35 protein-coding genes (1 of these 35 cut by a window edge) are annotated in these 44,586 nt (G+C 65.3%); 12 read left to right on the top strand and 23 right to left on the bottom strand.

Features of this window, described 5'->3' with window-relative positions:
* Positions 1-350: 350 nt before the first annotated feature.
* The gene (locus FHS94_RS17350) at positions 351-1,103 is read left to right on the top strand and encodes a family 16 glycosylhydrolase (RefSeq protein WP_184060238.1); all 753 of its coding nucleotides are present in this window, start codon (positions 351-353) and stop codon (positions 1,101-1,103) included.
* 175 nt (positions 1,104-1,278) lie between these two features.
* Positions 1,279-2,583, top strand: a complete 1,305-nt coding sequence (gene pncB, locus FHS94_RS17345; RefSeq protein ID WP_184060236.1) for a nicotinate phosphoribosyltransferase — start codon at positions 1,279-1,281, stop codon at positions 2,581-2,583.
* A gap of 34 nt (positions 2,584-2,617) precedes the next feature.
* Here pncB and FHS94_RS17340 read toward each other — a convergent pair whose 3' ends face one another.
* The 11 genes from FHS94_RS17340 to FHS94_RS17290 form a co-directional block, all read right to left on the bottom strand.
* Positions 2,618-4,798: a TonB-dependent receptor gene (locus FHS94_RS17340; protein WP_184060234.1), complete on the bottom strand. Its 2,181-nt coding sequence runs from the start codon at positions 4,796-4,798 to the stop codon at positions 2,618-2,620.
* A 435-nt stretch (positions 4,799-5,233) separates the two neighbouring features.
* Positions 5,234-5,920, bottom strand: a complete 687-nt coding sequence (locus FHS94_RS17335; RefSeq protein ID WP_184060232.1) for a response regulator transcription factor — start codon at positions 5,918-5,920, stop codon at positions 5,234-5,236.
* A gap of 3 nt (positions 5,921-5,923) precedes the next feature.
* Positions 5,924-8,611, bottom strand: coding sequence for a sensor histidine kinase (locus FHS94_RS17330; RefSeq protein ID WP_184060230.1), 2,688 nt, complete (start codon positions 8,609-8,611; stop codon positions 5,924-5,926).
* Positions 8,611-9,186 (bottom strand): potassium-transporting ATPase subunit KdpC, encoded by a 576-nt coding sequence (gene kdpC / locus FHS94_RS17325; RefSeq protein WP_184060228.1) that lies wholly within the window; start codon positions 9,184-9,186, stop codon positions 8,611-8,613. The genes FHS94_RS17330 and kdpC overlap by 1 nt, the downstream gene beginning before the upstream one ends.
* A 12-nt stretch (positions 9,187-9,198) precedes the next feature.
* Complete coding sequence (gene kdpB, locus FHS94_RS17320) at positions 9,199-11,226, bottom strand: potassium-transporting ATPase subunit KdpB (RefSeq protein WP_184060226.1); 2,028 nt, start codon at positions 11,224-11,226, stop codon at positions 9,199-9,201.
* Between the two features lie 12 nt (positions 11,227-11,238).
* A complete protein-coding gene (gene kdpA, locus FHS94_RS17315; RefSeq protein WP_184060224.1) occupies positions 11,239-12,942 on the bottom strand; it encodes a potassium-transporting ATPase subunit KdpA in 1,704 nt (567 codons plus the stop codon).
* A 13-nt stretch (positions 12,943-12,955) separates the two neighbouring features.
* Complete coding sequence (gene kdpF / locus FHS94_RS17310) at positions 12,956-13,045, bottom strand: K(+)-transporting ATPase subunit F (protein ID WP_184060222.1); 90 nt, start codon at positions 13,043-13,045, stop codon at positions 12,956-12,958.
* 100 nt (positions 13,046-13,145) lie between these two features.
* Positions 13,146-14,006 (bottom strand): TorF family putative porin, encoded by an 861-nt coding sequence (locus FHS94_RS17305; protein WP_184060220.1) that lies wholly within the window; start codon positions 14,004-14,006, stop codon positions 13,146-13,148.
* A 137-nt stretch (positions 14,007-14,143) separates the two neighbouring features.
* Positions 14,144-15,520 carry a PepSY-associated TM helix domain-containing protein gene (locus FHS94_RS17300; protein ID WP_246348778.1) on the bottom strand — a complete coding sequence of 459 codons (1,377 nt, stop codon included), beginning with the start codon at positions 15,518-15,520 and terminating at the stop codon, positions 14,144-14,146.
* Positions 15,521-15,624: 104 nt separating this feature from the next.
* Complete coding sequence (locus FHS94_RS17295) at positions 15,625-16,029, bottom strand: hypothetical protein (RefSeq protein WP_184060218.1); 405 nt, start codon at positions 16,027-16,029, stop codon at positions 15,625-15,627.
* 75 nt (positions 16,030-16,104) lie between these two features.
* Complete coding sequence (locus FHS94_RS17290) at positions 16,105-16,740, bottom strand: TetR/AcrR family transcriptional regulator (RefSeq protein WP_184060216.1); 636 nt, start codon at positions 16,738-16,740, stop codon at positions 16,105-16,107.
* A gap of 100 nt (positions 16,741-16,840) precedes the next feature.
* Here FHS94_RS17290 and FHS94_RS17285 point away from each other — a divergent pair, with 100 nt between their 5' ends.
* Genes FHS94_RS17285 through FHS94_RS17270 form a run of 4 tightly spaced genes read left to right on the top strand, consistent with a single transcriptional unit; the run spans position 16,841 to position 23,117 of the window.
* On the top strand, positions 16,841-18,019 hold the full coding sequence (locus tag FHS94_RS17285) for an efflux RND transporter periplasmic adaptor subunit (RefSeq protein ID WP_184060214.1): 1,179 nt from the start codon (positions 16,841-16,843) through the stop codon (positions 18,017-18,019).
* Between the two features lie 9 nt (positions 18,020-18,028).
* Complete coding sequence (locus FHS94_RS17280) at positions 18,029-21,229, top strand: efflux RND transporter permease subunit (RefSeq protein WP_184060212.1); 3,201 nt, start codon at positions 18,029-18,031, stop codon at positions 21,227-21,229.
* Between the two features lie 4 nt (positions 21,230-21,233).
* On the top strand, positions 21,234-22,787 hold the full coding sequence (locus FHS94_RS17275; protein WP_184060210.1) for an efflux transporter outer membrane subunit: 1,554 nt from the start codon (positions 21,234-21,236) through the stop codon (positions 22,785-22,787).
* A 60-nt stretch (positions 22,788-22,847) separates the two neighbouring features.
* Positions 22,848-23,117 (top strand): hypothetical protein, encoded by a 270-nt coding sequence (locus FHS94_RS17270; protein ID WP_184060208.1) that lies wholly within the window; start codon positions 22,848-22,850, stop codon positions 23,115-23,117.
* A gap of 82 nt (positions 23,118-23,199) precedes the next feature.
* Here the strand turns inward: FHS94_RS17270 and FHS94_RS17265 are convergent, their stop codons facing one another.
* Together FHS94_RS17265 and FHS94_RS17260 are read right to left on the bottom strand one after the other, a co-directional pair.
* Positions 23,200-24,216 carry an LLM class flavin-dependent oxidoreductase gene (locus FHS94_RS17265; RefSeq protein WP_184060207.1) on the bottom strand — a complete coding sequence of 339 codons (1,017 nt, stop codon included), beginning with the start codon at positions 24,214-24,216 and terminating at the stop codon, positions 23,200-23,202.
* Complete coding sequence (locus FHS94_RS17260; RefSeq protein WP_184060205.1) at positions 24,216-25,136, bottom strand: ATP-grasp domain-containing protein; 921 nt, start codon at positions 25,134-25,136, stop codon at positions 24,216-24,218. Before FHS94_RS17260 ends, FHS94_RS17265 begins: the two co-directional genes overlap by 1 nt.
* Before the next feature lie 76 nt (positions 25,137-25,212).
* Here FHS94_RS17260 and FHS94_RS17255 point away from each other — a divergent pair, with 76 nt between their 5' ends.
* The gene (locus FHS94_RS17255) at positions 25,213-25,884 is read left to right on the top strand and encodes a TetR/AcrR family transcriptional regulator (RefSeq protein WP_184060203.1); all 672 of its coding nucleotides are present in this window, start codon (positions 25,213-25,215) and stop codon (positions 25,882-25,884) included.
* A gap of 42 nt (positions 25,885-25,926) precedes the next feature.
* Positions 25,927-26,304: a hypothetical protein gene (locus FHS94_RS17250; protein WP_184060201.1), complete on the top strand. Its 378-nt coding sequence runs from the start codon at positions 25,927-25,929 to the stop codon at positions 26,302-26,304.
* 26 nt (positions 26,305-26,330) lie between these two features.
* On the opposite strand, the gene FHS94_RS17245 is transcribed toward FHS94_RS17250, so the two are convergent.
* Together FHS94_RS17245 and FHS94_RS17240 are read right to left on the bottom strand one after the other, a co-directional pair.
* A complete protein-coding gene (locus FHS94_RS17245) occupies positions 26,331-28,196 on the bottom strand; it encodes an ABC-F family ATP-binding cassette domain-containing protein (protein ID WP_184060199.1) in 1,866 nt (621 codons plus the stop codon).
* A 15-nt stretch (positions 28,197-28,211) separates the two neighbouring features.
* Positions 28,212-29,495: a dicarboxylate/amino acid:cation symporter gene (locus FHS94_RS17240; RefSeq protein WP_184060197.1), complete on the bottom strand. Its 1,284-nt coding sequence runs from the start codon at positions 29,493-29,495 to the stop codon at positions 28,212-28,214.
* Positions 29,496-29,727: 232 nt separating this feature from the next.
* Here FHS94_RS17240 and FHS94_RS17235 point away from each other — a divergent pair, with 232 nt between their 5' ends.
* Positions 29,728-31,986, top strand: coding sequence for an EAL domain-containing protein (locus FHS94_RS17235; RefSeq protein ID WP_221234855.1), 2,259 nt, complete (start codon positions 29,728-29,730; stop codon positions 31,984-31,986).
* Between the two features lie 513 nt (positions 31,987-32,499).
* Here the strand turns inward: FHS94_RS17235 and xylA are convergent.
* Genes xylA through FHS94_RS17220 form a run of 3 tightly spaced genes read right to left on the bottom strand, consistent with a single transcriptional unit; the run spans position 32,500 to position 36,361 of the window.
* Positions 32,500-33,822: a xylose isomerase gene (xylA, locus tag FHS94_RS17230; protein WP_184060193.1), complete on the bottom strand. Its 1,323-nt coding sequence runs from the start codon at positions 33,820-33,822 to the stop codon at positions 32,500-32,502.
* Positions 33,822-35,270, bottom strand: coding sequence for a xylulokinase (gene xylB / locus FHS94_RS17225; protein ID WP_184060191.1), 1,449 nt, complete (start codon positions 35,268-35,270; stop codon positions 33,822-33,824). Before xylB (FHS94_RS17225) ends, xylA begins: the two co-directional genes overlap by 1 nt.
* A complete protein-coding gene (locus FHS94_RS17220) occupies positions 35,270-36,361 on the bottom strand; it encodes a glycoside hydrolase family 43 protein (protein WP_184060189.1) in 1,092 nt (363 codons plus the stop codon). Before FHS94_RS17220 ends, xylB (FHS94_RS17225) begins: the two co-directional genes overlap by 1 nt.
* Before the next feature lie 161 nt (positions 36,362-36,522).
* Between FHS94_RS17220 and FHS94_RS17215 the strand changes: the two genes are divergently transcribed.
* The 3 genes from FHS94_RS17215 to FHS94_RS19230 all read left to right on the top strand — a co-directional run bounded on the left by FHS94_RS17215 (position 36,523) and on the right by FHS94_RS19230 (position 39,637).
* Complete coding sequence (locus tag FHS94_RS17215) at positions 36,523-37,575, top strand: LacI family DNA-binding transcriptional regulator (protein ID WP_221234854.1); 1,053 nt, start codon at positions 36,523-36,525, stop codon at positions 37,573-37,575.
* Positions 37,576-37,594: 19 nt separating this feature from the next.
* Positions 37,595-39,373 carry an IlvD/Edd family dehydratase gene (locus FHS94_RS17210; RefSeq protein WP_184060187.1) on the top strand — a complete coding sequence of 593 codons (1,779 nt, stop codon included), beginning with the start codon at positions 37,595-37,597 and terminating at the stop codon, positions 39,371-39,373.
* Between the two features lie 117 nt (positions 39,374-39,490).
* A complete protein-coding gene (locus tag FHS94_RS19230; RefSeq protein ID WP_221234853.1) occupies positions 39,491-39,637 on the top strand; it encodes a hypothetical protein in 147 nt (48 codons plus the stop codon).
* Here the strand turns inward: FHS94_RS19230 and FHS94_RS17205 are convergent.
* From FHS94_RS17205 to FHS94_RS17185, 5 genes are all read right to left on the bottom strand, one after another.
* A complete protein-coding gene (locus FHS94_RS17205) occupies positions 39,634-41,034 on the bottom strand; it encodes a sugar porter family MFS transporter (RefSeq protein WP_246348771.1) in 1,401 nt (466 codons plus the stop codon). The genes FHS94_RS19230 and FHS94_RS17205 overlap by 4 nt on opposite strands.
* Positions 41,035-41,053: 19 nt before the next feature.
* Positions 41,054-41,932: an SMP-30/gluconolactonase/LRE family protein gene (locus FHS94_RS17200; protein ID WP_184060182.1), complete on the bottom strand. Its 879-nt coding sequence runs from the start codon at positions 41,930-41,932 to the stop codon at positions 41,054-41,056.
* Positions 41,923-42,735, bottom strand: coding sequence for a D-xylose 1-dehydrogenase (gene xylB, locus FHS94_RS17195; RefSeq protein ID WP_184060180.1), 813 nt, complete (start codon positions 42,733-42,735; stop codon positions 41,923-41,925). Before xylB (FHS94_RS17195) ends, FHS94_RS17200 begins: the two co-directional genes overlap by 10 nt.
* Complete coding sequence (locus FHS94_RS17190) at positions 42,732-43,883, bottom strand: fumarylacetoacetate hydrolase family protein (RefSeq protein WP_184060178.1); 1,152 nt, start codon at positions 43,881-43,883, stop codon at positions 42,732-42,734. Before FHS94_RS17190 ends, xylB (FHS94_RS17195) begins: the two co-directional genes overlap by 4 nt.
* A 79-nt stretch (positions 43,884-43,962) precedes the next feature.
* Positions 43,963-44,586: the end of a GDSL-type esterase/lipase family protein gene (locus FHS94_RS17185; protein ID WP_184060176.1), read on the bottom strand. It continues 1,443 nt past the right edge of the window; only the last 624 of its 2,067 coding nucleotides appear in the window; its start codon lies beyond the right edge, outside the window; the stop codon is at positions 43,963-43,965.

Here is a 44,586-nt window from a genome sequence, read left to right as displayed (position 1 = left end):
CTCGCCCATCATGGGTCCGTCTCCGCTCGCCTCGCGAAGATTGAATCAGACCACCGTAACTACTGCAAGGCCGAGTTTTTCAACACAATCGGGCGTGAGCGGACGTCCGTGGCTGGAGCTTCGGCCAGGGTATCGCGGCTTGGCTCGTCGTGACGATCGGCCGAAACCTCGGGGCCAAGCGTGACCACGGCCTAGGACATCTCCGCCGCGCCCTGCCGTAACCGGCCGCGGCCCGAATTGGCGCAGTCTCACCGCTTTTCCGACCAACTTGAATTATTAACACGTCGCCGAGCCAAGGGTGGCAGGTTCCTTCCCTGACGCATTCCGTGTTTAGGTTAGGAGCAAGATTGGTGAGCTTTTTTGTTCTCATGGCTCAGGCGATCGCAGTGCAGGCGGTCCCAACCACGATCTACCCACAGGGGCCGAAGACGTTCAACGAACAGTTTTCGACGTGGAACGCTGGCCCCGACGCGACGGACCAGGTGACCCCACTCCATCGCTGGCGGACGATTGACAAGAGCGGCAGTGCGTCGATGTTCAACCACGCCACATTGGTCAGCGATGCCGCGTTCAGCCTTCAGCCTGGCCCCTACCTCGCCATCACGGCGACCAAGGGAGCGGACGGTCAGTGGCGGAGTGGATATGCCTCGACCAAGTTCAGCTTCAAACAGTTGCGCGGCTATTTCGAGTTCGACGCCAATCTGCCGGTCTGCACAAAGGGTGCATGGCCCGGCTTGTGGATGTTGCCGACCGAAGCCTCGTTCCTCTGGCCGCGGTACGGCGAGATCGATCTGGCCGAAACCGTCGGCGACGGAAGGATCTATCAAACGATCCATAGCATCGTGCTCGGCACGCCAGGTTCGTTTGCCTCGTCTGCTCCATGCACACGAGGCTGGCATACCTACGGTGTCCTGTGGCGCAAAAGCACGATCAGCTTTTATGTGGATCGCAAGCTGACGAACACGGTCGCGACCCCGGCTGACTTCACCAGCCCGATGTACCTGATCATGGATCTGGCCATGGGGGGCGCATGGGCAGGCACTCCGACCGTGACTCGTGAAAGCATGCTTGTTCGCCGGGTTAGCGCCTGGGGTGAGCAGTAACGCCTCTCGCGCCCGGTCACGCAAAGCACTGATCAAGCGCGCTGCTTCCTTGTGACAGGGTCAATCTGGGCGAGAACGAGACGGATGAAAGGGAACGGGCAGCACAATCGCCGGGTTCAAGTGCCGGACTTGCTCTGCACTGCCAGCGCGAGGCCATCCTAGCTGAGGACTGCTGATGCCCGTCACCGACATCGCCACCCGCGTTTACAATCATGGGTGGCGGCTCGATCCGGTGGTGCGCAGCCTGCTCGACACCGATTTCTACAAGCTTCTGATGCTGCAGATGATCCGGCATCTACACCCTGAGGTTCGAACCACGTTCTCCCTCATCAATCGCAGCACGTCGGTTCGGCTTGCAGAGGTGATCGACGAGGCGGAGCTGCGCGAGCAGCTGGATCATGCGCGCACGGTGCGCTTTTCACAGCGCGAGCTGATCTGGCTTGCCGGCAACAGCTTCTATGGCAAGCAGCGGATGTTCGCCCCTGATTTCATCGATTGGCTCGCCGACTTCCAGCTGCCGGCCTACAAGTTGGGCAAGAGCGAAGGGCAATATGAGCTGACCTTTGAAGGGCCGTGGACACACAGCTCGATGTGGGAGATCCCTGCGCTCGCTATCGTCAACGAATTGCGTTCGCGCGCGGCACTCAAGGGCAAAGGGCGTTTCGAGCTCGACATCTTATATGCCCGCGCAAAAGCCAAGCTGTGGGAGAAGGTGGAGCGCCTTCGCGAGCTTCCGGACCTCGTCATCTCAGATTTCGGCACTCGCCGGCGCCACGGGTTTCTCTGGCAGCGATGGTGCGTCGAAGCGCTCAAGGAAGGGCTCGGCTCCCGATTTGTGGGCACGTCCAACGTCCTGCTCGCGATGGACAATGACCTGGAGGCTATTGGCACCAACGCACACGAACTGCCGATGGTGCTGGCAGCGCTGGCGGAGGATGACGCAGGTGTCGCGGCTGCGCCCTATCGTGTTCTGGAGGAATGGCGAGCCCACTATGATGGCAACTTGCTGGTCGCGCTCCCGGACGCGTTCGGGACGGCCGCGTTCCTGCGCGGTGCGCCCGACTGGCTCGCGGACTGGACCGGCGTTCGGCCGGATTCGCTGCCCGCGATCGAAGGTGGCGAGCAGATCATAGGCTGGTGGAAGGAGCGGGGGCGTGATCCCCAAACCAAGCTGCTGATCTTTTCCGACGGAATGGACGTCGACAGCATCGAGGCCACCTACCGCCATTTTGATGGGCGCGTCAGGATGAGCTTTGGCTGGGGGACCAACCTCACCAACGACTTCCGCGGCTGCGACCCGGCGGGCGGGCACGAACTCGAACCGATCTCCCTCGTCGCCAAGGTCACCAGCGCAAACGGGCGCCCAGCCGTGAAGCTGTCCGACAATCCGGCAAAGGCGACAGGTCTGCCGTCGGAGATCGAACGTTACCGCCGCATCTTCGGGCAAGAAGGTCAGATGCCTCAAGCCGTGCGGGTCTGATCACCACGGCCCATAACCGGGCGCCGCCGCCCGCTCAGATGCCGAAGCGAAGGGTCGCGCGCAGGTCGCGACCCGCGAGCGGGGCAAAGTCCTTGAGAAAGCTCGAAGCACGCCGGGCAGTCACGTCGAAAATGTTGTTCGCGCTAAGCACCAGCTGAGTTTTGCTGCTGCGGCCAAAGGGCGACAGGCTCACGCTGGCATTGACCATGGTGTAGCCGTCTGTGGGCGTTTCGAATGCAGCAATCCGGTTCTGCTCGAATACATGCTCCACCTCGGCACGCGCGGTGAACTTGTCGCCTTGCGCCTCAAAGCCGCCCAGCACGCGGGGTGCGGGGATGCGCGGCACCGGGCTGACGTCGACGATGTTCGCGTGGACATAATCCCCGAGAATGTCGGCGTTGATGCGCGTGGCGCCTAGCGTGAACAGGGAAGCGGAGAGATCGGCTTCGAAACCATAATAGCGCGCCTTGCCCTGCTGGTATTGGAAGCAGGGTAGATCCACCGCGCGACCGGCTGCGCCGTAACGTGCCGCGCCCGCCTCGCAAACGAAGGCGTCGGCCTGGTTCTCCGAAATATAGTTGGTGAACCAGTTGTAATAGGCTGACGCGTCGAGGTTCAGTCGGCTGGTGTGGGCGTGAAAGGTCGCCTCCAGGCCCCAGCTCTTTTCCAAGCGGAAGTTCGGGTTGCCAAGCTCATACGCCTGCGTTCCGGCGTGGCCGCCATTGGCAAAGAGCTCTTCGGCTGATGGCGCGCGCTCCGTGCGGGACCCGTTCAGGCCGACACGGATGTTGTCGCCGATGCCAAAGGATCCGCCGAGCGAGCCTGACAGGGCGCTAAAGCTACGCCGGCCGATGAAGAAGCGGGAATCGGGGTCGTTCTTGGCGGTCAGGTCAGTCCACTCGTAACGCAAGCCGCCCTCCGCCTTGAAGGAGCCAAAGTCGAACTGCTGGACGGTGAACAGGCCAGTCTGGTTGGTTTCGTTGCGCGGCAGGAACGCTTCCTCGCCTTCCACATCAAACAGCCTGTTGAGATACTGAACCCCCGACGCGCCGCTCCATGCGCCCTGGCGAGCCTGGACGATCTCCAGCCGGCCTTCCGTTCCATTGTTGTAGAAGGCTGTTCCGACCGAGCCGTCCTTTTCCAGTTCGAAATGTCGATAGGTGGCATGGCCGACACGCACCCGGATGCGATCCACGAAACCGCCGCCGGCTTCGACTTCACCGCGGAGATCCACCCGGTTCTGGGCCACGTCCAGGCGCGGCGCCTCCTGCTCCTGTCCGACCGCGGTCGCATAGCGGACGGGGATGCCATACACGCCGTCATAATGGCTGTAGCTGACGCCGAGCGAACCCGTGTCGGTGACGACGCTTGCACCCACGCCCGCCGTCCAGATTTCAGATGAACTATTGGGCAGCTTACCCCTGATCGCCGCCGAAGCGGCAAAATCGATCGGCTCCTCACTGTCCTGCGGCAGGCCGACCTGGCTCAGCGCCGCCCTGCGCGCGGCAGGCGACAAGGCGTAACCGCCGATACGGAGGTCGTCGGTCTTCAGGTACGATCCATCGGCATGCAGTACCAGATGCTGGCCAACCGCAACGTCGCCTGCGCCGGAGATCGAACGCTCATTCGCGGCCGAACCATAGTTCGCAATGCCGTTCAGGCGATAGCCATTCGTGGGTGCGGAGCGCGGGATGCGGGTATCCACGACGTTGACCACGCCGCCCACCGCTGAAGAGCCAAACAGGAGGGCGGAGGGGCCGCGCAGCACCTCGACGCGCTCCGCCAGCAGCGGGTTGATCACCACGGCATGGTCGACGGAGGTATTGGACACGTCGATCGAGCCGATCCCGTCGGTAAGGATGCGGATGCGCTCACCTTGAAAGCCGCGCAGGATGGGCCGCGAAGCGGTTGGGCCAAATGATGTGGCCGACACGCCGGGCAGTCGCGCCAGTGTTTCACCGATCGACGGACGAAGACTGCGCGTCAGCGCTTCCCCGGTCAGAACGGACGTGCCCTGCAGGACGTCGCGTTCGCTCTGTTGCAAGGGTGCCGTGACGATGACCTCCGGCGCAGCCGAGGAGGTCGGCCCCGCCGCGCCAGCTGCGTTCTGGTCCGTGTTGATGGCTTCAATACCGCCGGAGGCCGACTGGGCTACCGCAGGAGTAGCGACGGCAAGGACGAACAGGCTTGCGCCAGCGGCGAAGAACTTGGTCATTCCGTTTCCCTCAACCTCAGGCCGCCCGCCTATTCGTCATGTGTTGTTATATCAACCCAGTTCGTGATGCCGCGATGGCGCTTTCCTGCCGCCGGGACGACGCCATCGCGCGGCAACTTCGATGCGATCGAGGAGGTGATGGCCGAGACAGAGCAGCGCGCTGCCACTGCTCGCGACCGGGAAGGCCGCTACGGCCAGCACGAAAGGCAGCCGAGGAATGGTGGCGCCGGGCAAGCTCGGCAAGCGACCAAATCGCAACGCATGTGGCCACCAGCGCGGCCAGCCCACTTAGCCGCAGCCCAAGGTCCAGCGCCCATTTTCCACGGTCGATCCGCATGCCACATCCTCCGACGTGGCAGTTCAGCTATCGCCCATTCCATAGCATTGCGAGATCGTTTGCGACGTTTCGCATAGCGCGCCCATAGCGCGGCGCGGCTAGCCGTCGGTTCTCAGTCGGTAACCGACCCCTAGTTCATTGGCGATGAGGCTGCCGACGGGGCCGGGCACTTCCAGTTTCTGGCGCAGGTTGCGGACCACGATGCGCATATATTCGATGCGGGCGTCCTCGTAACCGCCCCAGGCTGCCGCCAGGATGCGTTCGTGCGTGACCACGCGCCCGGCGTGGTGCGCCAGTATAGAAAGTACGTCATGTTCTTTGCGGGTGAGATGCACCTCCTCGTCGCCGCGGTGCACGGTCCGGCGGTCTAGGTCGATGACCAGGTTCCCCCTCGTCACCACTTTCGGAGTGCCGCCCGAACTGGCGCGATGGCGAAGCGCAACGCGCAAGCGGGCCAGAAGCTCGTCGGTGTCGAAGGGCTTGGTCAAGTAATCGTCCGCGCCGAGGTCAAGCGCCGCCACCTTTTCGTCCGTCGCTTCGCGGGCTGAGACGACCAGCAAAACACTGCCCTCGGCGGCCCGCAGAAGTGGGATCAGCCCAAGCCCGTCACGATCGGGCAGTCCCAAGTCCAGCAGGACGGCGCCGGGATGGTGGGCCGCTGCCTGGGCCAGCGCCTCACGGCCGTTGACCGCTTCGACCACGGCATAGCCCGCTTGTTCGAGCGTGCGGCGAAGCAGGCGGCGGATGGCCCCGTCATCGTCCACGACCAGGATCGTTGCCGGCATCGCTCAGGTCACGCTTTGCCGTGCGATGTCACGCACGATCAGGGCAGGGGGGAACACCAGCGTGAACTCCGCGCCGCTGCCGTCGGGGCGATTGCGAGCTTCAACGGTCATGTTCATGGCTTCGGCAAAGGCCTTCACGATGGCAAGCCCGAGGCCGGTGCCGCCAGCGACACGGTCAGATCCCTCCAGCCGGCGAAAGGTCTCGAACACCTCGGCTTCGCGACCGGCTGGAAGGCCCGGCCCATGATCGCGGACGGACAGACGCAGCTGGCCATATTGGTGGGTGCCCACGACGACCACCTCCGTTCCCGGATTGCCGTATCGCCCGGCATTGTCGAGCAGGTTCAGCAGGCAATGGTGGAGCAGTTGCGGGTCGGCGCGGACCAGGGGCAGGTCGGGGGGGACGTCAAGCCGGACCGGGTGACCTTCCAGCGCGCGACGGGCGTCATGGGCGGCTCCCGTCACGGCGTCGCTGAGGTCGATCGCGTCGACGTGGAGATTGAGCGCGCCTGCCTCCACTCGCGCCATGTCGAGCAGGTTCGCAACGAACCGGTTCAAGCGGGCAGCCTCGTTCTCCACGATGGCGATCAGCTCTGGCGTGGCGCCATGATGCAGCTGCGCCGCAGCCGCCATGACCGCCGTCAGCGGCGTGCGCAGGTCGTGGCTGACCGAGGACAACAGCGCCTGGCGCAACCTGTCGCGGGTCCTAACCGCGTCCAGGTCGCGCATCTCTACCTCAAGTCGCAGCCGTTCCAGCACCAGCGCGGCCTGGTCGAGGAGGCTGGCGAGGAGGGGGAGTTGGTCCGCGCGGACCGGGTCGCCGGCCCCTTCATGCGCGATGCCGAGCACCGCCAGCGTCCGCCCGCCCGCCTTCATCGGCTGGAACAACCATTCGGAGGCCGCCAGCGTCCCCGATCCCTTGCCCGCGGCGGTGCCGGTGTCCATCGCCCAGTTCGCGGCGGCGAGGTCCATGGTTTCCAGCCGGTAGTCGGCCCTTGTTGCGGCTTGCACGTCCAGCCCGGCGCCCGGCTGCGGCGTCAGCAGCACAGCCTGCACCTCGAGGAGGCGGCCGACGTCGTCGCAGATGATGCGTGCCGCCTCGGCCGGATCGTTGACGGCGGTCAACTGATGCAAGAACCCTGCAAGTGTTGCATTCGCGCGCGCGCTGGTCGCGGCGATGTCTGCCTGCGCCCGCACACGCGCGGTGAGCTGACTGGTTGCGATCGCCACACCAAGAAGAACAAAGACCGACACCAGGTTTTCGGGATTGCTGACGGTCAGTGTTCCCGTCGGCGGCAAAAAGAAGAAGTTATAGGCAAGGCTGGATGCAAGGCCCGCGAACAACCCCGTGCGCAGCCCATAAAGGCTCGCCGCCGCCATGACCGGCAACAGGTACAGAAGCGCGACGTTGCCCAGGTCGAGAACATGGAACAGCGCGCTGGCGAGCGCGGTGATCAGCGCCACGCCGCCAAGGGTCAGGGCATAGCCCATCGGACTGCCCCAGCCGCGCGTTGCCGACGGCATCTTCATGGCCGGCAATGCGCCGCCCTCCACGGGCAAGACGTGGACCGTGACGCCAGGCGTTTCGCGCACCAGTTGGTCGACCACCGATCCGTGGCGCAGCTCGAACCAGCGCGAGCGTTTGGACTTGCCGAGGATCAATTGCGTCGCGCGTGCGTCGGTCAGGAAATCGCGGATGCCGTCCACCACCGATGCCGCCGGCACCGTGGCCACCGCGGCGCCGAGCTGCGTAGCCAGCGTCATCGCGGCGGCAACACGGGCGTGCTGGTCATCACTGAAATGCGCAGTGCGGGGCGTTTCGATGAAAAGAGCGGTCCAGGGCGCCCGCAAGGCATCGGCCACCCGTTTTGCGGCGCGAACAAGCCCCTCCGCGCCGGGCACCTCCGACACGGCGACCACGATGCGGTCGCTGCCCGCCCAGGTGCCCCCGACGCCGATTGCGCGGACATGCTCCAGCATCTGGGCGTCCACCGCCTGCGCGGCACGGCGCAGCGCCAGTTCCCGCAGCGCGGACAGATTAGGCTTGGAGAAGAAGTGGTTGAGCGCGCGTGTCGCTTCCTGCGGAAGGTAGACCTTGCCGGCCTTCAGGCGATCGATCAGTTCATCGGGCGGAATATCGACGACCTCGATCTCCGCCATTTCCAGGATGCTGTCGGGTACCGTTTCGCGCACGCGAACACGCGTGAAGCTCGCGACAACGTCGTTCAGGCTTTCGACGTGCTGGATGTTGACGGTGGAATAGACGTCGATCCCGGCCGCCAGCAGTTCCTCGACGTCCTGATAGCGCTTGGGATGGCGACTGCCCGGCGCATTCGTGTGCGCAAGCTCATCCACCAGCGCCAGGCGAGGGCGGCGGGCGAGCAAAGCATCGAGATCCATCTCGTATAGCGTCCTGCCCTCATACGGCACGGCGCGGCGCTCGATCACCTCATGCCCGCGGACCAGCGCTTCGGTCTCGGTGCGGCCATGGGTCTCGACGACGCCGATCACCACATCGACGCCGTCGCGGCGTCGCGCCGCTCCCTCCGACAGCATCTCGAACGTCTTGCCGACACCGGGAGCCGCACCGAGGAAGATCTTCAAACGGCCGCGGCCCTCCTGCGCGGCGGCGCGCAGAAGGGCGTCGGGGTCGGGCCGCTCGTCGCCGCCAGCTGGGCCGGTCGCCGCCATCAGGGGCGCAGGGCGTCCAGCGCGCGGTTGAGGGCGAGCACGTTGACGTGCGGGTCGCCCATAAACCCCAATGTCGGTTGCTCGACATGCGCGGCGACCAACTGGCGAACGCGTGCTTCGGGCAGGCCACGGGTTTGGGCCACGCGGGGCGCCTGGGCCAGCGCAGCGGCTGGCGACAGGTCGGGGTCGAGCCCCGACCCGCTCGCGGTGACGAGGTCGGCAGGGACGATGCCCACGCCTTCGCCATGGCGACGGGCGACATCGGCCTTCACGCGCTCGACCAGCACGCTTGAGGTTGGTCCAAGGTTCGATCCTGCCGACGCGAACCCGTCATAGCCCTTGCCAGCCGCGGACGGACGGGTCTGGAAATAGCGGTCGGTCGTGAAGGCCTGGCCCTGAACGCCCGAGCCGATCACGACGCCCTTGCTGTCGCGAATCAGGCTGCCGTTCGCCTGTCCGGGGAAGACCATCTGGCTGATCCCGGTAATGGCGAGCGGGTAAGCGATGCCGAGCAGCAGGGCGAACAGCACCGTCATCACCAGCGCGGGACGAAGAGAGGAGGAAAGCGAGTTCATGTTGGTAACTCCTCAGGCCAGCCCGGCCGCGTTGATGACGAGGTCGATCAGCTTGATCCCAATAAACGGTGCGACCAGCCCGCCCAAGCCATAGATCAGCAGATTGCGACGCAGCAGCGGCCCCGCACCCATCGGGCGATAGGCAACGCCCTTCAGCGCTAGCGGCACCAGCGCCGGAATGATCAGCGCATTGAAGATGATCGCCGACAGGATGGCGCTGTTCGGGCTGCCCAGTGCCATAACGTTGAGCACCGACAAGCCGGGATAGAGCACCACGAACATCGCCGGGATGATCGCGAAATACTTGGCGACATCGTTGGCGACCGAGAAGGTGGTCAGTGCGCCGCGGGTCATCAGCAGCTGCTTGCCCAGGCCCACCACCTCAATCAGCTTGGTGGGGTCGCTGTCCAGGTCCACCATGTTGCCCGCCTCCCGCGCGGCCTGGGTGCCGGTATTCATGGCAACGCCGACATCGGCCTGGGCAAGGGCAGGGGCGTCGTTGGTGCCATCGCCACACATCGCTACCAGCTTGCCGCCCGCCTGTTCCTGGCGGATCAGCGCCAGCTTGTCCTCTGGCGTCGTCTGGGCGAGGAAGTCGTCCACGCCCGCTTCGGCAGCGATTGCGGCGGCGGTCAGCGGGTTGTCGCCGGTGATCATCACCGTGCGGATGCCCATCTGGCGTAGCTCCCCGAAGCGCTCGCGGATGCCGGCCTTGACCACGTCTTTCAGGAAGGTGGCGCCGAGCAGCCTGCCGTCCTTGGCAACGGCCAGCGGGGTGCCGCCAGCGCGTGCGATCTCGTCAGTGATGCGCCGCAGCTCGGTCGCGGCGGCGGTTTCGCCCGTGCCGGGGTTCGCCCGCAAGATCGAGTCCACCGCGCCCTTTTGGATCAGCGTCGTGTCGAACCGGATGCCGGACACGCGCGTCTGCGCGGTGAAGGGGATCACCTCCGCCCCGGTCGGCAGCGGACGTTGCAGGTCGAAAAGGTCGCGGGCGAGCGCCACGATCGAGCGGCCCTCCGGCGTCTCGTCGGCGAGGCTGGCGAGCAGCGCCGCCTCGGCAAGCTCCGCCTCGGTGGTGCCGCCAACGGCGCGGAACTCGGACGCCTGGCGGTCACCGATCGTGATGGTGCCCGTCTTGTCGAGAAGCAGCACGTCGACGTCGCCCGCCGCTTCCACCGCGCGGCCGGACTTGGCGAGCACGTTAAATCGCACCAGCCGGTCCATGCCCGCGATCCCGATTGCCGACAGCAGGGCGGCGATGGTGGTCGGAATCAGCGTGATCAGCAGGGCGGACAACACCACCACCGGGATCGCCCCGCCCGCATAATGAGCAAAGGCGGGTACGGTGCCGACGGCGATCAGGAAGATGATCGTCAGGCCGACCAGCAGGATCGTCAGCGCGACCTCATTGGGCGTTTTCTGTCGTTCGGCACCCTCGACCAGCGCGATCATGCGATCGAGAAAGCCCTGGCCCGGATCAGCGGTGACGCGCACCGTGATCTGGTCGGAGATGACGCGGGTGCCCGCGGTCACGGCCGACCGGTCGCCGCCTGCTTCGCGGATCACGGGTGCGGACTCACCCGTTATCGCGGCTTCGTTGACGGACGCGACGCCCTCGACCACCTCGCCGTCCGCGGGGATCAGGTCGCCCGTTCCGACCAGCACCAGTTCGCCGGCGCGCAACTGGCTCGCCGCGACCTGGTCGGTTCGGCCGTTCTTCAACCGCTTGGCGGTAAGTTCGGCCTTGGTGGCGCGCAGCGATGCCGCCTGCGCCTTGCCGCGCCCCTCCGCCAGTGCCTCGGCAAAGGTACCGAACAGCACCGTCAGCCAAAGCCAGATTACCAGCTGGATCTTGAATCCGCCCGACAGCCCGTCGCCCCCGCTGTTGAGGAGGAGCGTCAGCAGCAGTGCGACGCATGCGGTGACGAACATCACCGGATTGCGCACGAGCTGGCGCGGGTCGAGTTTCAGGAAGGATGCCTTGATCGCCGGGACCATCAGGTCGGCCGTGAACAGGCTCTTGGCTTGTGTGTCTGCCATGGGGCGTCCCGATCAGAAAAGCTGGCCGCGGATCATGCTGAGATGATCGGCGATGGGACCGAGCGCGAGGCTCGGCAGGAAGGTGAGGCCGCCCAGGATCAGGATGATCCCGATCAGCAGGCCGATCCACAGGCCGCCCGTGGTGGGAAAGGAACCTGCGCTGGCCGGCGTGTGCTTCTTTGCGGCAAGCGAGCCGGCGATCGCCAGCATCGGCACGATCACGAACAAGCGGCCGAGCCACATCGCGACCCCCAGCAGCCCGTTGTAGAAGGGGGTGCCCGCGGTCAGCCCCGCAAAGGCCGATCCGTTGTTTCCGACCGAACTGGTAAAGGCGTAAAGGATCTCCGAAAAGCCATGCGGTCCGTTGTTGAGCGGCCCCGCAAGACCCGCCGGCACTACCGACGCGACCGCCGTTCCGCCGAGAATGATCAGCGGCAGCACCGCGATGGCCAGCACGGCGAGCTTCACCTCCCGCGCTTCGATCTTCTTGCCGACATATTCGGGCGTGCGGCCGACCATCAGCCCAGCGACGAACACCGCCAGGATTGCGAACAGCAGGAAGCCATAGATGCCGGCGCCGACGCCGCCGACCACCACTTCGCCTAATTGCATGTTGAACAGGGGCACCAAACCGCCGAGCGGGGTGAAGCTGTCGAGCATGGCGTTGACGGCGCCGCACGATGCGGCCGTGGTCACGACGGAGAAGAGGGCGGACGCAGCGATGCCGAAGCGCACCTCCTTGCCCTCCATGTTGCCACCGGGCACGCCCAACTGGTGGAGCACCGGATTACCGGTAGCCTCCGCGCCATAGGCGACGGTAACGCCAACCAGGAACAGGACGATCATGGCCGACAGGATGGCCCAGCCCTGGCGCGTGTTGCCCACAGCCTTGCCGAACAGCCAGGTCAGGCCAAAGCCGATCGTGAAGATCGACAGCATCTGGAGAAGGTTGGTCCAGTCGCTCGGGTTCTCGAAAGGATGGGCCGAATTGCCATTGTAGAAGCCGCCGCCATTGGTGCCGAGCATCTTGATCGCTTCCTGGCTAGCGACGGGGCCCAGCGCGATCGTTTGCTGCGCGCCCTCCAGCGTCGTGGCGGTGACTTGCTGTGTCAGCGTTTGCGGAACGCCGCCGGCGATCAGCACAAGGGCGTAGACCACGCAAATCGGCAACAACAAGTACAAGGTCACGCGCGTCAGGTCGGCCCAGAAATTGCCGATCGTTCCGCTCTCCCGTCGTGCGAAGCCACGAAAGAGCGCGAACGCGAGCGAGATGCCGACGGCTGCAGACAGGAAGTTGTGGATCGCCAGTCCCAACATCTGGGACAGGTTCGACATCGCTGCCTCGCCAGAATACCACTGCCAGTTGGTATTCGTCGCGAAGCTGATCGCAGTATTGAACGCGCCATCTGGCCCGATGCCGGCGAGGCCCGGGGTGTTCAGCGGCAGAAACGCCTGCAGCCGCAGCACGGCATAGGTGAACAACGTCGTCACCGCGCTGAAGATCAGCATGTGGATAGCGTAGCCGCGCCAGCTCTGTTCGCGGTCGGGGTCGATGCCCGACAGGCGATAAAAGCCGCGCTCGACCGGGCCGAGCGCCAGATGAAGCGGCGTGCGGCGGCCCTCGTAGAGCGCGTGGAGCCAAAGCCCCATGGGTTTGGTCAACGCCAGCAGAATGCCGAGAAAGGCCGCGATCAGCAGCCAACCTTGGATGGTCATCGAAACGCTCCCTTCAGAAGCGCTCGGGACGGATCAGCACCGCCACGAGATAGATAAGGAGACCGAGTGCGGTCAGCGCGGCAAGCCAAAGGTCGATAGTCATCGCGTCAGGCCTTTTCACACAGGCGGACATAAGCGAGCGTCAGCGCGACCAGGCCCAGCATGATCGCGAGCCAGAGGAGGTCCTGCATCGGAGTTCCCCCTCAGAAGGCCGCTGTCAGTGAGGCGAGCACGGTGCTGCCGGCGATGGAGCCGGTTCCGTCCTGGCCCTTGCTGAAGCTGGGCTGGAGATAGGCCGCGCCGCGGCGCGAGATGTCCGTGTCGACGTAGGACAGGTTCAGCGTCAGGTTTCTGTAGGTCGCATCAGCGCCGAGCGACCAATCCCAATAGCTGCCCGTCGGCGATACGGCGGTGGCGTTCGGGCCGAGGCCGTCCTGCCCCCAACTATGCCCCACATGCGCTTTCGCCGTCAGCGGTGTGCCCGCCACCCCGACTGCGCCGTCGCCCCACAGATATAGATTGTCGTCCTTCGCGCCCGGGCGATTATAGATGCCGGCCGCCGCGTCCGCGCCGCTGTTGTACCATCTGCCGGTCGCCTGCTGCTTGGGCGCGTATGCGACGCCTGCAGTCAGCGTGGCGGGGCCGGCCGTGCCGGTGAGCTTGGCATAGTGTTCTGCAAAGTCGGTCTTGTCCGCCCCGCCCGGATAAACATACCAGGTCAGGCCGACATCAAGCGTGGCGTTGTCGGCGAGCTTGGCCTTGTACCCACCGATCAGGTCGAGTTCCATGTTGGAGCCGCCAAACGTGCCCCAGCCCGCGAGGTTGGACGCCCAGGTGCCGACGTAGAGTCCACTCTCGTGCGCGACCGTAATGCCGCCTTGGACAGCCATCTGCCGGTCCGACTGCGACACGCCGCGGAAGCGGTAGTCGGACGCGATCGTTGCCGATCCGCTGACCGTGACCACGGGCGGCGGCGCGGTGTTACCCTCCGCCGCCGCTTGCGCGTGGGCCGTGGCCGGCATTGCCAGAGCGGCCAGTGCCGCCATTGGCCAGATATGCTTCATGTACGCCCCCGAACTGCGTGGCGCAGCCCGGGAACGGGTGCGCCTTCAAGCGCAGCCGATTAGGCGCACGCCGAGTAGCAATTCGAGATCGAACGAAGCCTTTCGCATATAGCTGGCATATAGTTGCCGGCCGCGGGTCAGTTCACCGACGCGGGTTTGCTGTGCCCGAGAAGGTGCCGCCCCACCAGGTCGAGCAGCGCCAGCACCAACACGGAAAGCCCGAACAGCGGCAGCAGCAAGCCGGCGATCACGACGGCCACTACCAGTCCGCGGCGGTGAGCGCCACTGCCCGGCGGCGGCGCGCCCAGCGCGCCGGCGGGGCGCCGCCGCAGCCAGGTCAGCACGCCCAGGACGCTGGTGGCGATCAAGGCGATCGCGGTAAAAAGGCCGAGCAACTGGTTGGCCCAGCCGAACAGCTGGCCCTCGTGCCAGGCGACGCCCGTATTCACCACGCGGTCAACCACGGGCTGGTCCGCAAAGTCCTTGCGCCCGACCAGCGCGCCAGTGGCGGGATTGTAGGTCACCTGGCGGTCGAGCGGGCGGTTCTGCGCCTCGGACTTAACCGTCCAGACGTCACCCGTTGGCGGGCCGAAGCGCTGCGGCGCGTGTGGCGGCAGGACCAGCACGGGAAAGGCCATGCGCTCGCCCTGTGCCCGTGCGACGAACGCTGACAAGGGCAGGCCCTGCGTCGTGGACGGGTGCATTGCCGAGGCAGCCTGCATAGCGCCGTGATGCCCGGCATGCGGGTCGGCCACGCCCACTTTCCAGTCCTGCGTGCCCTGGAGCGTGCCAAGTTCGGTGCGAACGATACGAAGGGCGGTGCCCCACACCCCCGCCCACGGCAGGCCGCTGACCAGCATTAACAGGACCAGCCCGGCGATCCAGAAGCCGGTGACGCGATGCAGGTCCTTCAGCAACGGTCGCCCCCTCAGGCGCAACCGCGGCCAGAGCGTGCCCGCCGCCCGGAACGGTCGCGGCCACCACAGGTATAGCCCGCTCAGTAGCAGAACGATGGTCCAACTGGCCGCAAGTTCGACCAGCCAATCCCCCCAGCGGCCAAGCAGCAGCGACCCGTGGATCCGCGACACCGTGTCCGACAGCCGCGTTGCCGGATCGAGCGTGCCTAGCACTGATCCTGCCGGCGCGACAAACACCTGGCGTGTTGCCCCGTCCGGCCGCGTGACCTGTACCATGGCCGCGTCGCCGGCCCGTTCGGGCAGGCGATAGGCGTCGAAACGTGCGCCGGATTCTGTCGCCATTACCGCCGCGAGTTGTTGGTCGGCGGACATCGCGCCGGCCGTCGGCAGATTTTGAAAAGCCCGTTCCTCCCAACGGTCGATCTGCGGCTTGAACAAGTAGATCGATCCCGTCACCGACAGGGCGAGGATGAAGGGCAACACAAACAGCCCGGCGTAGAAGTGCCAGCGCCACAGCGTGCGATACAGGCCCGGATCGGCCGGGGCCGGCGGTCGGAACGCCGGGTCGGACGCGGTAGCGCCCGGTGAACTGGTCAAGGGTCTTCTCCCAGGAAGACGGGGCCACGCGAATCAAGCGCGGGCGGGGAGGGCGCGGGGCGTCCGGAGTTGCAAAAGGCTGAGGCGGTCGAGCGCACAGCCGGTCAGGCGAGCGGAGGTGGCCCTCGCAACGGTGGCCTTAGATGACCGATCGAGGCTGCAGAAGGTGTCGGGGGCTTGCCTGCGGACATGATGCCCGGCCAGGCGATGACCGCACCTGGTTGCAAAAGCTCCGGAGGCGCGACCATGGCCAGCGCCAGATCAGCGAAGGCGCAACCGCCCGGCGGTTGAGGCGCGTCGTCCCGGTGATGGTTCATCGTCGCCATGCCGGGACGGGCTGTGGCGGTCGTATCGCTACTCCATCCCGGGCAGATCGTCAGGGTTGGGCCGCCATCCTCCAGAACGGGCATGAACCCCGCAGGAACTGCCAGCCGCAGCAACAATGCGCCGAACAGGATGGCAACGGCCAGCAGTCGGCACCGGGTCAGGGCGGAACGGGTCAACTGCACGGGAACGGCCTTACCGCTTCGTCGCCCCGCTGTCATTCAATGCGACAAACGGGACGCACCAGAACGACCCGGAGCTCAGGCGCGCTCTTCGGGGTCCCGCCTCAACGTTGCCAATTCGCGATCCACCACCGCCTGCGCGCCGCGAACCACACCCGCCAGATCGGCGTCGGGTCGCATCAGTTGCTGGTGAAAGACGCCTACCGACAAGGTCATGATCAGTTCGGCCGCCATGGCACGGCGGGCTGCGTGTGCCTCGGCAGGCGCAAACAGGCGCAAGGCGGCGAGAATGCGGCGGCGCAGCTCTTCCTGCAGGGAACGAAAGATCGCTGCGATCCGGGTGCTCCGCGTCGATTCGGCCAGGATCTCGGCGAAAAGGCGGGCGTCGTCGGGCTGGTCGCTGGGCTCAACAAACTCGTGCAGCCACGCGCGCGCAGACGCGGCGTCGTCCGCCCGGATCGCAGCATCCAGCGTTTCATACATCATCAGCCGGTTGCAATCTGCCTCCACAAGGGCGGCAACGACGTCCTCCTTGGAGGAAAAATCGCGATAGATCTGGCCAACGGCGATGCCGGACTCCTTGGCAATCTGCGCCATGCCGGTCGCGTGAAAACCTTGTTCCACGAACAACTTGCGTGCTGTGTCTGTTACCTTGCGACGACGCAGCGCAGCCTTGCTGGGTACGTCAATGCAGGTCGGGGGCGCGGCGGCCATTCCATCTCCTTGGCTCACAACGCTTGACGACCGAACGGTACAGAAGTAGTCGCCAATGTGAGTGAGTGCTCACTCACATTTTCAGCTCACGGAATCAAGCATGACCAGAACGCGTCTCACCGCCGCCGCGCTACTTCTCGCGCTCGGCGGTTGCGGCAGCAACGGCGGCCAGGGTGGCCAGGGCGGCCCTGGCGGCCAAGCAGCGCCGCCTCCACCACCCGTGAGCTTTGTTGTCGTTCAGCAAACCCCGGTGTCACTGACCACCACGTTGCCGGGCCGCACCGCGCCCTTTGAAACGTCCGATGTGCGCCCGCAGGTCAATGGCCTGATCCGTGCGCGATCGTTCGTGGAAGGCGACATGGTCCGTGCGGGCCAGCCGCTTTATCGCATCGATGCGGCCCCGTACGAGGCGCAGGTGGCAAGCGCACGGGCGGCTTTAGCGCGGGCGCAGTCAACCATCGCGTCCTCGGGTGCGCTGGCACGGCGCTATGGCGAACTGGTCAAGATCAACGCCATCGCTCGCCAGGAGTTCGAAAATGCGCAGGGCAGCGCCGCGCAGGCGCGCGCTGATGTCGCCGCACAGCAGGCCGCTCTTCGTTCCGCGCAGATCGACCTTGCCCGCACCACGGTGCGCGCGCCGATTACTGGCCGCATCGGGCGATCGCTGGTCACCACGGGTGCGCTGGTCACCAACCAGCAGACCAACCCGCTGACCACCATCCAGCGGCTCGACCCAATCTATGTCGACATTCAGCAGTCGAGCGCCGACCTGCTGCGTCTGCGTGAGCAGATCATGTCGGGCAAGATCTCCCGCGATGGTGCGGCACGGGTGCGTGTGCGGCTGGAAACGGGCAATCTTTACCCGATCGAGGGTACGCTGCGCTTTGCCGACGTGACCGTCGATCCGACCACCGGAAGCCAGACGATCCGGGCGCTGATCCCCAATCCAAAGGGGCTGCTGCTGCCGGGCATGTTCGTTCGGGCCGAGTTGCCCGAAGGCGTCCAGGCGAACGCGATGCTGGTGCCCCAGCGCGCGGTTGGCCGTGACGAGCGTGGCAACCCGACCGTGATGGTCGTTGGCGCGGGTAACAAGGTGGAGGTGCGCCCCATCACGACATCGCGCACCCAGGGTGACAACTGGATCGTGACGACCGGATTGAAGCCGGGCGACCGTGTGATCGTGGAAGGCGCCATGATGCTGCGTCCGGGCATGCCGGTGACGCCGAAGCCATTTTCCGACAAGCCTGCCGCGGGCGCTGCCCCGGCCCAGGCGCGATAGGACTTTTTCATGTCCCGCTATTTCATCGAGCGCCCGATCTTTGCCTGGGTGCTGGCCGTCATGGTGATGATCGCCGGCATTCTCGCCGTGCGGTCGCTTCCAGTCGCGCAGTTCCCGGCCATCGCGCCGCCCGCGGTCGCGATCACCGCGACCTATCCGGGCGCCGATGCCGAGACGCTGGAGCGAACCACCACCCAGATCATCGAGCAGCAGCTGAAGGGCATTGACCACCTTCGCTACTTCTCGTCCTCGTCATCGTCGGCGGGCACCGTCACCATCACCGTGACTTTCGAGCAGGGTACCAACCCTGACATCGCCCAGGTGCAGGTGCAGAACAAGCTGCAGGCCGCGACGCCGCTGCTGCCGCAGGAAGTGCAGCGCCAGGGCATCCTGGTCGCGAAGTCCACGCAGAACATTCTGTTGTTCGTGGGCCTGTACTCGGAGAACGGTTCGCATGACGCGGACGATCTGGCCGACATCGTCGCGTCCAAGATCCAGGATCCGCTGTCCCGCGTCACGGGCGTCGGCGACACACAGCTGTTCGGGTCGCAATATGCGATGCGTATCTGGGTCGATCCGCTGAAGCTCAACAGCTTCAACCTGACGATGGCCGATGTGACATCAGCTGTGACCGCGCAGAACGCGCAGGTTTCGGCCGGCCAGATCGGTGCGCAGCCCGCTCCCAAGGAGCAGATGCTGAACGCCACCGTGTCGGTGTCGTCGCGTCTCACCTCGCCCGAGCAGTTCGCGCAGATTCGCCTAAAGAGCAACGTGGACGGTTCCGTGGTGCGGCTGGGCGACGTTGCCCGCGTCGCGATCGGTGCCGAGAATTACGCCTTCACCGCACAATGGAACGGCAAGCCCGCGTCCGGCATCGCGGTGAAGCTGGCCCCGGGCGCCAACGCGCTGAACACGGTGGTCGCTGTCAAGGAGCGTGTCACCGCGCTTGCTGAAACATTCCCGCCCGACGTGAAGGTGATCTTCCCGTATGACACGTCGCCGTTCGTGCGGTTGTCGATCGAGCAGGTCATCGAAACACTGGTCGAGGCAGTGGTTCTCGTCTTCCTCGTGATGTTCCTGTTCCTTCAGAACTTCCGGGCGACGCTGATCCCGACGATCGCGGTGCCGGTGGTGTTGACGGGCACGTTCGCCGTGCTCGCGGCATTCGGCTACTCGATCAACACACTGACGCTGTTCGGTATGGTGCTGGCCATTGGTCTGCTGGTCGACGACGCCATCGTCGTCGTCGAAAACGTGGAACGACTGATCACCACCGAGGGGATGAGCCCCAAGGAGGCGGCGCGTCGTTCCATGGAAGAGATCACGGGCGCGCTGATCGGCATCGCGCTGGTGCTGTCGGCAGTGTTCCTGCCCATGGCGTTCTTCGGCGGGTCTACTGGCGTCATCTACCGGCAGTTCTCCATCACGATCGTGTCGGCAATGGTGTTGTCCATCGCGGTCGCCCTGGTGCTGACGCCGGCGCTGTGCGCAACCATCCTGAAGCCGCACGATCCCAACAAGACGGAGGGCAACGGGCCGCTCAAGCGCTTCTTCCGCTGGTTCAACCACAATTTCGATCGTGGTCGCGACAAGTATGAAAGGGGCGTGCGCTTCACTGCCCGGCGTTGGGGCCGGTCGCTGATCGCCTATGCCCTGATTGTCGCTGGCATGACCTTCCTGTTCATGCGCCTGCCGACGGGCTTCCTGCCGGACGAGGACCAGGGCGTGATGATCGCGCTGGTGCAGGGGCCGGCAGGCTCAACCACCGCGCGTACGCAAAAGGGCCTGGACCTGGTCCGCGACCATTTCCTTGCTGATGCGAAGGATGCGATCCGGGGCGTTTACACTGTGAACGGGTTCAGCTTCGCGGGCACCGGTCAGAACAGCGGCATCGCGTTCATGCCGATGAAGGAGTGGAAGGATCGACCGGGCGCCGAGAACAAGGCGCAGACGATCATCGGGCGGGCCATGGGCGTGTTCTCGCAGTATAATGACGGCCTGATCTTCGCGGTTATCCCGCCTGCCGTGCAGGAACTGGGCAATGCCACCGGGTTCGACCTCCAATTGGTGGACGAAGCTGGGATCGGCCATGAAAAGCTGCTTGCCGCGCGCAACCAGCTGCTCGGCATGGCGTCGCAGAACAAGTCGTTGGTGGGCGTGCGCCCGAACGCGCTGGACGACGCGCCGCAGTTGAAGGTCAATGTCGACCAGGACAAGGCGCGCGCGCTTGGCCTGGACCTGTCGCAGGTGAACAGCACCATCTCAACGGCGTGGGGTGGTTCATATGTCAACGACTTTATCGACCGTGGCCGCGTGAAGCGCGTCTACATCCAGGCCGACGAGCAGTATCGACAGCGGCCCGAGGACATTGCCAGCCTGTTCGTGCGTGGCGCGAGTGGGACGATGGCGCCGTTCACGGCCTTTTCGGACATGACGTGGCGGCAGGGGCCGATGCAGTTGACCCGCTACAATGGTCAGCCCTCGATGGAGATCCTGGGCCAGCCGGCGCCGGGCGTCGCGTCGGGCGCTGCGATGAAGGCGATGGAGGACATGCAGAAGCAACTGCCCCCTGGCACTCGCCTCGACTGGACGGGCCTCAGCTATGAGGAACAGCTGTCCGGCGGCCAGGCTCCCGCCCTGTACGGACTGTCGTTGTTGATCGTGTTCCTCTGCCTCGCGGCTTTGTACGAAAGCTGGTCGGTGCCGGTGGCCGTGATGCTGGTGGTGCCGCTGGGCATCGTCGGCGCTCTGCTGGCCGCGAGCCTGACGGGGTTGAACAACGACATCTACCTGCAGGTCGGTCTGATCACCACGATCGGCGTGTCGGCGAAGAACGCCATCCTGATCGTGGAGTTCGCCGAGGAGAAGATGCGCGACGGCCTGTCGTCCTTTGACGCGGCCGTCGAGGCGGCGAAACTGCGGCTTCGACCGATCCTGATGACCAGTCTGGCCTTCATCTTCGGCGTGTTCCCGCTGGCGATCGCCAACGGGGCAGGCGCTGGTGGCCAGAACGCGATCGGGCGCGCGGTGGTGGGCGGCATGTTGTCCGCCACGGTGCTCGCGATCTTCTTTGTGCCGATGTTCTTTGTGGTGGTGCTTCGCCTGTTGGGTCAGGGGGGCAAGGCCGATCCGGCTGCGTCCGACGAGCCCCACGGCCATCCGCCCCATGCGGACGAACAGGACGGGCGCGTTGCGCCGCAGGGAGCCTGAAGTGATGACGCGTTCAATGACCCTGGTCGCGCTGGCGGGCGCGACCATGCTGGCGGGCTGCAACATGGCCCCCAAGTACATCCGCTCGGCAGGCGCGGTTCCGGCCGACCTGCCGCAGGGCGGGATCTATCCCGCCGCCGCCACCGACGCGGCGGACGTGACCCGCATCGGCTGGCGCGACTTCTTCACCGATGCGCGGCTGCGTGAGGTGATCGCGGCAGGGCTGGACAACAACCGCGACCTGCGGCTGGCGGCCGCCAACGTGCTCCAGGCGCGCGAGCGTTACCGGATCCAGCGCGCCGCACAGGTGCCCACCACGGGGCTGACCGGCTCCGCGACCTACACCAACAACGCGTTCGGGGCGAGCGGCGCGACGGCGGGTGGCGCAACAGGGGTCGGTTCCGGAGCGGGCGGCACGGGGGGTAGCGGCACCGGCGTTGGCACCGGAACCGGCGGCGGCACGGGAGTCGGTACCGGTGGTGGAACCGGCGTCGGCAGCGGAGCTGGCGTTGGCACCGGGGCAAGCAACCTCGAATTCTACTCCGTCAACGCCGGCTTCTCCAACTTCGAACTCGACCTGTTCGGCCGGGTACGCAACCTGAGCCGTTCGGCGCTGGAGCAGTATTTCGCGACGGAGGAGGCGCAGCGTTCGACCCGGATCAGCCTGATCGCGGAGATCGCCACGGCGTGGCTGCAACTCGCGGCCGACCAGGACCAACTCGCCCTCTCGCGCTCCACGCTGGGCGCGTTCGAACAAACGCTGAAGCTGACCCAGGCACAATTCCGCATCGGCGTCGCGTCGGAGCTGGAAGCGCGCCAGGCTGACACCAACTATCAGGCGGCGCTGAATGACATCGCCGCGCTGGAAGCCCGGACTGCGCAGGACAAAAACGCGCTCGACCTGTTGGTCGGTGCGCCGGTCCAGCCGGCGCAACTGCCGGCGGGCCTCGGCACAGGGGAGGGCGCGACGATCGCGTCTCTGCCTGCGGGGCTGTCGTCCGAGGTGTTGCTGCGGCGCCCGGACGTGCTGAGCGCCGAACATCAGCTGATCGCACAGCACGCCAATATCGGCGCGGCGCGGGCCGCGCGGTTCCCGACCATCTCGCTGACCGCGGCGGTGGGGACGATCAGCACCGCGCTGTCCGGCCTGTTTGGCGGCGGCAGCTTCACCTACACGGGGGCGCCGTCGATCACGGCACCCTTGTTCGACGGTGGCCGGATCAACGCGAACATCCGGCTGGCCGAAGCACAGCGCCAGGGTGCGCTCGCAACCTATGACCGAACCATCCAGGTCGCCTTCCGTGAGGTGGCCGATGCACTGGCGCAGCGGGGCACGATCGATCGGCAGGTGAGCGCGCAGGCGGCGCGGGCCAACTCCGCAACCGTGGCATCACGCCTGTCCGAGGCACGGTACCGGGTGGGGGTAGAGTCGTTCCTCAACACCCTGGATGCGCAGCGGACCGCTTACGCCGCGCAGCAGCAGTTGGTGACCACGCGGCTGACCCGGGCGTCCAACCTGGTGGAGCTCTACCGGTCGCTGGGCGGGGGGCTGCAATAAGGCGGGCTTGCCAAGCGTCGGGAAAGGCGTAGCTTCTCCTCAATAACAAGGAGAGGACTGATGGCCACTGCTGCGCATCCCGCCGCCGACGCTGGCGAGGAGAGCATGATCATCCTGCAAAGCCTGTTGTGCCTGCTGCGTGAAAAGAATGTTCTGAACCGTGCTGACATCGAGGAGCTGTGCGCCAAGGTGGAGCGCCGCGCGATGGGTGTCGTCGAAGGACCGCTGCCCTGCTGTGAAAAGGCCGCGTCGGCGGCGATGGCCGACATGCAGCAGGTCACGAGCTATATCGGCCGCCGTTATGGCGGGAAGCACGCCCGGCCGCGCTGAGCCATAGGCTTTGGCCGATCCAGGAGCCGGGACCCGCGGCGATCGTCCGTCTGGTCCCGAGCCCGTGATGGGGCAGCTTGGATCAGACCGTGCGCATGACCTGGGTGGCAAAGCGCTCCATCTCTTCGGCCTGCGGGCTCATCTGAAGCAGCAGCAGGTGGAGCCCAGCCGCCTCATATTCCTCGATCCTCTCGCGAAGTTGTTCGGGCGTGCCGACCAGGTTGGGGCGAAGGCCGCGGTTCGACACTGAATATTCCTGGATCTTGAGCTCGCGCTCCAGCTGCGTACCCGACAGCCACTGATCGAAATTGGCATATCCCGCGGGCAGCTCGGACACGGTGGTGATCCGCTCCAGCTCCCGTTTCGCTTCCGCTTCCGAGTCGCGCACAATGGCATAGGCGGCCATGCCGTACTGCATGGCCGGCTTGCCCGTGGCTTCGCGCCGCGCGGCCATGTCGGCGATCTTGGGCGCGATCGCGTCGGCCGGGTCGCCGTGCATGACATAAGCGTCGCACTGGCTGGCGATCATCGCCTTGGCCTTCTCGCTCTCACCGCCGGCATAGATGACGGGATGATGGGCAGGCTTGGGAGAGCAGATCGCTTCCTGCGTTTGGTAGAACTGGCCGTTGAACGTGAAGCGATCCTGCGACCACAGGCCATCAACAACGCTTAGCCATTCGGACGTGCGCGCGTAGCGGTCGTCATGCTGGTCGAACTGAAGCCCATATTGACGCGCTTCGTCGGCCCACCAGGACGACACGACGTTGAGCGCGAGTCGCCCATTGCTGATGCGGTCGATGTTGGCCGCAGCTTTGGCGAACAGGGCAGGGTGGTGGAAATTCGGCCGCACCGCGACCATCAGCTCCAGGCGTTCGGTCACCGCGGCGATCGCGGCCGCGGTGGACCAGGCGTCCAGCGCCGGGCTCTCCACGCCCTTGATGTCGTTGAGGTTCAACTCGGCAATCAAGCTGAGCGAATAACCCCAGCGTTCGGAGTCCTGCGCCAGCTTGCGGCTATATTCCCAGCTCGCATCCATGCCCTCGTCGGGAACGTTGCGCAGCCAGCCGCCAAATACGGGCATCCAATATCCAAAGCGCATCAGCCGCGGGCCTCTTCGATCTTGCGGACGAGATATTCGACCAAGCGGTCGTGCGGGTCGTAGCCGAGCACGTCGAGTGGCTTGGCAACGAAATTGGACAGGGCGTTGATGTCGTAGAAGCGGGGCACGCCGTCACGGTCATCCACCATCACCTCGATCCCGCCGACATCAAGGCCGACCGCGGTTGCGATCCGCTCGGCCGCCTCGACCAACTCGGCGGCAGGTTTCACCGCGCGCATGGAGATGCCGCTATCGCCGACACAGGCATCAGCGGGGCACAGGTCGAATGCACCGCCACCGGCAACGTCGATTGCATACAGGAATCGACGGTCGAGCGTTTCGATACGGGTGATCGTGCCGTCACGGGCCGGCACATAGTCTTGCACCAGCAGCACACCGTCGACGCTGGTTTGCAGTTCGCCTGCCCCGATCGCGTAGCGCAGCTCGGCCATGTTATCGAAGCGTGTGATGCCCGCGCCAGAGCCGCCGATGTTGGCCTTCACCACCAAGGGAAAGCCGATCGCCTCAGCCGTCATGGCGACGTCGGACGGGCGATGAACGACTCGGGTCGCAGGAATGGCAAGGCCCAGGCTGGCGATCAGCGACAGTTGGCGCGCCTTGGACGAATCGATCGCGAGCACGGCTGCATCGTTGATAATGCGTGCGCCGCTTCGGGCCCAATGGTCGAACAAGGCGGTCGCAAAGAAAATGGGATGCTCGCCGCCCGATCCATCGCCGGCCCGCAGGAAACTCGACATCGCGATCCGGTTCAGCACCACAGGCGCGGGCGGGACAGGGTCCGCCGGATCCCAGGCGAGATCGGGCGTAAAGGCGCGATAGTTGATGCCGTGCCGGTCCAGCGCCGCGAACAACGGGGCGAACCAGGCGGGGTGCTCATACAGAATGGCTAGGTCGGTCACGATCACAATCGCTTAGCCGCAAGCGTCATGCGCGCAAGGTGGACTTTCGCGGCAGAAGGATTACATACCGGACGATATGGAAACACCCACGATCTGCCAGGCCGTTCACAAGGGCCGTCCGCGGGAGTTCTGCACCGATGCAGCGCTCGCAGCGGCGCTGCGCGTTTTCTGGAGCAAGGGGTATGAGGGCGCTTCGCTTTCCGACCTGACCGAGGCGATGGGCATCACTCGCCCGAGCCTATATGCGGCCTTCGGCAACAAGGAGGCACTGTTTCGCAAGGCACTCGACCTTTATGAGGCCGAGAAGATGGCGTACATCAGCACGGCATTGGCCGAGCCCACCGCGCGAGCAGTGGTTGAGCGCCTGCTCCGGGGTGCCGTGGATGCGCAAACCGGCGTCAGCGAGCCGAAGGGTTGCCTGGGGGTCATCCACTCGGTCGCCTGCGGTTCCGAGGCTGAGGGGATCAAGGCCGAGGTGCTTGCCCGGCGTGCCTCAACGCAGAAGGCGATGACCGAGCGGTTTGCCCGTGCACGCGAAGAGGGTGACCTGCCCGGGCACCTCGAGCCTGAAGCACTGACAGCCTATGTCGTGGCCATCCTTCAGGGAATGGCGATCCAGGCGGGCTCCGGGGCAAGCCGCGAGGGTCTGCACCAGCTTGTCGAAACCAGCCTTGCAATGTGGCCGGGCGGTGAAAAAGAAACGTACCACCCGGTACAGAAAGCTGTTGACGCTTCCATCTCTGCTTAATATACTCCTCGGTATAGATTGGTTCAGGGCTGGAGTCCGATGATGGCATACCTCGCATTTCCCGAATCCGGCGGCATCCCCGGAGCCGCCACGGTGCAGGCTCCTCAGCGCGACACAACGTTGTCGGCGCTGGAATGGTCGATCGTTGCCTTGGCCGAGCGCGACCGCGTGGCGAGCCTGCGCACGCCTGGCCGCGTGTCGCGCGCAATGGCGACGCTGTTCGGCGGCAGCCACAACCCGCAACTCGCCGATCCGCGGCTGGAAGCGCTGCGCCGTATGGCCGTGCTGACCTGGCACTATGGCTACACGGTGCCATCGGCGGCGGTGAAGGATTTTCTCGCCGCCGGCTTCACCGGTGACCAGTACGAACTGCTGGTCGACAGCATCGCCTCCGCCCGCCGCCCGCGGCGGGGGCGCTGATCGCCGCTCGCCTGACCTGACAACTGTCAGGCGGCAAGCAGCTCCAGCGCTTCGCTCGCCTCCAGCCACGCTGCTTCCGCCGCGTCGATCCGGGAACCCAGGTCGGCGCGGCGTTTCATCAACTCGGTCATGGTCAGCTTCGCGAGTGCCGCGTCAGCATTGCCCGGATCGAACATAGCCCGATCGATGGCGCTGCGCTGATCAGTCAGCTTGGTGAGTTCGGCTTCCGCGTCACGCGCGCGCTTGCGCAGCGCCGTTCCCTTTTCCCGCGCCTCCGCTGCCTGACGGCGCTGCTCCTTGCGGTCCGCCTTGTCCGCCCGTGCCGCCGCGTTTTCCGAAGTCAGCAAACGGCGCACATAGTCGTCCAGAGTGCCGTCGAATTCCTCTGCGGTGCCCCCGTCGACCAGCACCAGCCGGTCCGCTGTCATCTCCAGCATGTGACGGTCGTGGCTGACGATCAGCACCGCACCCTGATAGCCGTTGAGCGCCTGGATCAACGCCTCGCGTGCATCGACGTCCAGGTGGTTGGTCGGCTCGTCGAGGATAAGCATGTGCGGCGCATCGCGCGTGATCAGCGCCAGTGCCAGGCGAGCGCGTTCGCCGCCCGACAGCTTGCCGACCTGCGTCGTTGCCTTGTCACCCTGGAACCCGAATCGGCCAAGCTGGGTGCGAACCGCGGTCGGTGTCGCACCCGGCATCAGGCGGCTCATATGCTGGACGGCTGTGTCGCCGTGGCTCAGCTCCTCCACTTGATATTGTGTGAAATAGCCGACCCGCATCTTGGCGCTAGACGCCATGTCGCCCTCCATCGGCGCCAGCTGCGCTGCGAGGAGGCGGGCGAGGGTGGTCTTGCCGTTGCCGTTGCGCCCGAGCAGCGCGACACGATCGTCGGGATCGATGCGCAGATTGAGCCGACGCAGGATAGGCGTGTCACCATAGCCGACGCTGGCATGGTCGAGCGTGATCAGCGGCGGCCGCAGCTCGCCGGGATCGGGAAAGTCGAAGCTGAGCGTCGGATCGTCGAGCAGCTCGGCAACGGGCTGCATCCGGGCGAGCGCCTTGGCCCGGCTCTGCGCCTGCTTCGCGGTGGAAGCGCGGGCGGAGTTGCGGGCGATATAGTCCTGCAGCTTGGCGCGCTCGGCCTGCTGCTTTTCACGAGCGGAGGCGAGCTGCGATTGGCGTTCAGCGCGCTGGCGCTCGAATGCGTCGTAGCCGCCGGGGTACAGCGTCAGCTTACCGCGATCGAGATGCAGGATGTGATCGACGACGTTGTTGAGGAAGTCGCGTTCATGGCTGACCAGCAGGATCGTCGCCGGGTAGCTCTTGAGGAAGTCCTCCAGCCACAGCACCGCTTCCAGGTCGAGGTGGTTCGACGGCTCGTCGAGCAGCAGCAGGTCGGGGCGGGTGAACAGCAGCGCCGCGAGCGCCACGCGCATCCGCCAGCCGCCTGAAAAGCCATCGAGCGGACGGTTCTGCGCTTCCTCGTCAAAGCCGAGGCCGACCAGGATGCGCGCGGCGCGGGCAGGGGCGGCGTGCGCGTCGATCGCGTTCAACCGCTCATGCACTTCACCCAGGCGATCGGGATCGGTGCTGGTGTCGGCCTCGTCCAGCAGGGCGGCGCGCTCCGTATCGGCGGCAAGCACCGTTTCGAACGGGGTGGCGGAGCCTGCCGGCGCTTCCTGCGCGATGTAGCCAAGGCGGGTGCCGCGCGGCATCTCCGCCCCCCCGGTATCCGGGTCAAGCATGCCGGCGACGACCCGCACCAGCGTCGACTTGCCGGCGCCGTTGCGTCCGACCAGTCCGACGCGGCTGCCCGGCGGCAGTGCGGCGCCGGCATGGTCCAGGATCGTTCGGCCGCCGAGCCGGACGGTGATGTCACGAAGATTGAGCATGATGCGCGGCCCTTATCAGCCCCGCAGCGTCTCGGCGAGCCGTTCGCGATCAACCTTTCCTTCCCAGCGGGCGACAACGATTGCGGCGACGGCATTGCCGACGAAGTTGGTAAGGCTGCGGCATTCGCTCATGAACCGGTCGACACCCAGGATCAGCGCCATGCCCGCGACGGGTACGCTGGGCACGATCGACAAGGTCGCGGCAAGGGTGATGAAGCCTGCGCCCGTCACGCCGGCCGCACCCTTGGACGACAGCATGGCGACCCCGACGAGCAGCAACTGTTCGCCGAGCGGCAGGTGAACGCCGACCGCCTGCGCGATGAACAGGCTCGCCAACGTCATGTAGATGTTGGTGCCGTCGAGGTTGAAGGAATAGCCCGTCGGAACAACCAGCCCTACCACGCCGCGATCGCAGCCCGCGGCTTCAAGTTTGCGCAGCAGGTTCGGCAACGCTGCCTCGGACGAGGAGGTGCCGAGTACCAGCAGCAACTCCTCGCGCAGATACGCGATCAGCCGAAAGATCGAGAAGCCATGTGCCCGGGCGACCGTGCCGAGCACCACCAGCACGAACAGCAGCGATGTGCCGTAGAAGGTGAGCACAAGCTTGCCGAGATCCACCAGCGACCCGGCCCCGTAGGCCCCGACGGTAAACGCGATCGCGCCAAAGGCGCCGATCGGAGCCGCACGCATCAGGATCGCGACCAGGCGGAAGACGACAAGGGCAAGCCGCTCCACCGTCACCAGGATCGGTCGTGCAGGCTCGCCCACCAGGCTCACGGCGATGCCGAACAGGACGGCCACGAACAGGGTTTGCAGGATGGAACCGCTGGTCAGCGCCGACACCATCGTGTCCGGGATGACGGACAGCAGGAACCCGGTCACGCTGGTTTCGTGCGCCTGGGCGGCATAGGTTGCAATGGCGCCTGTGTTGAGCGTCGCCGGGTCGACATGCATGCCGGCGCCCGGCTGGACGATGTTTCCCACCAGCAGCCCGACGATCAGGGCGAGGGTGGAGAAGAACAGGAAATAGCCAAACGCCTTGGCTGCGACCCGGCCCACCGTGCGCAATTCACCCAGCCCTGCGATCCCGCTGACCAGCGTCAGGAAGATCACGGGCGCAATCACCATCTTTACCAGCTTGATGAACCCGTCACCCAGCGGCTTCATCGCTTCGCCGGACGCCGGTGCGAGATGGCCGAGCAGCGCGCCCGCCACGATGGCGACAATCACCTGAAGGTACAGGTGCTGCCACCAGCGCGGGGCAACGGCGTGTTCGGCGGCAGGCGTATCGACGATCATGGCGATCCTTTCGGCGGCGTGCCTAGCGGATGGGGCAGCATATCGCGAGCTTGGCGGCGCGGGGTACCGGCCAAGCGGCCAGAATGGCCCTTAACGGCTCTTTAGCCTTCTTCGGGCTATGGCTTGAGAACGATCTCTATCCACCGACGACTTCCTGTCTGTCGGCTCGATCGAAGGAGCAACGGCTTTGACGTCATTGACGTCACGATTGGCAAGATGGCGCAGCGGCTTCGTGGCGGTGCCACGGGTGCGCATCCTGTTCTGGGCGATGCTCATCGCGATGCTGTTCTACGCGATCGACCTTGGCGCTCCGATCGAACGTGGGCTTCACAACATTCGCGACATGATCCGTTCTACACCAGCGGACGGGCGCGTCGTAGTCGTGGAGATCGACAACAGCTCGCTTCGCGCCATCCCGGATTGGGGGTCTAGGCGCTCGCTTGATGCAAGGCTCGTGGACAACCTGTTCGAGCTGGGCGCACGCCAGGTCGTCTTCGACAAGGTCTACACCGACCCAAGTCCCAACGGCGACGACGGTGTGTTCGCCGCTGCCCTGAAGCGCCACGCCGGACACGTGACCCTTGCCACGCGGTTCGAGGTAAGTCGCACCACGAAGAAAAAGGAAGTTCTCCGGCCGACGCCCGCCCTGGCCAACGTCGCGAAGCTCGGCTCTATCAACGTCTGGCGTGATTTCCTTGGGTCGACGTCTGGAGTGCCGTTCTCGACCAGGATGGACGGCAAGCTTTATCCGTCGTTCGCTTCCATTCTGTCGGGGCAATATTCTCCGCGGACCGACCTGTTCGCGCCAGACTTCGCGATCCGCGCCGATAGCGTTCCGACCGTGAACCTGACGGACGTTCTGTCGCGCAGCCCCGCTACCCACATTGTAAAAGATCGCGACGTCATCATCGCGAAGACCGCTGACTCGCTGGGCGACACGCACTACGTGCCGGGACAGGGGCCGATCCCAGGCGTGTACGTCCATGTCATCGCAGCGCAGACGCTGCGGTCCAGCATGCCACGCGATCTGGGTGGGATTCCGGCCCTTCTGTTCACATTGCTGGCGTGCATCGCCTATGTTCACGCGACCAAGTCCGGGGCCCGGTGGCTGATCGGGCTTGGCACATTTGGGGTGCTTCTGGTCGCCCCAGTGTATCTCGACGCGAAGCACATCGCCGTTCAGATCTGCCCGGCGATGCTCCTGGGGATCATTGTAGCCGTGCGCGCTCGCATCCTGGTCCGCGCAGGGCACAACGCGACCACCGGGCTGCCGACCCTTGTTGGCGCCCGCACGGAGAACCGCACGGTTCCCTATACGCTCGTCGCCATCAAGATCGGGAACCATGCAGACCTTCGAGCTACGCTGACCCGAGCGCAGGAGAAGCTGCTGATCACCGAGATCGCGCGGCGTCTTCAGGTCGGCGAGGCGTTGGAGCTGATGCACGGCGACGATCTGTTCGTCTGGCGCACAGCCGAACCGATCTCCCCACAATTGTTCGACCATGTGGAAGGGCTGCACGCGCTCCTGTCGTCTCCGGTCAGCGTCGGCGGCAGGCTGATCGACCTTTCGGTTGGCTTTGGCATCGAGAACGAGCGCGACCGTCCGTTGATGAACCGGGTCGGCAGCGTGGAGGTTGCCGCAAGCGAAGCCGCGTCGCAGGGCAGCAAGTACCGCGTCCACGATCCACGTCGCTTGGAGGACGCGACCTTCCGCCAGTCGCTGCTCAGCCAGCTCGACCTGGCGCTGGCCAATGGAGAGATCTGGGTCGCCTATCAGCCCAAGCTCGACCTGCGCGGTAAACGGATCATCGGGGCCGAAGCGCTGATCCGCTGGTCGCACCCGGACCGCGGCATGGTCCCGCCCGACCAGTTCATTCCCGTCGCCGAGCAGTCGAACCGGATCGCCGGCCTGACCATGTTCGTGCTGGAGCACGCGATTCGCGACATGCGACGCCTGGACACCTTCGATCCTGAGTTCAGTATCGCCGTTAACCTGTCGGTGCGGATGCTGGGTGAGCCGAATCTAGCGGACGAAATCGCTGCGTTGCTGGCCAAGCATGCGCTGCCGCCACATCGACTGGTGCTCGAGATTACCGAAAACGAAGAAATCGATCCGAACGGGATGCATTTGAAGACGCTGTACGCCCTGCGTGCGCTCGGGCTGCACCTATCGATCGATGATTACGGCACGAAGTTCTCAACCCTCGACTACATCCGGCAGTTGCCTGCGTCAGAGATCAAGATCGATCAACGGTTTATCGGCAATGTACACCAGGATCGGAATGCTTGGATCATGGCCCGTTCAACCGTGGAACTTGCGCATTCACTTGGCCTGAAGGTCGTGGCGGAGGGCGTTGAACTGCCTGAAACGCTGGCTGCATTGACCGAAATGGATTGCGATGTTGCGCAGGGCTATCTGATCAGCAGGCCTGTACGCTTCCCCGATCTGGAACGGTTCATATCCGCTACAAAAATGAGACGAGTTGCTTAGGTTAACAGATTGATAACCGCATAAGTCAATGGCATGTTGATTCCCGCAAGCTGTCCGCTTGTTCAACGGGGAATTAACCATGGCTAAGAAGGTTAAGACTGGTCGCACCGGTTTTTGGGAATGGTTCTCGCCGGGCGGCTGGGGTGGCGCAGGCGAGCGCTAAGCTTCAGTTTACGGGCAGGGGGCAGCCGGTCATCCGGCGCCCCCTGTTTTTTATTTAGCTGGCTAGCCTGGTCGGTACCTCCGTCAGAATAGATCCAGCGAACGATGCTGATCGCGCCCGCTCAGATTTTGAGCCGCGCTGATCGCCAAGGCAGAAGGCGCTCGGCCCTGCCTCACCGCCTAAATAACGCCTGCCATGACATTTTGGCGCGCTTAGCTGCCTTGCCGAGCTGTGCTTGGGCTGGCCGTTTAGCTCCAGCCTTCCACAACAAAAAAGGCCGACGTCGCTTGCGCGACGCCGGCCCTTATCGGGTATCACCGGCCCCGCTGCTGCAGGGCCGGAATCACTGATCACACGAAGCGGTTGACGATATTTTCCAGCCGCTCTTGCTTGCCCGACTGATGCTTGGGGTTCAGGTCGCGCTCAATCGCCAGGTCGGCGATCGAGGCGAGCGTGGTGCCCTCAGCGTGGATGGTGCTGCCGAGTTCACCGTCCCAACCCGCGTAGCGATCCTTCTTGAACTGGTCGAGGCGACCGTCCTGGATCAGCTTTTCGGCGTTGAGCAGCGCTGCTGCTACGACATCAACACCGCCGATGTGGCCGTGGAACAAGTCCTCGGCATCCACCGACTGACGGCGGACCTTAGCGTCGAAGTTGAAGCCGCCGGTGGTGAAACCACCTGCACGGATGATCTCAATGACTGCGAGCGTCGTTTCCTCGACCGAGTTGGGAAACTGGTCGGTATCCCAGCCATTCTGGTCGTCGCCGCGATTGGCATCGATCGAGCCAAAGATGCCTAGCGCCGCGGCGGTCGCGATCTCATGCTCAAAGGTGTGGCGGGCGAGGGTCGCGTGGTTCGCCTCGATGTTGACCTTGACCTCGTTCTCCAGGCCGTAACGCTTGAGGAAGCCGTACACGGTGGCGGTATCGAAGTCGTACTGGTGCTTTGTCGGCTCGTGCGGCTTCGGCTCGATCAGGATCGTGCCGGTGAAGCCGATCTTGTGCTTGTGCTCTACCACCAGGTTGAGGAAGCGGCCAAAATTGTCGAGCTCACGCTTCAGGTCGGTGTTGAGGAGCGTCTCATAACCTTCACGACCGCCCCACAGCACATAGTTTGCGCCGCCCAGGCGGTGCGTCGCCTCCATTGCTGCGCGCACCTGCATCGCGCCCCAGGCGTATACTTCCGGGTTAGGGTTGGTCGCGCCACCGGCGGCATAGCGCGGGTCGGAGAAGAGGTTGGCCGTGCCCCAGAGCAGCTTCACGCCGGATTCGGCCTGCAACTGTTCGAGATGATCAACGGCGGTCGCGAAGTTCTTCTGGTACTCGCTGACGGTCTTGCCTTCTTCCATGACGTCGACGTCGTGAAAGCAGTAGAAGGGCAGGTCGAGCTTCTTGATGAACTGGAACGCGACCTCACGCTTCTGGGCCGCTGCCTCGGCGGCATGGGCGTGCGCCTGCCAGGGACGGTGGAAGGTGCCCGGGCCGAACACGTCGGAGCCCTGCCAGCAGAAGGTATGCCACATGCACACGGCGAAGCGGAGCTGCTCCTCCATGGTCTTGCCGAGCACGACACGGTTCTTGTCGTAGAAGCGATAGGCGAGTTCGTTGGTGGAGTCAGGACCTTCGTACTTGATGGTCGGGAACTGGGCGAAATAGTCGGTCGCGGCGGACATCAGATGCCTTTCTTGGGTGTGATGCGGGGATAGGCGTCGCGGAACGCCTGCTTCTTTTCGGCAAGGCGCTCAACCAGCCCTGCGTCGGGTTCGACCGTACGGGCGACCGGTGGAGCGGCGCAGACGGTAACCGGGTCGCCGCGGTCAACCGCGACCTGAGCCAGGCGTGCCGCGCCGAGCGCCGGGCCGACTTCGCCACCCTGCAGATACACGAGGGGTGCTTCCAGCGCGGCGGCGAGGATGCCACCCCAATATGTCGACCGCGCACCGCCGCCGATGACAGAGAGCTGGTTGACCACGGTTCCGGCGCCACGCAGCGCGTCTAGCCCGTCCGCGAGTGCAAAGGCGACGCCTTCCAGCACGGACTGCGCCAGCTTCTCGGGCGTTGTCTCGTTATCCAGCCGTAGGAACGCTCCGCGCACCAGCGCGTCGTTATGCGGGGTTCGCTCGCCCGATAGATAGGGGAGGAACAGCTCCGGCCCGGCCGCGGGACCCGCCGACTCGGCCCGCGCGAACAGGTCCGCGGCCCCGGCTGCCCCTGTCAGCCTTGCAACCCAGTCGATGCAGGATGCCGCCGACAGGTGGACACTCATCTGATGCCACAAACCGGGCAAGCAGTGGCAGAACGCATGGACCGCACGGCCAGGGTTCGACCGGAAGTCCTTGGTCGCGACAAAGATCACGCCGGAGGTGCCGAGCGACAACAGCGCATCGCCGTCGCGCACCACGCCGACACCGGCCGCGCCCGCAGCATTGTCACCGCCGCCGCCAACAACCGGGACGGCCGGCATGCCCCAGAGCTCGGCCACCTCGGCACGCAGCGTGCCCGTGATCTCCGTACCCTCGACCAGCCGCGGCATCTGCGCATCGGTCAGGCCGGTCGCGGCAAGCAACTCGTCGCTCCATCGCCGGTTGGCAACGTCCAGCCACAGCGTGCCCGCCGAGTCGGACAGGTCAGACGCCTTGTTGCCGGTCATGCGCAGGCGGACGTAATCCTTGGGAAGCAGCACCGTCCGGACCTGGTCGAACAGGTCCGGTTCGTGACGGCGCACCCAGGCAAGCTTGGGCGCGGTGAAGCCCGGCATGACGATGTTGCCGCCAATGCCGCGGAAGTCCGCTGCCGCTTCCAACTCCTCACACTCGGCATGGGAGCGGCCATCGTTCCACAGGATGGCCGGGCGCAGCACGCGGTCGTCAGCGCCGAGCAGCGTTGCCCCGTGCATCTGGCCTGCGACACCCACGCCGCGCACCGATCGGCGTACGGCTGGGTCGATGGCCTGAACCGCGGCGGTGGTGGCAAGCCACCACGCCTCTGGCTCCTGTTCCGACCAGAGTGGTTGCGGCCGCTGCACGGTGAGCGCGGCGGTTCCCTGGCCGGCGACAACCCCTGCCTCGTCAAGCACCACGGCCTTCACGCCCGAGGTGCCGATGTCGATTCCAAGGAACATCAGGGCAGGAACGGATCGATGGTCGGGATCGAACCGTCGGGCGCGAACTTCAGTTCGGTCACCTTGACGTTGCGCAGGTGGTTCTTGTTGCTGCGCTGCGTGTCAGCATAGAACAGCCACCACTTGCCGCCATGTTCGATGATCGAATGGTGACTCGTCCAGCCCTGGACCGGCTTCAGGATGTGGCCCTTGTAGGTGAACGGCCCATAAGGGTTGTCGCCGATCGCATAGTTCAGGAAGTGCGTGTCGCCGGTCGAGTAGGTGTAATAGTATTTGCCACCCCGCTTGAAGACCCAGGAGGCTTCAAAGAAGCGGCGTTCATGGTCGCCGCCCAGCACGGGCTTGCCATTCTCATCCAGAATCACGGCATCGCGAACCGGTTCGGCAAAGGTCTTCATGTCAGCGTTCAGCCGCACGACCTTGCCCGAAATGGCAGGCTGATCGTCCTGCTGCAGGTCGGTGTCGGAGCCGTTGGGGTCGAACTTTCCATTATTCCAGCGCTGCAGCTGGCCGCCCCAGATGCCGCCGAAGTACATGTAGCTGGCACCGTTCGCATCGGTGAACACAGCCGGGTCCATGGAAAAGCTGCCAGGGATCGGGTTCGGCTCCGCCTTGAACGGACCCGTCGGGCTCTTGCTGGTCGCAACGCCAATGCGGAACGTGCCGAGCTTGTTCTTGTCCAGCGCCTTGTCGCGTGCTGGGAAATACAGATAGTAGGTCCCGTTCTTGTACGCTGCATCGGGCGCCCACATCTGCTGCGACGCCCAGGGTACCTGCTTCACGTCCAGCGCTACGCCGTGCACCTTTACCGGCCCGCCGACCCGATCCATCGACAGCACGCGATAATCGTGCATCGCATATTGGTTGCCGAGATCGTCGTCAGGGATGTCGGTTTCGACATCATGGCTGGGATAGACATAGATCTTGCCGTTGAACACGTGAGCGGACGGGTCCGCCGTGTAGATCTCGCTGGTCAACGGCTGCGACAGGTAGCGACGACCATCAGGCGAACGGGGCTCATCCGCCGCCAGCGCGGTTGTAGCGGCCAGCACCAGGGCGGCACCGGCAATTTGGGGAAGGGGGCGTAACATGGCTCTCTCCTGCTTGGCTTCTTCGGGCCTTCGACGCTACGATAGCGCTAACAGCGGCACTCGCAACAGCATGATTGGGATTTTTTGCCCAACGCTGTCCCTTTCGCGGCAGCAAATGGATCGCTAGCGGTTCAGGATCACATAGGTGAAGGAAAAACAGGTTGAGCGACAGGGGAGGCAGGCGACGGCGCGCACCGACGATCAGCGACGTCGCCCAGCGGGCGGGCGTGTCACAGATGACCGTGTCGCGGGTGATCAATAACGAGGGCAACGTCCGCGCCAGCACCCGGGAAACGGTGAACGAGGCGATTGCGGCGTTGCGCTATGCCCCCAATCCTGCCGCGCGCAGTCTGGCCGGGGCCGGGCAGTGCAGAATCGGACTGCTGTATTCGAATCCCAGCGCGGGCTTCTTGAGCGAATTCCTTGTCGGCAGCCTGGACCAGGCGAGCCGCGCGGACGTCCAGTTGATTGTCGAGAAGTGCGACATCGGCGATCATGAGATCGAAGTCACGGAGCGACTGGTCGAGAACGGCATCGACGGGGTGATCCTGCCGCCGCCGCTTTGTGAGTCGGCCGGAGTGCTTGCCGTGCTTCGCGAGGCGAATATTCCGACCGTTGCGGTCGCGACCGGCGTTCCCAGCAGCGATGTGATGGCCGTGTCGATCGACGACCGCCAGGCGGCGTTCGACATGACCGAGCACCTGCTGGCGCTCGGGCACCAGCGGATTGGATTTGTCGAAGGCGACCACAATCTGACCGCGACCGAGCGGCGGCTGGAGGGCTATCGCGCCGCGCTTGCCGCACGCGACATCCCCTATGACGATGCGCTGGTCGCACCGGGGCTGTTCACCTATAAATCCGGACTGGATGCCGCCGATCGCCTGCTCGGGCAGGAGCATCGGCCAACCGCGATCTTTGCCAGCAATGACGACATGGCGGCGGCCGTGGTTGCGGTGGCGCACCGGCGCGGGCTGGATGTGCCGCGCGACCTGACCGTGTGCGGCTTCGACGACACGACCCTTTCCACTGCCATCTGGCCTGAACTGACCACCATTCACCAGCCGATCGCCGATATGTCCCGGGAAGCGATCAGCATGGTGGTTGCGGCGATCCGCCGCACCGCGCGTTCAGGCGAGACAGGCGACAGCCACCGCCTGCTCGATTTTACACTGGTCCGCCGACAGTCGGACGCGCCGCCCCAGTCGGGCGGCTGACCTGCCCCGAAAGGTTGCCATGACTCGCCAACCCGTTCGATCCTTCCGTTCCCGTGATTGGTTCGCCGATCCCGCCCGCTCGGACATGACCGCGCTCTATCTTGAGCGGTTCATGAACTATGGCCTGACCGCGGATGAACTGCGGTCGGGCAAGCCGATCATCGGCATCGCGCAGACCGGCAGCGACCTTAGCCCCTGCAATCGCATCCACCTCGACCTCGCCAAGCGAGTGCGGGAGGGGATCATCGCCGCGGGTGGCGTGCCGATGGAATTCCCGACGGTGCCGATCTTTGAGAATTGTCGCCGCCCGACTGCGGCGCTTGATCGCAACCTGTCCTATCTGGCGCTGACGGAAACCCTGTACGGCTATCCGATCGATGCGGTCGTGCTGACCACCGGGTGCGACAAGACGACCCCGGCCGGGATCATGGCGGCGTGCACCGTCGACATCCCCGCCATCGTGCTCTCCGGCGGGCCGATGCTCGACGGCTGGCACGAGGGCGAGCTGGTCGGATCGGGAACGGTGATATGGCGCTCGCGCCGCAAGCTCGCGGCAGGCGAGATCGACGAAGAAGAATTCCTGCGCCGCGCGACCGACTCGGCGCCATCGGCCGGGCACTGCAACACTATGGGCACCGCCTCCACCATGAATTCGGTGGCCGAAGCGCTTGGCCTGTCGCTGCCGGGCTGCGCGATGATTCCGGCGCCTTATCGCGAGCGTGGGCAGATGGCGTTCCTGACCGGCAAGCGCATTGTCGACATGGCGTACGAGGACCTGCGGCCCAGCCGCATCCTGACGCGGGAAAGCTTCGTGAACGCGATCCGCACGGTGACCGCGATCGGCGGGTCCTCCAACGCGCAGCCGCACCTGATCGCGATGGCGCGCCATGCCGGGATCGAGCTTTCCACGGCTGACTTCGCGACCGAAGGTTATGACCTGCCCCTCCTGGCGGACGTGCAGCCGGCAGGCCGTTTCCTGGGTGAGCGCTTCCACCGTGCGGGCGGGGTACCGGCCGTGTTGACCGAGCTTGCCGCTGCGGGGAAGCTGCATGGCGAGTGCCTGACCGTGACCGGGCAGACCATCGCCGAGAACATCGCCGGGCGGACTGCGCGCGATCGCGAGGTGATCCGGCCTTACGACAAGCCGCTGAAGGAGCAGGCAGGCTTCCTGGTGATGACCGGCAACCTGTTCGATGCCGCAATCATGAAAACCAGCGTCATTTCCCCGGCATTCCGGGAGCGGTACTTGTCGCAGCCTGGGCGGGAGGGCGTGTTCGAGGCCCGCGCGATCGTGTTCGATGGGTCCGACGATTACCACCACCGTATCAACGACCCCTCGCTCAACATCGACGAGGATTGCATCCTGGTCATCCGTGGCGCCGGGCCGATCGGCTGGCCGGGATCGGCGGAGGTCGTGAACATGCAGCCGCCGGATCACCTGATCCAGCGCGGCATCATGGCGCTGCCGACATTGGGTGACGGCCGCCAGTCCGGCACCAGCGACAGCCCCTCCATTCTCAATGCATCGCCCGAGAGCGCGGCGGGCGGCGGGCTTGCGTGGCTGCGGACCGGCGACATGATCCGCGTCGACCTGAACAAGGGCACGTGCGACGCGCTGGTGGACGATGCCGAGATCGCCCGCCGCCGCACCGAACCTGGCCCCGAAGTGCCGCCGAGCCACACGCCATGGGAAGAGCTGTATCGCGAGAAGACCGGGCAACTGGGCGAAGGCGGTGTGCTCGAATTCGCTCTCAAATACCGCGGCGTTGCCGCTGTGACCCCGCGGCATAACCACTGACGCGTCGCTCCTGCGAAAGCAGGAGCGCCAGCCGTGCGCTATGGTCCCGTGTTCCTGCGTCTGCGGAGGGCACGGGGTCATCCCCCCGCCACGAATCGAGGCAGGAGGGCGCCCGGGATGGCAGGCGAGAACCTGGTCTATCCCGCACCCTATGCCCTGTTTGCGCAGAAGCACCCGGCCGGTAGTTTCCCCGACAAGAAAAGGCCCGCCGTTCCGGATGGAGCGGCGGGCCTTTTCGTGACCAGCAGACGGGGAGGGGATTAACCCTCCATCGCCTCCAGCTCCTTGCCCTTGGTTTCGTGAATGAAACGCTGGACCAGGAAGAAGCTGATCGCGGCGCAGACACCATAGAAGGTGTAGCTTGCCGCCAGACCCAGGCTGCCCAGCATGATCGGGAAGCTCTGCGCGATCAGGTAGTTCGAGAACCACTGCGCAAAGCCGCAGACGGCCAGCGCCGATCCGCGCAGCTGGTTCGGGAACATCTCGCCCAGCATGACCCACATGACCGGGCCCCAGCTGATGTTGAAGAACGCTGAATAGGCAAGCGCCGCGACAACCGCGACGATCCCCATGTGTCCCGGCAGCGTCAGCTGCGTGCCGACCAGCGTGCCGGTCGAAAAGGCGTATACCATCAGGAACAACGTCACCGTCATGCCCGCCGAGCCGATCAGCAGCAGCGGCTTGCGGCCGATCTTGTCCACCAGTCCGACCGTGACGAAGCAGGCGAGAATGGAGACGGTGCCCGAGATGATGTTGGTCTGCAGCGCCTGAGCTTCGGAGAAGCCGGCAGCCTGCCACAGCGTGGCGCCATAATAGAAGATGACGTTGATGCCGACGAGTTGCTGGAACACCGCCAGCACCAGGCCCGCCCACACCACCGGGCGCAGGCCCGTGCCGGGCGCCGTCACATCCGACAGGCGGGGGCGATGGTCGCTCGAGAAGCTTGCGCGGATCTCTTCCAGCTTGGCCGTGGCGACGGTCTGACCGAACAGGCGGGCGAGGACGACGCCTGCCTGCTCATGCCGGCCCTTGGACACCAGGAAGCGCGGGCTTTCCGGGATGAAGAACAGCGCGATCAGGAACACCGCCGCCGGCAGCGCCTGCATCAGGTACATCCAGCGCCACGCTTCCAGGCCACCCCAGAAGATGTTGGTGGAAGCGCCCGCCGCGTTGGCGAGGAAGTAGTTCACCAGGAACGCAGCGGTCAGGCCGGTGATGACCATGATCTGCTGCACGGTGGTCATGCGGCCGCGGATGTTCGCAGGTGCGACTTCCGAGATATAGGCCGGCGAAAGGACGCTGGCGGCGCCCACGGCCATGCCGCCGACGATGCGGGCGATCACGAACAATGGCTGCACATGGGCAAAGCCCTGCACCAGCGCGCCGATCAGGAACAACAGGGCGGCAAGCCGCATCACGTTGCGGCGACCGAGGCGATCAGCGAGCGTGCCCGCAAAGAACGCACCGATAAAACAGCCGATCAGCAGCGAGCCGACCGTGAATCCAAGCCCACCCTCGCTCAGCTGGAACGCCGTACGCAGGCCTTCCTGGGTGCCGTTTACCGCGCCACTGTCATACCCGAACAACAAACCGCCGATCGTCGCCACTGCGACGATCGCGGCAATGAAGCCAATATTGGCCTCGCTTTCCCCTCGCTCCAACTTGTGTCTCCTTGTTTTCTTATCTGAGCCTTGCGACCGAGCCGGGGATCCCCGCGACCCCGGCATCGAAGGCGAAAAGGTTGCCCGCGAGAGGTTGGCCGGCGAGAACTGCCTCGTCGAGCCCTTTTCGCGCGGTGGTGGCATAGGCGGTGGTCAGGTCTGGTCCGCCGAACGCGATCTTGGTGATGTTCGCGACTGGAAAACGGACCTCCTGAGCGATGCTTCCGTCCGGCGCATAACGCCGCGCGCGCCAGCCGCCCCACAGGCCCGACCACAGGAAACCCTCGGCATCGCAGACGCAACCGTCGGGCCAGCCATCCTCTTCCGCGATCTCGGCGAACACGCGTGCGGACCCGAGCGTGCCGTCGTCATTCATGGGAACGGCGTGGATCAAACGACCAAGTGTATCGGTATGGTACAGCGTCCGGCCATCGGGGCTGATCGCCGGACCATTGGTGATGGTGACCGGCGGCAAGCCCGAGGCGCGAACCTCGCCACCATCCAGGCACCACAGGCATCCGGTCGCAGCCTCCTCGCCATCGTCCATGGTCCCGAACCAGACGCGACCCGCCGCATCCACCGTTGCATCGTTCAGACGATTGCCGGGGAGGTCGGGCTCCGGGTCGCGAAGGGACGTGAACTCACCCGTCTCCGCATCGAACCGAGCCACGCCCGTTTTCAGCCCGGCCAGGAACTGACCATCGTCGGATGGCAATACCCAGCCGACCTGCTCCGGCGCCGCGAAGCTGCGATGATCGCCAGTCGCGGGGTCGAAGCGGTGTACCTGATGGCTCTTGATGTCCACGAACCACAAGGCTTGCTCACGCGCGACCCAGACGGGTCCTTCGCCCAGCGTCGCCTGGACCGGCAAGACGCTTTGTGGCTCGCTCAGCGCCATCCGGCGTCAACCCAGTAGTTGTGGCCGGTGCAGAAGCGGGCATCGTCGGACGCCAGGAACAACGCCATGGAGGCGATGTCCGCGGGCTGGATACGCCCGTCGAGGCACTGGGCCGAGACGATCTCCGCCTCGCCCTCGGGCGTGTACCACTTCTCCTGGCGCGGGGTCTGGACGTTGCCGGGGACAATGGCGTTCACCCGGATCCCCGCGCGACCAAGGTCACGTGCCAGGCTGCGGGTCAGGCCTTCGATCGCGGCCTTCGCGGTCTGGTACAGTACCAGTTCGCCCAGCGCGAGATGCCAGGAGATCGAGCCGAGGTTGATGATCGACCCGCGACCCGCACGCGTCATGGCCGGGATCGCGGCCTGCGCGGCGAAGAACAGGTGGCGCAAGTTCACGTCCATCCGGTCCTGCCAATAGGCGGGCGTAACCTCCTCCACCGTGTGACGGTCGTCGTTGGCGGCGTTGTTGACCAGCACGTCGATACCGCCCAGCGCGCCCTCGAACTCGCCGATCGCGGTTTTCAGCGCGTCGAGGTCGCGCAGGTCGACGCGTGAGAACAGCGGCGCGTGCGCGGCTTCGGGTGCCAGGCGCTCGATCAGCGCGTGGCTGTCCTGTTCCGCGACGTCGATGAACGCAACGCGCGCGCCCTGTCGGACGAACGCCTCAACCATTCCGGCGCCGATGCCGGACCCGCCGCCGGTGATGATGACGCGGCGATCACGCAGGCTGGGGTAGGTAGCGCGGCTATTGGCCACAGATTGGTCGGCAACAGGCACGGAAGACTCCGGGGGAAAGGTCATGCCGCGAGCAGCCCGCGCCGTGCGAGATTGCGCATCAATGCGCCGATCCCAAGCGTCCAGGGCTCCGCATCGCGCGAAGTGGTGACGGTGTTGACGAGCGAGCCGAGCCGCGGGCTGGATACGGTGACCCGGTCCCCAACCTTGTGCGTGAAGCCGCGCCCCGGCTCATCACGGTCCTGTACGGGCGCGAACAGCGTGCCGAGGAACAGCGCAAAGCCGTCTGGATATTGATGCTCGCTCAACGCCTGCTTCACCAGATCGGTTGGATCGCGACTGATCTGGTCCATGGAGCTGGTGCCGTCGAGGACATAGCCATCCTGGCCCTCGATCCGCAGTGTCACCTCGGCATTGCGCACGTCGTCCATGGTGAACCGATCGTCGAACAAGCGCACGAACGGCCCCAATGCGGCGGATGCGTTGTTGTCCTTGGCCTTGCCCAGCAACAATGCCGAGCGGCCCTCAAAATCGCGGAGGTTCACGTCATTGCCCAGCGTCGCGCCGACCGCACGACCATCAGGCCCGACGAGCAGCACAACTTCGGGCTCCGGGTTGTTCCATGTCGAATCGGATCGGATACCGACCGGGGAGCCGTGGCCGACCGACGACAGGGGTGGGCCCTTGGTGAAGATCTCCGCATCCGGGCCGATCGCGACCTCCAGATACTGGGACCACATGCCGTCCTCGATCAGCGCAGCCTTAAGCCGGGCCGCTTCTTCGGAGCCTGGCTGCACCGCGCGCAGATTGCCGCCCATGCGGGCCTCCAGCCGTTCGCGAACGCTGGCAGCGGCGCCGGCGTCCCCGCGAGCGCGCTCCTCGATCACCCGCTCGATCGCGGATACGGCGAAGGTGACGCCCGCCGCCTTCACGCATTGCAGATCGATGGGGCTCAACAGCCGCTCGGTCGCGGATGGCGCGACGTCGACGCCCAGTGCCTCCAGATCGCCGATCGGCTCACCCTTGGACGGATCGAGTGCACCGGTCGCGACCAGGTCTGCGACAGTGGGGGCGACCATTGCCATGTCATACACTGTCCCGCTGGAGATCAACACCGGGGTAGGCCCGGCGCCACGATCGATCCGTCCCAGGAACAGTCCCTCGCGCCAGTCCGTCGGCAGTGCCGACGCGACGTCGAACCGCAACGCGTTCACTTTCGCCTCTCCCAATCTGATAACGCTACCATATGAGGGGTACGGCAGCGGTCAAGCGAAACCGCCGCACCCCAACCGTTCATTGGCACAGGCCCGCGTCCGCGACCGGCAGCCGCAGCGCCGGGTCGCGGTCGGCGGGCGCCGGGAAGCTCGGGCCCGGTCGCTTCAGGTCCACCGCGTTGCGGTACGCCGGGTCGCGTTCCGCCTCGGCCAGCGGAACGAAGCGGAAGCCCATGGCCGCATACAGGTCCAGCAGGCGTGGCAGCATGCGCGCGGTGAACGCGCCGATGTGCATCAGCAGCACCTGCGGCACCTCTCGTCCGGCGGCGGCGTTCAGCCGCGCGCGCTCGCGCCACGCCTCCGTAGCCGCGGCGGACAGATAGATGTCCTCGAGTTGCGCGACCCCGGCCGCGTTCTCCTTGGCCATGCAGCGGGCATAAACGGGGTTGAAGTCGTAATCGGCGAAGCTGCTCGACACGGCCGCGACCTTGTAACGCCGGCTGGCCAGAAAGCGGCGGAAGTCGTCGCGCTTCGCGGGCGTGTCCCCTTCGGAAAGGAAGGGATAACGGAACCAGTGCCAGTCGGCTCCGGTCATACGCCTGGCGATAATTGGTTCGTTGCGAACAACATCGGCCTGGAAGGTCGCGAGGTCCTTCTCGGCCAGATTGTCATGCGAGTAGCTGTGATTGCCGAGCGGCAGACC

Origin of the sequence: Sphingomonas aerophila, assembly GCF_014199305.1 — a bacterium.
Taxonomy (GTDB): Bacteria; Pseudomonadota; Alphaproteobacteria; order Sphingomonadales; family Sphingomonadaceae; genus Sphingomonas; species Sphingomonas aerophila.
The sequence above is the reverse complement of the archived record's forward strand: the minus strand, read 5'-3'. Positions and strand labels throughout refer to the sequence as shown.

What these genes read in the sequence shown, in the direction of transcription:
- pncB (WP_184060236.1), top strand. Translation starts at nt 1,279, where the DNA reads ATGCCCGTCACCGACATCGCCACCCGCGTTTACAATCATGGGTGGCGG.
- FHS94_RS17340 (WP_184060234.1), bottom strand. Translation starts at nt 4,798, where the DNA reads ATGACCAAGTTCTTCGCCGCTGGCGCAAGCCTGTTCGTCCTTGCCGTC.
- FHS94_RS17335 (WP_184060232.1), bottom strand. Translation starts at nt 5,920, where the DNA reads ATGCCGGCAACGATCCTGGTCGTGGACGATGACGGGGCCATCCGCCGC.
- FHS94_RS17330 (WP_184060230.1), bottom strand. Translation starts at nt 8,611, where the DNA reads ATGGCGGCGACCGGCCCAGCTGGCGGCGACGAGCGGCCCGACCCCGAC.
- kdpC (WP_184060228.1), bottom strand. Translation starts at nt 9,186, where the DNA reads ATGAACTCGCTTTCCTCCTCTCTTCGTCCCGCGCTGGTGATGACGGTG.
- kdpB (WP_184060226.1), bottom strand. Translation starts at nt 11,226, where the DNA reads ATGGCAGACACACAAGCCAAGAGCCTGTTCACGGCCGACCTGATGGTC.
- kdpA (WP_184060224.1), bottom strand. Translation starts at nt 12,942, where the DNA reads ATGACCATCCAAGGTTGGCTGCTGATCGCGGCCTTTCTCGGCATTCTG.
- kdpF (WP_184060222.1), bottom strand. Translation starts at nt 13,045, where the DNA reads ATGACTATCGACCTTTGGCTTGCCGCGCTGACCGCACTCGGTCTCCTT.
- FHS94_RS17305 (WP_184060220.1), bottom strand. Translation starts at nt 14,006, where the DNA reads ATGAAGCATATCTGGCCAATGGCGGCACTGGCCGCTCTGGCAATGCCG.
- FHS94_RS17290 (WP_184060216.1), bottom strand. Translation starts at nt 16,740, where the DNA reads ATGGCCGCCGCGCCCCCGACCTGCATTGACGTACCCAGCAAGGCTGCG.
- FHS94_RS17285 (WP_184060214.1), top strand. Translation starts at nt 16,841, where the DNA reads ATGACCAGAACGCGTCTCACCGCCGCCGCGCTACTTCTCGCGCTCGGC.
- FHS94_RS17280 (WP_184060212.1), top strand. Translation starts at nt 18,029, where the DNA reads ATGTCCCGCTATTTCATCGAGCGCCCGATCTTTGCCTGGGTGCTGGCC.
- FHS94_RS17275 (WP_184060210.1), top strand. Translation starts at nt 21,234, where the DNA reads ATGACGCGTTCAATGACCCTGGTCGCGCTGGCGGGCGCGACCATGCTG.
- FHS94_RS17270 (WP_184060208.1), top strand. Translation starts at nt 22,848, where the DNA reads ATGGCCACTGCTGCGCATCCCGCCGCCGACGCTGGCGAGGAGAGCATG.
- FHS94_RS17265 (WP_184060207.1), bottom strand. Translation starts at nt 24,216, where the DNA reads ATGCGCTTTGGATATTGGATGCCCGTATTTGGCGGCTGGCTGCGCAAC.
- FHS94_RS17255 (WP_184060203.1), top strand. Translation starts at nt 25,213, where the DNA reads ATGGAAACACCCACGATCTGCCAGGCCGTTCACAAGGGCCGTCCGCGG.
- FHS94_RS17250 (WP_184060201.1), top strand. Translation starts at nt 25,927, where the DNA reads ATGGCATACCTCGCATTTCCCGAATCCGGCGGCATCCCCGGAGCCGCC.
- FHS94_RS17245 (WP_184060199.1), bottom strand. Translation starts at nt 28,196, where the DNA reads ATGCTCAATCTTCGTGACATCACCGTCCGGCTCGGCGGCCGAACGATC.
- FHS94_RS17240 (WP_184060197.1), bottom strand. Translation starts at nt 29,495, where the DNA reads ATGATCGTCGATACGCCTGCCGCCGAACACGCCGTTGCCCCGCGCTGG.
- xylA (WP_184060193.1), bottom strand. Translation starts at nt 33,822, where the DNA reads ATGTCCGCCGCGACCGACTATTTCGCCCAGTTCCCGACCATCAAGTAC.
- xylB (WP_184060191.1), bottom strand. Translation starts at nt 35,270, where the DNA reads ATGTTCCTTGGAATCGACATCGGCACCTCGGGCGTGAAGGCCGTGGTG.
- FHS94_RS17220 (WP_184060189.1), bottom strand. Translation starts at nt 36,361, where the DNA reads ATGTTACGCCCCCTTCCCCAAATTGCCGGTGCCGCCCTGGTGCTGGCC.
- FHS94_RS17210 (WP_184060187.1), top strand. Translation starts at nt 37,595, where the DNA reads ATGACTCGCCAACCCGTTCGATCCTTCCGTTCCCGTGATTGGTTCGCC.
- FHS94_RS19230 (WP_221234853.1), top strand. Translation starts at nt 39,491, where the DNA reads ATGGCAGGCGAGAACCTGGTCTATCCCGCACCCTATGCCCTGTTTGCG.
- FHS94_RS17200 (WP_184060182.1), bottom strand. Translation starts at nt 41,932, where the DNA reads ATGGCGCTGAGCGAGCCACAAAGCGTCTTGCCGGTCCAGGCGACGCTG.
- xylB (WP_184060180.1), bottom strand. Translation starts at nt 42,735, where the DNA reads ATGACCTTTCCCCCGGAGTCTTCCGTGCCTGTTGCCGACCAATCTGTG.